We start from the raw sequence: 54017 nt of genomic DNA, 5'->3' as shown, positions 1-54017 counted from the left end.
GCGGCGGCGGGACGTAGTCGACCATCAGGCCGTACTGGCCTGCGAGGGAGCACACCCAGTCGGTTGCACTCTCCTGCGTGACCACGAACTGCTGCAGATAGTCGGTCAGGATCTCGGCCATCTCCATGGAGATAGACTCACCATCGATGCCTCGCAGCTTCTTGCGCAGCGTCTCGGCCGAGATCGACTTACGCCTGCGCTTGCTGATGTGCCCCGCCGCATCCTGCAGACCCCCCGGGGCGCGGGCCACTGCGTTATGCAGCGCATCCCGCCAGTACAGGTCAGACCGGCGGCAAGTCATGCTTCCCCCTGATTTCTAGCGCATTTCATCGTGGGAGACGGCACCCGGACTGAAGCAACATGATCCGCATGACGAAGACCGCTGAACCCCAACGGCACGTGCGCTTCATCGCAATGCGCCATTTCGATGTCAATCATGGAGTGACGGACATTGCCGCAATCTTCTTTGGATTCGACGCGGCCCCGTTGAGCCCCGCCCTGCGCATAGTCGAGTCGCTCAGCACCACGACTTCGGGCGCAGGTTGCCCCCGTCGCGGCCATCAGTTGGGCACTCCGGTTTGATCGGGCAAACCAAAAACGTCTGGGCGAAGCAGGTGCCTCGACACTCCAGTGACCCTCTCAATAGCCAGCGCATGCTTCGCCGGCACCGGCCGCGATGCCTTGACCCATTGATTCAGTTGCTGGGGCGATACGCCAAGGATTCGGGCCAGCGCCACTTGGCCCCCCTTTGTCTTCTCAACCGCGGTCAGAATTGCGCTCATGCCAGCAGTAAAGCACAGCTTTATCTTTTTTGTAAAGCCCCGGTTTATTGGAAAGTTGTCGGCATCAGCCGATCATCAAGCAATGCTTGACAATAACGAACTAGCCCGGCGCATTCGCTTCGCATTCGAACACTCCCCGCGCGGCACGAAAGCGCGGGTAGCCAAAGAGTGCGGGATCAATCCACAAGCCATTACAGGCTGGGAGCGGAAGGGCGCGATCGACAAAGCCTACATCCCTGCGCTCGCTCGCTATACCGGCCGCCGCGTGGAGTACTTCCTCGATGGTGGCGTGGACGACAAAGAGAGCCAGAGCGACGACGTGCGCGAAGCAATCTCACCGGGTGAGAGACATGCAGGTGAGCATGTGCGTGTCATGCAACTGGATGGGGAAGCCGACATGGGGGACGGACGGATCAATGATGACTACCCGGAGATCATCAAATCGATGGACTTCACACCTGCATACATTCGATCGGTTGTCGGCTTTGTGCCGGCGCCCGGACGACTCGTTCTGGTGACCGGTCGAGGCGACTCTATGATTCCGGTAGTTCAGCCTGGCGAGTCGTTGATTGTCGACACCGGGATCACGTCCTTCGATGGCGACGGCATCTACCTGATCAACACTGGTAACGGCCAACAAATCAAAGCACTGCAGGACCGCGGAGAAGCCGTCTATGTGGTGAGTGCAAACGCGGGCCTGTACCCGGCGTTTCCCCTACCGACAGGGGCACTTATCGGCGGGAAGGTGTACCTGCGAAACCGAATCGACCGGTTGAACTAGCCGGAGCGGCCAAGGCTCATGCGACGGAACTCTGCCCTCAAATTCAAAATTCTGGCACTGGCTGCTACTGCGTGCGCGCTCACTGCGTGCTCGCAGGTGCAGGAGTACCAGTTCAGGTCTGCTGCGCGAGCGTCGTTCGACGATGTTCTATCGGATGCAGAAAGCGCTCGTTTCCGCAAAGAACGGATCGTCTGGTCAAGCACTGAGAAGAATCAGCTCGCGCTCTGCGGTGAGGTGAACGCGAAGAACTTGCTCGGCGCCTATGTTGGCTGGAAGCGCTTCGTCGTAGTTGGACACGCCTCGCCTGCGTCCACACCTGGCCCTTTGATAGAGGACAGCAGCTACCTGCAGGGAAAGTTCAAGGAACAGGGGCGCCTGTACTGTGGATGGCGCTGAGCTAGGCACCAGTTCATAAATCTACGCTTTACATACGAAATAAAGCTGTGGTTTACTTCGCTCGTCAGCAGTGTTGCTGACGGGCGACCGGCGGGTCGTCACCCTGCCGCTCCCCCTCTCGCGGCAGCAGCCGCCCCAGGCAGATGACCCGCCGGCGCCCTCCCTTGACCAGGAGCGCGCCATGTCTCATCGCCACGCCGATCCGAGCCCAACCCTGCTGCCGCTGCTGGCCGTCAAGGCCATGCTGGCGCTGGCAGCCCGCGATCACAGCACCGCCCGGACCCTGTGGACCCGCAGCAAGGGCGAGCACAGCCGCAACCAGCTGCGCCGCTCGCGCCGCATGGGCGTAGCAAGCCTCCGTCTGGAAGCCTGTTCTCGGGATCTGTCGGCTGAGGTGCGGGCATGAACCGCCGCCTCCGCATCACTTGGCTGGCCGTTGTACTTCTGGCCGCCGTCGTCGTGCCGCTGCGCATCGCCGAGATCCACGGCGCCCATACCGAGCGAGCTGCCGCGAAGGCCCGCTGGGCAACCAGCAGTTCGGTGAGGGGCTGACCATGCGCCAGACCTCGCGCCCGCTGCCTGCATCGGTTCCCTCCTGTGGCCACGGCCACCACCCTCAGATCGTCACCACCAGCGGCGCACCGACCGGGCATCGCCTGGGAACGGCTTGCCCCGACCTGGTCCACATCGAGTGCCACCGCTGCGGCATCGCTACCCGGCCCGTGCCGTACAACCGTGCCGCGCTGGCCGAGCTGCGCTGGACCGACAGCACCTTGGCGCACTACCGCATTCCGATCTCCCACCTCGCCCGCCACCGCGGCGAAGTGCTGGCCGAACTCGCCTCAGCCGCCCCTTCCACCTCCATCGCAGCCTGACCAGGAGACACGCCATGGCCGCCGCACTCAAGCCGAAAGAACGCGCCGCGCTGCTGGCAGCGCATGCCGCATCCGACCACGCACTGCACCGCACCCGCGCGGGTTTTGCGCCCAACAACCGGCCGGAGAAGGTCTTCACCCGCCGCGTCATGAACTGGCTGGATGAGCGCGTCCTGGTGCGCTTCGACGACCCAGAGCTTCCGCGTACGGCGACCTTGACCGCCGCCGGCCTTGCCGCTGCCGAGGCAGAGATCGCCAAGGCCCGCGACCTGGCACTGTCCGCATGAGCACTGCAGCAACCCTCCCGGTCGAGCAGCAGTTCGCCACCGGCCACCAGGGCGAGTCGCTGGTGCTGATGGTGTGTCAGGGCTGGATCTGGGCCGGGCTGTACACCGCCGCGCCGCGCGAATCGCTCCTGCAGCTCGCCGCCAGCGCCAGCCGGAGCGTGGGGGTATCGCACAACTCGCTGCGCTTGGGCGGCACGACCTTCCCCCTCAACCGTCTGGCCGCTCAAGCCGCACACCGCTGGCTTGACCGGCAGGGCGTGCGCGTCCGGTCGATCTCCCCCAACCACCGCGCTACGCGCAGCACGAAAGGAATCCACGCATGAGCCGCTCTGTCGTGATCTATGGGCCGCAACGCTGCGGCAAAACCGCCAGCGCGCAGGAGCTGCGCGATCACTTCGGCATGAAGGACGTGCTGGACGACTGGGACGGCCACACGGCCTATCCGTTGGAAGACACGCTGGTGCTGACAAACAACGCTGATGCCGTGGCTCACCAGTCGTCTCGCGTGATGCACCTGGGCAGCGCCATGCGCCAGATGGTTGCAGGAGCGCGCGCATGAGTACTCGCCCCCAGCACACCGGCCGCGCCGACCTGGTACGCAAGGCCCTTGCGCAGTTCCCGCAGGGCGCAACCATCGAACAGCTCAGGACCATCGGTCGCATCAACGCGTCGACCCATGCGATCAGCCACACGCTGACCGGGCTGGCGCGCAGCGGCCACGCAACCTGCGCGCGCTCCGGGCGCACCGGCATCTGGCGCCTCGCAGGCCACGTACAGCACGCCATTGCCCCGCTGCGCGCGGCCGAGCCCCGTGAGCGCAGGACGTACCGCGCCCTGGTCACGGCGCTGCCCGAGAACGGCCGCACGAGTGATGCGTCGACCACCGTGCGGCACAAGGACTACGAGCGCGACCAGCTGGCCGAGGATCTCGCCGCGTTCCGCGCCAAGGGTGGGCGTATCGAGCAGCTGGGCACCACGCCGCTGCGCCCCACGCTGAGCCGGCATGCGGCGAACCACGGCGGCTACATGGATCGCCTGCCCGGCCAGAGCGCGGAGTGACCCAGCGTGAGCAACTCATCCATCACTCCTGAAGACACCGCCACGGCCCGGAAAATTCTCTATGCCACCGGCCCGGCGCACCAGGCGTTCGGCCAGTCGCGTGCGGCTTACTTCGTCATCCCGAGGCGGACGCTTCAGTCGATGCCGGCCGAATGGCAGGAACGTTTCGTGAGCCTGATCGCTGAGGCCAGGGCCTCTCTGCCAGCAGATGGCTTTCCGACGTACCAGGCCACCCGGCTCAACGACGGCCGGTATGCCAGTGACCCCCATCGCCGCTACCGCCACACCGGGCCTCTGCCCGCACTTCCGGCTAGCGCCACGCCCGTCGCGCCTAAAGACCCTTTGGCTGGCGCATTCGTCTATCCACCCACCGATTTTTAGCAGCGCCACAACCGCAACCACCACCCCGTCAATCAAGGAACGACCATTGAACGCCATCACCATCCGTACCAAGGGCGATGCTGAAATCCAGCTCTCCCTCCCTCCCACCTCCATCAACGGCTTCATCGAGCTTGCCGCCGAGCAGGTGGCCGCTCAGGGCGTGGTGGCCCTCGGCCACACGAAGCTGTTTGCCGATGGCACCAGTGCCGCCGGCAACGACCCGCGCACCGACCACGTCGCGGTGATCGACCACGTCACGGGCCTCATGTGGGCGGTCAAGTCCATCGGCGACAGCGACGGCGACCCGATGAGCCAGGCCGACTGCGACAAAGCCTGCAGCGAGCTGCGTCTGCTCGGCCACGACGACTGGCGCCTGCCCACCCGTGCCGAGCTGTCGGCCCTGGTCGATGAAACCCGGCACGAGCCGGCCATCGATACCGCTCTGTTCCCCGGCGTGCTGCCGCGCTGGCACTGGTCCAGCACGGCGGCCGCCTGGTCCTCGGCGTCCGCGTGGCTCGTCGGTTTCGACTCCGGCGACGTCGGCGACAGCCCCCGCCTCAACTTCGGGTTCGCGTTGGCCGTGCGTCGTGCCGGTCAGTAATTGGCCCTTTTGATCCTTTCCCTGGAGCAACCATGAACCCCATCACCCTCAAGAAGATCGGCGCCGACCGCAACCAACTGCCGGACGACTCCACCGACCACGTCGCCGTGTTCCTGCCGGACTACGGCCTGACCTTCACCGCCACCAGCATCGTGGACAGCGACGTTCCGCACGCCGACTGCGAGGCCGCCGCCAAGGCCCTGGACCTGCTCGGCCACACGGACTGGGATCTGCCGACCATCGAGGAGCTGCAGCTGCTGATCGACCGAAGCCGCTACTCGCCGGCCATCAACACGGAATTCTTCAAGGGCATCCAGAACGACTGGTACTGGTCGAAGACCCCGGCCGCCTGGTCCTCGGCGTCCGCGTGGGGCGTCGATTTCCACTACGGCGGCGTCGGCAGCTACCGCCGCAACAGCGGCGGGTTCGCGTTGGCCGTGCGTCGTGCCGGTCAGTGATTTGATTTTCTGCTGAGGCTTTCCCGATGACCTCCCGATTCCAGCCCCCACCCATCATCAAGGCCGCCGAACGCATGGCGGTCGAGATTGAGAACGCCGTTCGCCGGTTCGCCCGCTACCACCGCTACCAGATCGGTAGCGATCTGCGCGCGCGTGCCCAGCAGGTGTTCATCAACGCCAACAACGCCTGGCGTGAGCGCGCTGAGCAGGCGCGATGGGTGGCGGTGCTGGTACGGGATATCGATGCCCTCAAGCAGCTCCTGCAGATTGGCAAGGGGGTTGGCGCCTTCGCCAGCTTCCGCCAGTTCGAAATGCTTATCCGCCTGGCAGAACAGCTGGGCTCACAGGCTGGCGGCTGGCGCCGCCACCTGGCTAGCTCCTCCCATGTCCAGAATGCGCAAGCCGATGGCGCCGCGCAGCGTGGCAAGAAACTGAGTACCCGTACCGCCCTCGCGGGGGCGAACTCATGACGAAGCCGCGCTATCCGCATCCGGGCTGCGCGGCCTGGTCGCAAGTGTACGGGGAGGCGGCCGCCTGGTCCTCGGCGTCCGCGTGGAACGTCAATTTCAACAACGGCAACGTCAACAACAACCACCGCAACAACAACGGGTTCGCGTTGGCCGTGCGTCGTGCCGGTGAGTTTCAGGGAGAGGTAAGCCTGCAGGAGTTGTATCAGGCATGGCGGCGCGCCCGCCGCCAGAAGGTTCCGAGCTTCAACCAGCTGCGATTCGACCACCGCTGGGCAGACGGTCTGCTGCAGCTGCAGCGCGAGCTGCTGGCCGGCACCTGGGCACCACGCCCGTCGACGTGCTTTGTGGCCACGCGCCCCAAGGCGCGCGAGATCCACGCGCCGGACTTCGCCGACCGCGTGGTGCACCACTGGCTGGTGCCGCAGCTGGAGGCGATGTGGGAGCCGACGTTCATCCACGACAGCTACGCCAACCGCAAGGGCCGCGGCAGCCACGCGGCCGTGCGCCGGGCCCAGCAGTTCGTGCGCCAGGTGCAGAGCGGCCAGGGTGGCGGCTGGTATCTGCAGCTGGACGTGGCGAACTTCTTCAACAGCATCCACAGGCCAACCCTGTGGCGGATGCTGCGCACGAAGCTACAGCGCCAGGGCGCGCCGCAGGTGGTCCAGCAGGCCACGCACGCGCTGCTACGCCGCTCGCCGCTGCATGCCGGCGTCCAGTACCGGGCAACGGCCGCCGAGCAGGCCCAGGTGCCGCCCCACAAGCGACTGGCGAATGCACCGGCCGGCCGTGGCCTGCCCATCGGCAACCTGTCCAGCCAGTTCTTCGCCAATGTCTACCTGGACGCGCTGGACCAGTTCGCCAAGCACGTGCTCAAGGCCAAGCGCTACCTGCGCTATGTCGATGACTTCGTGCTGTTCCATCACGACCGCGAGCAGCTGGCGGCTTGGCGTGACCAGATCGAGGACTTCCTGCGGGATCGGCTCGGCCTGAGCCTGAAAGCCGAGCAGAAGCTCTGCCGCCTCACGGACGGCCTGGACTTCCTCGGTTACGTGATCTACCCGACCCATACCCTTGCGCGCCGCCGCGTGGTTGGGCACCTGCACACGGCGCTGGCCGAGTGGGAGGGGAAGCACGTCCAGGGCGACCAGCTGCGCGCCACTCCGCCGGACTTCCGTGACTTGGCCTGCCGCATCGCCAGCTTCGCCGGCCACCTCCAGCACGCCAGCAGCCACCGGCTCATGCGGCGCGTCCACAACAGATTCCCGTGGCTGCGATCAGCAGCCCAGCCCCGGAGGTTCAGCCACAAGGCCGAGCGCCGGATCCACTCCTTCCAATGGCACCAGCACAAGGAAACTGCATGAACAACAATATGGCAGAGCGCGCCAGCGAGCGCCTGGACGCACAGATCGCCGATGCCCTGTTCGGGCAGCCGGGCATGAGCAAGATGGACGTGGCCAACCGGTTGCGCGAGCTGCGTGGGGATGGCGCTCCGGTGCTGTCCGATACCGGAATTCCGACATCGCCCTCCACGGCCGGTCAGGGGGATGCCCTGGCCGAAGCCGCACGCCGCGTAGTCAGCGACATTGATAGCGACGACTACCACGGCGAGATTTCGGAAGCGACCTATGCGGCGCTGCAATCCGCCCTCGCCGCCCGCCAGCCGGTGGGGCAGGAGCCGGTGACGGTTGTTGTGCCGGGCGCGCCCGCCAGCTGCAAGAACTGCGGCGGCACCGATTTGGAGTGGTTCGCCCATGTGCGGAATCACAGCGACGTGCAGCATGGACGGCTGATCGCGCACGACATGTCGGCGGTGTTCGTGCTGGGCTGCAACGAGTGTTCCGAAACGCTCCTGGTGGTCAAGGCAGATGACATTGCCACGCTGTTGAACGCCGCCCCGCCCGCGCAGGCCGTAGCCCCCGAGGCCGCACTGCTCTCAGAAGAGCGCGCGCACGGCGAGACCATCGACCAGCGCGACCGCTACCACGAAGTGGCCGACGAGCTGGCCGCCCACATCGCAGCCATCACTGGCACGGATATTGGCGAGCACAGCAGCGCAAACTGCCCCTGGCAGAACGCTATCGAAGCCGCCGAGGGATACAAGCCCGCGCAGGCCGTGGACCTGGGGCAGTTCCGGGAGGCAGTGGAAGCCCAGCACGCTGCCCTTATGAGTTCGTGGTGTGGCGATCCTGAAACCAAGGCGGCAGCGGATGCGCAGCGTGACCGCCTGCTGGCCCTGATCGACAGCAAGGCGGTGGGCCAGCCGGAGGAAGCATCCCGCGTATCGGAACTGCATTCTGCTATCAAACATGTAACTGATGCTGCAAAGAAGCTGCAGCAAGTTGCAGCCGACGTGCAGTTGAGTCTTAAGGCGGTGGGCAATGGCTGACAACGAGACACGCGTCTATCGATTCAAGGACCGCAGCACCGGGAAGGAGGCCTCAGTGGCCGTGACCGTGAACTGGGATGAGCTTGCGATGGAGCTGGGATTCCGTGCGCTGCGAGCAAAGGGCGATAAAGCCGTATCGCTTAATGGTGCAGTGGAAGCAAAGGTGGCGCGCAATGGCTGACCATCCGAGCCTCAACGACCGCGCCGTGGCCGCTCTCGCCGCAGTGGCTGCCATGGACCACGACATAGGCACCGACGATCCCGAGCGCCACATCGTGTGGCAGCTGAAGAACCAGGCCTGTGGAGTACTTGCTGATGCGTTCGTGCGCGCACACAACCTTGCCTATCTGGCTGAAACAGTCCGGCGCGACATGAAGGCAGTGGTGGCCGATACCCGAAAAAAGGAAATCACCAATGGCTGACCCAAAGCTCACCTACGCCGTCGAGCAGCGCCTGCGCTTAATCGACTTCCTGTTGGCGCGATATGGCCACGTCAATCGCAGCGCCCTTATGGACTACTTCGGCATCAGCATGCCGCAGGCGTCTCTCGATCTGAGGCACTACCAGGAAATCGCTGGCAGCGAGCAGATGCGCTACGACGCCACGACCAAGGCTTACGTCTGCGATGCGGGGTTCAAACGATGCTGGCCCTGATCTGCCGCTGGCTTGGGCACGGCCGAGATTGGCCCGAGATGGAAGCGTGCGGCCGTTGCGGCGCGCATATGCCACTGGAAGACCGAGAGGACTCCGCCAATGGCTGACCACCTCGCAACCATGGCCGTGCGGTTCGCCATCGTGCTGGGCGTGTTCCTGTTCGGCATCACCGCACTGTGGCTGGGGTGGCAGGCTAGAAGGGCCGCAGCCTGGTGCTGGCGGAGGTGCGCTCATGGCTGAGGCACAGCGCGAGCTCGTGATGCACCGGGAGATCGGGATGGACCTCGCAGAGCGTATCGTCCTCGACCTGCTGAAAGGCGGCTGGTCGCGGCAGTCGCTACGGAAGCACGAGGCGGCCGGGCCGACCCCGTGCGGAACCGCCTTCTATCTGTTGCGGGATGGCGGAATTGCCCTCGCCTACTTCCCCATCACGGACTTTACTGACGTGAACGGGCGCGGCCTGTGCTTCTCGATCCGTGAGTTGTATCCGCCGGTCCACAAGTCTGCGCACGGCGATGTCGAGAGCCTGGTGCCTTTCGCGGTGGGTGACCAGGTTCTCTCGATGGACCGCCATCTGTGTGGTTCGTGGCACTACGAGGATGAAGTGCGGGCCAGCGGGTGGAACCTTTTGAGTCCCGTTTTCACGGTCGTCGCCGTGCGGCCACGTCCGGGACACCACACACAGTTCGGCGGCAGGGACTACTACCAGGTGAAGATTAAAGACCGCGTGGGCGGTGGCGGGGGCTTCCACGACCTTGTGCCCATCGCCGGCAGGCCGTGGCAGATGCGTGGCGAGGGAGAGTGCCTGATCCGCGTACTACCCACCGCCTTGACCGTCGCGGCCCCTCCTCGGGCGCTGCCGGCCCAGCTGGATCTGTTCGCATGAATCTTTCATCTTCCCTGGGAGCTGGTGCGGCGGCATTCTCCGCAGACGCCGCCATGCCGCCAGTGCTCAAGATCCGCAAGGTGAAGCACGATCTCGCAAGTTACGGCCACCTGCGCACGGTGCTGGAGTTCTCCAAATGGGCGCATGAGCAGTCACGCTTCCCGACCATCGACGCCGTATGCACCAGGTTCAACGTGCACCGATCAACCGCCTATCGGTGGACCAATGCCCTTGCGGCTGCCTATGGGATAGATCCACCTCCACGCTCAGGCCAGGGGGCTCGATGATCGGAGAAGTTCTCCAGTTTCAGGATCTACAGGAACTCTGCCGTCCTGGCGAACGACCGCGCCTGTCCACTGTGGAGGCGTGGGCTCGCAAAGAAGGGATTCGCTACAGGTACGACGGCAAGGGCGGCATCTGGACCACCGCTGCCGCGATGAATGCGGCACTCGGCCTGCTGCAGGCCTCCAACGACACTTATGGAAACGACGTCATCTGATGGCACCTCGACCGAGAAAGCACAATCCATCAATCCCGCCGCACATAGACCAGGCGAAGATCCCCAAGGGAATGTACTGGGATGCGACCGGCCGTGGGCGATGGTACGTGCTGGAGACGTCGACGGGCATCGACGGGCCTAGGAAAACACGCCGCACAGTCGCCGGCCCAGATGCGAAGCTGTCCGAGCTGCACAGCATCATGGAGACGGGCGAGAACACGGGGACCGTGGAATGGGTATGCGCTCAGTATCACGACAGCGCCAAGTTCAAGGGCCTGGCCGCAGGCACCCGTGACGACTATGAGTCGGCGCGGAACGTGCTGATCAACTATCCCACCAACCTTGGCGTGCCGTTCGGCAAGCTCCAGGTGGCAAAGCTGCGCAACCACAACTTCCAGCGCTTGGTCGACAAGATCGAATCGGCAGGAACGCCCACCAAGGCGAACAAAGTCCTGCGCTATTCGCGCCTAGTGTTCCGCTGGGCGCTCAATCGTGGAATCGTTGACCACAATCCCGCACAGGGGCTTGAACAGGCGAAGGAGCGCAAGCGCCAGCGTCTTCCTGCCGATGCAGCCTATGCGAAGTTGCTGGCATTCGCACATGAGCGCTCCATGCGAACGGCGAGGACCGAGGGTTCGGTGCCGGCCTATCTGTGGATGATCATGGAGCTGGGCTACCTATGCAGACTGCGAGGCATTGAGACGCTCACGCTGACCGAGGCGCAAGGCACGACCGAGGGGTTGCACACGAATCGCCGGAAGCGCAGCCGTGACAACGTGGTGGAGTGGACCCCGCGGCTGCGGAGCGCATGGGATGCTGCGATCGCGCGCCGTGAAGCCATCATCGAGCGCCACAGGTTGCCAGTGCAACTACGGACCGATCAGCGCCACCTGTTCCTTGCAGAGCACGGCGAGCCCCTCCAAAAGACCAGCTTGGATAGCGCCTGGCAGCGCTTCATCCAGCTCGCAATCAGCTCTGGGGTCATCGTGGTAGAGGAACGCTTCAGCCTGCACGACCTCAAGCGGAAAGGCGGCACGGATACTGCCGGCAACCGCGCAGAGAGACAGGATGCCCTGGGCGTCACTGACGCGATGATGAAGGTCTACGACAAGAGCGTGCCGAAAGTGAAGCCGGCTGGTACTGAGTAGCTTTTGCGAGGATCTTCGCCCAGGAAAGAACGGATACGCGGCACATATAATCCCCCCATCGACAGAAAGGAAGGAGCTGAGCTGATGTTCGCGCAGATAAGGGATCAGGAAGACCCGAGCCCCAACGAATTGGAAGCCCTCAGGGCCTGTACGGAGGAAGCGAAGCAGCTGGTTGAAATTACCTGGAGGCTGCTCACCAAGCTCAACTACCAACAAACTATTCGCAGTTATACCTCGCTACCACTTTTACTATGCGCATTGGACCGCGCTTGGGCGTTCTACGAACTGGCTGCGAGTCCGAGAGGTTATCAAGGAGCTGCCACACTCTTTCGCCCTATGGTTGAGACTTTCCTGAGGGGCGCATTCCTCGCAGGCCCAGCGCAGGACGATGAAGTCCTGTACTTCCGTAAGAATGACGAGCTGAAGAAGCGCTTCCCGGTTCGACCAACCCCTGATAACCGGAAAAAGCAGCTCGGCGCAAAGGAGCTAGTGGAAATTGTTGCGGATTCGTTCGGCGCGGAACTCGGCGAACGATTGCGACTAGCCGTGCAGAGCGATTGGGACGATTGGCATGGAATTGTCCACGGCGGACGGCTTGTTGTTGCCATGTACCGCGGCGGCCCAGATGAGAACGGCCAAGTTGGTGCTGCGCCCATGCAGCAACGCCCCCCAGTTGCCGGGCTCATCAACTTCATAGGGCACGTTGCTTGCTTTGTCTGTCTCATCCCCCTAGCTGCAGGCCAGGTTGCCGACCACGTCGCCGACGAGGAAACTCTCGGCCTTGTCGCGGCAGGACGCGTCGCCAACGATGCTTTCTTCGCTAAATGGGGGCGCACTGAGTAGCAAGGGCGCGACACCATTTCCCGTGCATAGGGCAAGGGGCAAGCACTTCGTTTGCGGAGTTTTACGGAGGGAATTACGGAGGCGATGAAAAAAGCGCCACTCGGGCGCTTTAAGTCATTGATTGCATTGGTGGGCCGTGATGGATTCGAACCATCGACCAAAAGATTAAAAGTCTTCTGCTCTACCGACTGAGCTAACGGCCCATTGCACTGCCCCAGCCTTTCGGCGGGGTGGGCATTCTACCCTACTTTGCCGGGCCGGGTGAAACCCTGGTGCGTCGAGGTTGCCGGCCAGCGGCCGGCACTACCCCGATCTGGGCCGCCGGCTTAAACCTTCCGGGCCTCCGTCGCATCCCATCTGTGATCCTTCCCCGGAGCCACGGATGCGCCTGCCCTTCTGCCTCATTGCCGCCCTGCTTGTGCCCTGCGCAGCACTGGCCGCCCCGCCCCAGGTCGTCACTGATGATATCGGCCGCTTCTGGGCTACCTATGACGCCGTGCGCACCGAGCCCGACGTTGAACGCCAGGTCGCACTGGTGCAGGAGCGCTACATCGATCCAGGCAGCCCCGGCCTGCATGCGCTGATGCAGGTCCGCAACTACACCGCCCGCGAATACGCCACGGCCATGCGTACGTGGCCGCGCTTCTGGACGTCGGTACGGCCATTGACCGCCAACGCGCAGCAGGCCAGCGCCACACTGGAACGGGACCTGACTGCCTTCCGTACGCTCTACCCCGCCCTGCGCCCTGCCACCATCACCTATGCGGTCGGTGTTCTGCGTACCGGCGGCACGACGCTGGGTGACAAGGTGCTGATCGGAGCGGAGATGGCGCTGGGCGATGAGCGCGTGGACGTGAGCGAGCTGCCGGAGCCGATGCGCAGCCGCCTGCGGATCTTCTACGACAGCCGTCCGGGGGCGAACAACGCGCAGAACAACCTGCACGAGTACGTGCATACGCAGCAGCGCGAGACCACCGGCAGCCTGGCCCAGTACGCGGTGCGCGAGGGTGTGGCCGAGTATGTGGCGGAGCGACTGAGTGGGCGCCGGCCGGCATTATCCTTCTACGACTACGGCGCAACACACGAAGCGGAAATCCGCACACGCTTCATTGCTGAGATGAACGGGGAAAATCTCGACAACTGGCTCTACAACAGCGCCCGCAATCCGTTCGGGGTGAGTGATGTGGGGTACTACGCCGGGTATCGCATCGCGCAGGGGTACATGCGGCAGCAGGCCGATGAGAAGGCGGGCATCGCGCGGATGATCGAGCTGGACTATGCCGATCCGAAGGCGGTGCGGGCGTTTATTGAAGCATCTGGGTGGTTGCGGCAGCGGTAGCGCCGGGCCATGCCCTGCGGACAGTGCCAACCAAGGTTGGCACCCACGGGAATGCCGGCCAGCGGCCGGCACTACCAGATTCCAGACCCCGGCGGCGCCGGGCCATGCCCGGCACCCGTATTTCAGGCGTACAGCGTCGGGTCGGCTACGCCGGCCTCGGTGAAGCCCTGCGCGCGCAGGCGGCAGGCATCGCAGTGGCCGCAGGCGGCGCCGTTGGCGTCGGCGTTGTAGCAGGACACGGTCAGGCCGAAGTCCACGCCCAGGCGCACGCCTTCGCTGACGATCTGGCCCTTGCTGAGGAACTGCAGCGGTGCGTGCACCTTGATGCCCGCGCCTTCCACGCCCGACTTGGTGGCCAGGTTGGCCAGCGCCTGGAACGCGGCCACGAACTCGGGACGGCAGTCCGGGTAGCCGGAGTAGTCCACGGCGTTGACGCCGCAGAAGATGTCGTTGGCACCGAGCACTTCGGCCCAGCCCAACGCCAGCGACAGCATGATGGTGTTGCGCGCCGGCACGTAGGTGACCGGAATGCCGGCACCGCCGGCCTCGGGCACGTCGATGTCGTCGGTCAACGCCGAGCCGCCGATGCTGCGCAGGTCCACGTCCACGGTCTTGTGCGCGATAACGCCCTGGGCCTTGGCCACGCGGGCGGCGGCATCCAGTTCGGAAGTATGGCGCTGGCCGTAGCGCACGCTCAGGGCATGCACGGCGAAGCCCTGTTCCTGGGCCATGGCGATGACGGCGGCTGAATCCATGCCGCCGGAGAGAAGCACGACTGCCTTCTTCATGGGTAAAACATCCGGTTGGGAGGGGAAAGCCAGCACGCTGTCCCGCGCCGGAGCTACATCAGGGAACGCTGCCTGGGCTCATCGGCCCGGCTCGTCGTTCCACAGGATTTTATGCAACTGCATCTGGAAGCGCACCGGCAGCCGGTCCTCGACGATCCAGTCGGCCAGCTGGCGCGCGGTGATCTCACCCTTGCTCGGCGAGAAGAACACGGTGCAACGCTTCACCAGATCGTGCTCGGCCAACAGGGACTTGGCCCAGTCGTAATCCTCGCGACTGCAGATGACGAACTTGATCTGGTCGCGGGCGGTCAGCAACGGCAGGTTGTCCCAGCGGTTGCGCGCCACTTCGGCCGAACCCGGGGTCTTGATGTCGACCACACGCGATACCCGGGAGTCCACGGCGCTGACGTCCAGCGCACCGGAGGTTTCCAGCGAGACATCCATGCCGGCGTCGCACAGCTTCTGCAGCAGTACCAGGCAGCGCTTCTGTGCCAGCGGCTCGCCACCGGTCACGCAGACGTGGCGCACACCCTGGGCCAGCACCTCGGCCACGATGTCGTCGATGTCCCACCAGGTGCCGCCATGGAAGGCATAGGCGGTGTCGCAGTACTGGCAACGCAGCGGGCAGCCGGTCAGGCGCACGAACACGGTCGGCCAGCCGGCGGTATCGGCTTCGCCCTGCAGCGAGGTGAAGATCTCGGTGATCTTCAGGCGTGGCAGCGGCGACTGCACGATCTCGCTGGGCGTGGCGGCGGCGCTGGACGGGGTAACGGCGGTCATGGCGGGGACTTCTTGGTGGGACACGTGGCGGGTGGGCTACCGTGGCCGGTAACGAAAGCAGCCGAGCATGGCTCGGCTCTACAACTGCAGCCGGTCGGGTGTGGCCCAGCCGGTAATGCAAGCCGCCGGGCATGGCCCGGCTCTACCGGATCCGGGCGGGTTTGCCGGTCCGGAAACGAAAGCAGCCGAGCGTGGGCTCGGCTCTACAGGACACGTATTGTACGCCCGGTCAGCGGATCAGCGAATCTGCTTGCCGAGGCGGATCGACTGCAGGCGGTCCTGCGCGGTGCGCGCGGCGTCCGAGCCAGGGTACTGCGCCACGACGGTCTCCAGCGTCTGCTGGGCCTGGTCGACCTTGCCCTCGCCATACTGCGAGAGGCCGACCTTGAGCAGGCCGCCAGCGGCCTTGTCGTGGGTCGGATAGCGCGAGAGCAGTTCACGGAACTGGGTCTCCGCCATCGGGAAATTGCGGGTGGCGTAGTAGCTCTCGCCCAGCCAGTACAGCGCGTTCGGCGCGTAGACGCCGTTCGGGTACAGCTGCAGGAAGCTCAGAAATAGCTGCGCCGAATCATCGTACTTGCCGGCCTTCAGCGAATCGAAGGCGACGTTGTAGGAGGTGCGCTCGTCGCCGGTGGCGGCAAGGCTGCCGGCATCACCATGGACGGAAGGCGGCCGCTCGGAAGTGGCCGCCGCTGCGGGTTTTGCCGGGGCCGGGGCGGCCTTCGGCGCGCTCGCCGGAACGGGCGGCAGGGCCGGGGCGGCATTGCCCCCTTCCAACCGGTTCAGGCGGCTGTCCAGATCCAGGTACTGGTCCTGGGCGGACTGCTTGAGCTGGGCGTTGTCGTGCTGCAACTGCTCGATCGAGGCCTGCAGGCTGGTGACCTGCTGCCGCAGCTGATTGATCTGGTTCAACAGGTCCTGGTTGGCACTGTTGTTGTACATCTGCTGCTCGATCGCGCCAACGCGGTCGGCCAGGCTCTGTCGCTGTGCATGCGCCGGTGCGGCAGCCACGAGGGCTGCCGCAACGACCAGCATCAGTTTGATGCCAATACGCATGGATTACTGCGCGGTGTAGACGATTTCGACGCGACGGTTCTGCGACCAGCAGGACTCGTTCGACTCGGTGCAGACCGGACGCTCTTCACCGTAGGACACGACGGTCAGCTGCGAAGCCGAGCCACCGTTGGCCTGCAGGGCCGAGTTGACGCCGTTGCCACGACGCTCGCCCAGGGCCTGGTTGTACGCGCGCGAACCGCGCTCGTCGGTGTGGCCCTGCAGGGTGATGCGCGAGGACGGACGGTCACGCAGGTACTTGGCGTGGCACGCCATGATGGCCTGGAACTCCGGCTTTACGTCTTCCTTGTCCAGGTCGAAGTAGACAACGCGCTGGCGCAGGCAAGCGTCGGTGTCCAGGTCGCCCGGGCCGTACAGGCCGGAGGTCGACGGAGCGGTCGGGGTGGTGGTCGAGGTGCCGGTGTCAACCGGGGCTGCCGGCTCTTCCTTCACCTTCTTCGAGCAACCGGCCAGGACGGCCACAGACAGCAGGGAAACAAGCAGAACGCGGGTGGACTTGTTCATGGCGATACCTTTGTGGCTCCTAGGCCGATGAGGGGTTCAAGACAGCGAAAATATTAACACTCTTTTAGCGCTGGGTACGGTATGGGGACCATGCCGGTTCGCGCACATCTCCGTCAGCCAGAACCAACCGCTGGCGCACGCGCGCATCGGCAGAAACGGCGTACAGCACACCACGGCCACCCTCGCGGGCGGCGTACAACACCATGCTTGCGTTGGGCGCAAAGCTCGGAGATTCATCCAGCGAACCCGGGGACAGCGTGCTCCAGCGGGGCGAACCCAGCGAGCTGTCCATCATCGCGATCTTGTAGCTGTTGCCCGAGCCCTGGGCGACGGCGATCTTCTTGCCATCGTAGGACACCGAGGGCTTGGCATTGTAGTTGCCCTGGAAGGTCACGCGCTCGGCGCTGCCGCCGCCCGCACCGACCTTGTACACCTGCGGACGGCCGCCGCGGTCGGAGGTGAAGTACACCGCGCTGCCGTCCGGTGCCCAGGTCGGCTCGGTATCGATGGCGAAGTGGTTGGTCAGCTGGGTCAGCTGCTTGCTGCCCAGGTCCATCACGTAGATTTCCGGGTTACCCGAACGCGACAGGGTCAGGGCCAGCTTGCGGCCGTCCGGCGAGAACGCCGGGGCGCTGTTGATGCCGCGGAAGCTGGTGACCAGCTCACGCGCACCGGTGCCGATGTTCTGGATGTAGATGGCCGAATTGCCACGCTCGAAGCTGACGTAGGCCAGCTTGCTGCCATCCGGGCTCCACGACGGCGACAGCAGCGGCTCGGCCGAACGCACGATGGTCTGCGGGTTGTAGCCATCGGAGTCGGCCACCATCAGCGCGTAGCGCATGGCGTCGCCCTTGCCGCTGGCGGTCACGTAGGCGATGCGGGTCCAGAAGGCGCCACGGACACCGGTGATCTTCTCGTAGATGGCATCGGCCATCTGGTGGGCGACGTCACGCATGGCGTTGCCACGGGCGGTCATCGCCAGGCCCAGCAGGCGCTCGCCCTTCGGTACGTCGAACAGTTCGTACTCGACACGGTAGGCGCCGGCACCGGCGTCGAGCACGCGGCCGACCACGATGTAGTTCTGCTTCAGCGCGCGCCAGGTGGCGAACTGGATGTCGCCGCCCCGCACGGGCTTTTCGACGATCTGTGCTTCCGGCAGCGTGCGGAACTGGCCCGAACGCTCGAGGTCGGCGCGGACCACCCCGGCGACGTCGGTCTGCGGTGCAGCCGCCGAACCCTGGTAGGGCATCGGCACGATGGTGATCGGCAGCGCGGAGGCATTGCCGCCGATGATGTCGATATCCAGCCCCTTCTGCTGCGCGACGGCAGCAAAGGGCAGCAACAGGGCCGCAAACACGGCAAGCCAGCGAGGCATCTTTTTCATGGAGCGCTCAATAGGGGGAAACCGGAACGAGGGATAACAAAGCGGGAGTGAACCGCTTCGCAATCATGAACCAAGGGTACGTGAATTCCGGGTCAGTTCCAGCCCGTCCTCTCACGCACCGTTAACGTCGTGGCTAACATCGCACCGCCTGCCCCGGCCACACCGCCCCGCAGGGTGGTATTCCACAGCAGCCCCCAGCTTGCCCGGCTGAAACCGGGCCCGCCAGAGGCAGGCGCGACATCCGTGGGCGCAGGTGGCCCGATGGCCACCCAGCCCTGCCCGCCTCAGCGATCCTGGGCGGTAAAGGTGAAGTTGAGCGTGCGTGCGAACACAGACTCGAAGCCGCGGTACGGCAGCGGCTGCGCGTTGAGCACGGCGGCCTCGATCGAACGCTTGCCGGCCTCGTCGTACGGGCAGTTCGGGCTGACCTTGGCCTGCATCACCGTGCCCCCCGGAATCTGGGTGATGGTGATCTGGCAACGCTGGCCGAGCGGCACCGTATCCGGGCGCACCCACTGCGACAGCACCTTGGCCTGGATCGCGGCCGCGTACTTGGCCGAAAGATCATCGCTGTTGCCACCGCCACCGGCGGCCGGCTGGGAGGCACCGCTGGAACCGGCAGCGGCACTGCCGGCAGCATTACGCGCGGCTGCCACCTGGCGCAGCTTCTGCTCGGCCAGCTTGGCTTCCTTCTCGGCCTGCTCGCGGCGGGCGCGGATCTCGGCGATCTTCTTCTGCTTCTCGGCCTCGGCCTTGTCAGCCGCCACGCGCTCCTGCTCGGCCTGCTTCTTCTTTTCGTCCGCTTCCTGCTGCTTGGCCAGGCGCAGCTTCTGCTCCGCTTCTTCCTGGCGCTTGCGTTCGGTCAGGTCGATCTGCTCCTGCCGACGCTTGGCCTCCTGTTCCTGCTTGGCCTTCTCCTGCGAGATGGCCAGCGCGCTCACCGCTTCCTGGTCCTTGGTGTCCGGCTGCGCGACACGCTCCTGCGCCTGTTGCTGCTGCGGCGTGGGGGCGTCCTGCGGGCGCGGCTCGGGAATCGGCTGCGGCGGCGGGATGGTGTCTTCCGGCACCGGGATCGGCTCGGCCACCGGCGGCGGCAGGTCCTCCAGCTTCTCCGACTGGCGCAGGGCCTGGCGCGCGGCGGAGGCCTCGGACGCGGACAGCGCCAGGCTGGCCTCGACCGAGGGGTCGCCGGCGGCGGCATCGGTGTTGCGCTCGGGCGACCAGAACCAGGCCACGATGAACACCAGCGCGACCAGCAGGTGCACCAGCAACGCCAGCGCCAGGGGCAGGCCCCAGCCGGGTTCGCGCTGATGCGGGGGTGGCAGGGCGTCAGCGTGCATCGGTGGCCAGGCCTACCTTGTCTACCTTGGCGCGCTTGATCACATCCATTGCAGCAATGACCTTTTCATAGGCCACGGCGCGGTCGGCGGCGACGATCACGCGCACGCCCTTGTCCTGGGCGGCGATGCCGGCCAGACGGCCTTCCAGTTCCTCGGCCGACACGGCGGTCGGGTCCTTGGCGTCGGGCAGCTTCAGGCTGAGCTGGCCGTCCTGGCGCACCGAGACGATCACCGGATCCTGCTTGCTCTCCAGCGCCTTGGCGTTGGACTGCGGCAGGTCGACGTCGAAGCTCAGGGTGAGCAGCGGTGCGGTGACCATGAAGATGATCAGCAGCACCAGCATGACGTCGATATAAGGAACGACGTTGATTTCCGATTTCAGCTTGCGGCGCTTGCGGCGACCGATGGCAGCGGACATGGCTTGGACTCCCGGGTCAGGCGCTTACTCGTCGCCAGCGCTCTGGCGCTGCAGGATGGAGCTGAACTCTTCGGCGAAGGTCTCGAACCGCACCGACATGCGCTCCACGCGCGTGGTGAAGCGGTTGTAGGCCCACACCGCCGGGATCGCCACGAACAGGCCGATGGCGGTGGCGAACAGTGCCTCGGAGATGCCCGGCGCGACGGCGGCGATGCCGGCCTGCGCACCGCTGCTGATCATGTCGTGCATGGTCACCATGATGCCGAACACGGTACCGACCAGGCCCACGTAAGGCGCGGTCGAGCCGATGTTGGCCAGCAGTTCCAGGTTGCGCTCAAGCTGGTCCACTTCGCGGGTGTAGGTGGTGCGCATGGCACGCTGTGCGCCTTCCAGCTGGGCGCGACCGTCCAGGCGGCGCTTGTCGCGCAGGCGGGTGTACTCGCGGAAGCCGGCTTCGAAGATGGCTTCCAGGCCGCCGACATTGCGGCTGCGGTCGGTGGCCGAGCTGTACAGCTTGCCCAGGTCCGCACCGGACCAGAAGCGGTTCTCGAACTCGTCGGCTTCGCGGGTGGCCTGCTTGAACACGCGGGCCTTGCGGAAAATGATCACCCAGCTGACGAACGAGCCGACCAGCAGCAGCAGCACGATGATCTTCACCGGCAGGCTGGCCTTGGCCATCAGTTCGAGGTAGTTGATGCCGCCGCCAGTGGTGGCCTGGGCAAGGGTCTGTGTCGCGGCATTGCTGACGTCGGCCGGCAGTGCCTCGGTGACCGTGGCCTGCAGGGCCAGGAGCGTTGCGATCATCCGTTGTTCCTCAGTGTTCGGATTCGGGGTGGAGGTGGGGTTGCAGCACGGCAAGGACGGCCTCGTCCATGCCACGCGGGCGGAAACTGGCCGCTTCCAGTGCGGCGATGCGGACCTGCGCCGACAGCAGCAGCTCGCCGTCGCGCAGGATCTGCTGGTCGAAGACCATGCTGGCCTTCTTCAGCTGGACCAGGCGGGCACTCACCTGCAGGGTGTCATCCAGCCGTGCCGGCTTGATGAAATCCATCTGCATCGAGCGCACCGCGAAGACCATCCCGTGCTCGGCGCGCATGCGCTCCTGGCCGTAGCCCAGCGCACGCATCCATTCGGTCCGGGCCCGTTCCATGAAGGCCACGTAGCGGGCGTGGTAGACCACGCCACCTGCGTCGGTATCTTCCCAGTAAATGCGTGTCGGCCAACTGAATCGGGGCTCAACCGACATCGGGAACCTCCGCGAACAGGTCCTGCGGCGGGTTCTTCGGCTTCAGGCCCATGTGCCGGTAGGCCTTGTGGGTGGCCATGCGGCCACGCGCGGTGCGCACCAGGAAGCCCTGCTGGATCAGGTACGGCTCGACCACGTCTTCCAGCGTGCCGCGCTCTTCAGACAGCGCCGCCGCCAGCGATTCGATGCCGACCGGACCGCCGTCGAAGTAGTCGACCATGGTCTTGAGCAGGCGCCGGTCAAGCTCGTCGAAGCCCTCCGGGTCGACCTTCAGCATCTTCATCGCGGCCTGGGCCACGGCCTCGTCGATGTGGCCGCCGGCCTTCACCTGCGCATAGTCGCGCACGCGGCGCAGCAGGCGGTTGGCGATACGCGGGGTGCCACGCGCGCGGCGCGCGATCTCCCCTGCCCCATCGGCCGTGCAGTCGATGGCCAGGATGGCTGCCGAGCGGCGCACGATCCGGGTCAGCTCCTCGACGCTGTAGAACTCCAGGCGCTGGACGATGCCGAAGCGGTCGCGCAACGGCGCGGTCAGAAGGCCAGCACGGGTGGTGGCACCGATCAGGGTGAACGGCGGCAGGTCGATCTTGATCGAGCGGGCGGCGGGGCCCTCGCCGATCATGATGTCGATCTGGAAATCTTCCATCGCCGGGTACAGCACTTCCTCCACCACCGGCGACAGGCGATGGATCTCGTCGATGAACAGCACATCGTGCGGCTGCAGGTTGGTCAGCAGCGCGGCGAGGTCGCCGGCCTTCTCGATCACCGGGCCGGAGGTGACCCGCAGGGCCACGCCCAGTTCGTTGGCGATGACATGGCTGAGGGTGGTCTTGCCCAGGCCGGGCGGCCCGAAGATCAGCACATGGTCGAGCGCGTCGCCGCGCCCCTTGGCCGCCTGGATGTAGATCTCCATCTGCTCGCGCACCGGCACCTGGCCGAGGTAGTCGGCAAGGCGCTTGGGGCGGATGCTGGCGTCGGCGGCGTCATCCTCGCGGGTGGCGCCGGCGCCGATGATGCGGTCGTCGGTCATGTGCTGATTATGCGGCAAAGGCGCGGGTTTCGGCCGGGCTGCGCCCGGCACCCGCAGAAGCAACTGCAACGGCCGGAGCAACAGCCAAAGCTGAGTTCCTGGGGAATGGCGGGGTGGGTCCGCTTGCGGGGGACGCTGCAAGTACGTCCATGTAAGCTCGGTCGCCGCATCCATGCGGCTCACGCCCCCGCAACCGGACCCACCCCGCCTTCGACAGTTTCCTGCGAGCTGTTGGGACCTGCTGTTGAGGGTGGGTGCCGACCGTTGGTCGGCACGGGGTCGGATCCGTTTTCCAACGGAAAACGGCTCTGACCCCACTCCCGGACGCGCGAAACATGGGGTCAGAGCCTTTTTCCTGCGGAAAAAGGATCCGACCCCGCGCGGTCAGATCTCCACCTGCGCGCCCAGTTCCACCAATCTGTTGCCCGGGATCCGGAAGAAGCCCGTCGCCGGCGCGGCGTTTCGATGCATCAGGGCGAACAGCTTGTCGCGCCAGATCGGCATGCCGCGGTTGGCGGTGGCGACGATGGTTTCGCGGCTGGCGAAGAAGGTGGTGTCCATCGGGTCGAAGTAGATGCCGCCGTGGTCGCACGAGCGCATCAGCGCCAGCGGCACGTCCGGGGTCTCCATGAAACCGAAGCGCACGTAGACGCGGTAGAACTCGTCGCCCACCGATTCGATCTTCAGCCGCTGCCCTTCCATCGCATAGGGAATGGGCAGGGTTTCCACGTGCAGGAACACGTTGCGCTCGTGCAGCACCTTGTTGTGCTTGAGGTTGTGCATCAGCGCGTGCGGGGCCACGGTCGGGTCGGCGGTAAGGAACACCGCGGTGCCCGGCACGCGTACCGGCGGCGCCAGCATCAGGCCCGGCAGGAAGGTATCCAGGCGGATGCCGTCCTTGCGGATCTCATCGCGCAGCAGCTCGCGGCCACGGCGCCAGGTGCGCATCATGGTGAACAGGAAGATGCCCAGCACCACCGGGAACCAGGCGCCCTGCAGCAGCTTGGCGCCGTTGGCGATGACGAAGCCGAGGTCGATGACGAAGAACACCACACACAGCGGCAGGATCCACTTGCGCGCCTTCGGCCACAGCGAGCGCGCCACCAGGGCCAGCAGCAGGGTGTCGATCAGCATGGTGGCCGACACCGAGATGCCGTAGGCCACGGCCAGGTTGGACGAGCTGCGGAAGGCCAGCACCAGGCCGATCACCATCACCGCGATACCCCAGTTGATTCCCGGGATGTAGATCTGGCCGATGGTGTCGTGCGAGGTGTGCTTGATGCGCATGCGCGGGATGTAGCCCAGCTGCATGGCCTGGCGCGAGACCGAGAACGCGCCGGTGATGACCGACTGCGAGGCAATCACCGCGGCCATGGTGGCCAGGATGATCATCGGATACAGCGCCCACGACGGCACCGCTTCGAAGAACGGATTTTTCACCGCCTCGGGGTGGTTGAGCACCAGCGCACCCTGCCCCAGGTAGTTCAGCACCAGGCACGGCAGCACGAAGAAGTACCAGGCGTGGCGGATCGGCTTGGCACCGAAGTGGCCCATGTCGGCGTACAGCGCCTCACCGCCGGTCACTGCCAGCACCACCGCGCCGAGAATGAAGATGCTGTGCCAGCCATGCTCCATGAAGAAGCGGATTGCCCACCACGGGTTGAACGCCTTCAGCACTTCCGGTGCATCGACGATGTTGTAGATGCCGATCGCCGCCAGCGAAATGAACCAGATCGAGGTGATCGGCCCGAACAGCTTGCCGATCTTCGCGGTGCCGAAGCGCTGTACCGCGAACACCGCCAGCAGTACCACCACGGTGATCGGAACGATGAAGGCGTGCAGTCCTGGCGCGGCAACTTCCAGGCCTTCCACCGCACCCAGCACCGATATCGCTGGGGTGATCACGCCATCGCCGAAGAACAGCGAGGCACCGAAGATGCCGAGGATGCCGACCACATAGGCCGAGCGCGACCCATTGCGCAGCGTGCGCTGGGTCAGCGCCATCAGCGCCATGATGCCGCCCTCGCCGTCGTTGTCGGCGCGCATGATGATGGTCACGTACTTCAGCGTGACCACGATGTTCAGCGCCCAGAACGCCAGCGACAGCACGCCCAGCACGGTGTCGTGGTCACTGTTGAGCCCGTAGTGCGGCGAGAACGCCTCCTTCAGGGTGTACAGCGGGCTGGTACCGATATCGCCGAAGACCACGCCGATCGCACCGATGATCAGCGCCAGGCCTCCGGCTGGAGGGGCGTGACCATGACCGCCTGGGGCGGCCGCGTGCGGGGTTTGACTGCTGGACATGGGACTCCTGGCGAAGCTCAGGCGGTAGGTTGGGGGAAAGGGACGCGGCTCAGCGCAGCGCCGACTGCAGCGCCTTGCGGATCACGGTGGCCACTTCGTCACCTTCGTTGAAGGCATCGCGGGCCATGCGCGCCGCTTCGGCCGGCTTGTAGCCCAGCTGCTGCAGGGCCACGGTGGCATCGGACAGCGGATCGGCCGGGGCCGGGCCGCTGCCGGTGGGCAGCGCGCCGCCGGCACCGAACTGCGCCGCGCGGTCACGCAGCTCCAGCACCATGCGCTCGGCGGTCTTCTTGCCGATGCCCGGAATGCGGGTCAGCGCGGTGATGTCACCGGCCTGGACCATGCGCGCGAATTCCTCGACGGTGACGCCGGACAGCACGGCCAGCGCGATCTTCGCGCCGATGCCACTGACCTTCTGCACGTCGCGGAACAGGCGCCGCTCACCTTCGCGCAGGAAGCCGTACAGCGAGACGCTGTCTTCCTTCTGCGAGTAATGGGTGTACAGGGTGACCTCGCGGCCGAGCTCGGGCAGGTCGTAGAAGGTGCTCATCGGCGCCTCCAGCTCGTAGCCCACTCCGTTCACGTCCACCACCAGCCACGGCGGCGCCTTGTAGGCGACGATGCCGCGCAGTCGACCGATCATTGCGTGCAGCTCCTCATTTGCGGCCCCACGCCTGGCGGGCACTGAGCCCCAGGCGGTTGGCCGTTGCCCTTACGTGGGCATGGGTGATCGCCACTGCCAACGCGTCGGCCGCGTCGGCCTGCAGCTTGGTTTTCAGGTTGAGCATGAGCCCGACCATGTGTTGAACCTGTTGCTTTTCGGCGCCACCGCGCCCGACCACCGCCAACTTGATCTCGCTGGCGGCGTATTCGTGCACCGGCAGGTCACGCAGCACCACGGCGGAAATCGCCGCGCCACGGGCCTGGCCCAGCTTCAGCGCCGAATCGGGGTTGCGGGCCATGAACACGCGTTCGATGGCCACTTCCTGCGGCTGGTACTCGCGGCACAGGTCAGCCAGGCCCAGCACCAGCAGCTTCATGCGCTGCGGGAAATCGTCGGCGCCGAGCAGCACCAGCGGCTGGTGGTGCACGTGGCTGACACGGCCGGTGGCGTCGACATCGATGATGCCGACCCCGGTCCGCTGCGAACCGGGGTCGATGCCGAGGATGCGGGTCATGCTGCACTCCTGGCGGGGCGGAACGGGAGGCGCTGGCAGGCGTATGGGCTCATGACTGTCCGCGGTGACCGTTCAACGGCCCGCGCCCAGGCCGTCAAGGACGGCTCAGGCGTAGGCGTCGGCGCCGAGTTCGGCGTTGGAGTACACGTCCTGCACGTCGTCCAGGTCTTCAAGCATGTCCAGCAGCTTCTTGACCTGCAGGGCAACCTCGCCCTCGACCTTGATGTCGTTGTCCGCGCGGAAGGTGATTTCGGCGTGGTCGGCGACATGGCCAGCGGCGGCCATCGCATCCTTGACCGCGTTGAACGCGTCAGGGCTGGTGACCACGTCGATCGAGCCGTCGTCCGGGTAGACCACGATGTCATCGGCGCCGGCCTCGATGGCCGCTTCGGTGATGGCTTCCTCGTCAGCACCCGGGGCGAAGCTGAGCACGCCCAGGCGCTTGAACATGAAGGCGACCGAGCCTTCGGTGCCCATGTTGCCGCCGCACTTGCTGAACGCATGGCGGACATCGGCCACCGTGCGCACGCGGTTGTCGGTCAGGCAGTCGACGATCACGGCCACGCCACCCGGGGCGTAGCCCTCGTAGCGGATTTCCTCGTAATCGACGCCTTCCAGTTCACCGGTAGCCTTCTTGATGGCGCGCTCGATCACGTCCTTGGACATGTTCACGGCCAGGCCCTTGTCCACGGCCACGCGCAGGCGCGGATTGTTGTTGGGGTCGCCTCCACCGCCGCGCGCGGCAACGCCGATCTCGCGGATGATCTTGGTGAAAATCTTGCCGCGCTTCGCGTCGGACGCGTTCTTGCGGGCTTCGATGGAGGGGCCTCTACCCATGGGTGCTACCGTCTGGCTGCTTCAGGATCAAGGCGCGGATTCTACCTGATCGGGGGCGGCAACCGTGTCTAGGGCGGAGGGATGCCGCCAGGTCATGCCCGGCGGAGAGCGTGCGAACCAACGGTTCGCACCCACCGAGGCAGGCCGGTCGCACCTACTCAATCATGCAGCGGCGGCGTCGCGGCTGTGATCGAACTGGCCGTGGCGCAGGAAATGCGCGGTCTGCCGCGCGGCATCGGGCGATACCACCAGGCCACTGTGGCTGGTACGCACCACGCAATGGTCGGCCAGGCCCGGCAGGCGTGTCTCGGCCAGGGCCACGGTACCGTCGGAGGCATCGTCGATGGCGCCCAGCAGGCTGCCCAGCCCGTGCGGCACCGAACCGGCGATCAGGCCAACCTCGGCCCTGCCCTGCCAGTCCGGCAGGCCATCGAGCAGCAGATCGCTGCTGCGCCCCAACGCCAGGCCCCAGCCGTGCTCGGACAGCGAACGCGCAGTGCCACTGCCGCGCAGCGGCGAGCCCAGACAGACCACGCGCTGCACCGGCAGCTGCGGATTGCGGCGCAGCGCTTCCAGCGCCAGCAAGCCTCCCAGGCTGTGGCCAACCAGCGACAACGGCCCGGCATCGGCCAGCCGCTCCAGCAGCTGCGGCACCGCCACGTCGGGGCCACCGAAGACCGAGGAGTAACCGAATGCGTGCACCTGGAAACCGCGCGCGCGCAGGCGCCAGGCCAGCGGCCCGACCCAGGCACGGGCATTCCAGATGCCATGCAGCAGCAATACGGGGGGAGTCATGCAAACAGCCTGGCGGTCAGCGGGGCAGGAACGTACGGTGATTGAACACGCGCGCGCAGCAAGCGGCGGTGAACGTCAGGCTGCGCGCGGTGCGCGGCGCAGGATGAATTCAAGATCGTGGGTGTCGCCGACCGGGAACAGGTACTCGCCCGCCTTCTCGAATCCATAGCGGGCGTAGAAGCGCTGTGCGCCGAAGTTCTCCGACCACACGCCCAGCCACAGCGTGCGCGGGCCTTCGTGTTCCAGCCAGGCCAGCGCGGTTTCCAGCAGGCGGCTGCCCCAGCCGCAGCTCTGCTGCGTCTTGATCAGGTACAGGCGCTTGAGTTCGCCGTCACCGGGCTTCACGTCCGGGTGCGGCAGGCCACAGGGGCCGGCGGCGGCATGGCCGACCGCCTCCCCGTCCAGCTCCAGCAGCCACACCGCGTAATCGGGGTGGGCCAGGATCACGCGCTGGCGCTCGACCGTGTAGGCCTCCTCGAGGAAGGCCTGCAGGTCCTGCGGCGGATACAGATGGCCGAAGGTTTCGGTGAACGTGCGGGCAGCCAGCGCCGACAGGGTCGGCGCGTCGTCCACGGTGGCGCGGCGGATCGAATACATGCAGGAAGTTGACGTCAGGGCGAAGCGCGGGTCAAGCCTTTTCAGGCGATTCCGATTCCGCTTCTTCTTCCTCGTCCTCTTCCTCGTATTCCTCTTCGTCCTCGTCCTCTTCTTCGCCTTCCTCGTCCTCGTCGTACTCTTCCTCTTCGTCGTCCTCGTAATCCTCGACGCCGAAGTCTTCACCGTCCCAACGGCCCTCGCCGTCGGCGACGAAGGTCAGGGCCATCGCCGCCGGGTTGGTTCCGACGCGAACCAGCCAACCACCGAACACGCGCGCACGCTCGGTGACCAGGGTGGCCTCGGAGCCTTCATTGCCCAGCTTTTCCCACTCCAGCGAAAACGCAAACTCGGTCATTGCCTGGATCTCCTGATCAGTTGGTCTTGGGGCGAACCTGGATGTGCACTTCGGCCAGCTGCGCGTCGACGATCGGCGACGGCGCGTCGGTCATCAGATCCTGTGCACCGGTGGTCTTCGGGAACGGGATGACGTCGCGGATCGACTCGGTGCCGGCCATCAGCGCGGCGATGCGGTCGATGCCGAAGGCGATGCCACCGTGCGGCGGCGCGCCGTAGTTCAGCGCGTCGAGCAGGAAGCCGAACTTGGCGCGGGCTTCCTCGGCGCCGATGCCGAGCAGTTCGAACACCGCGCTCTGCATGTCCGGACGATGGATACGGATCGAACCGCCGCCGATTTCATTGCCATTGAGCACCATGTCGTAGCCGCGCGAAACGGCGGTACGGGCATTGGCGCGCAGGTCGGCGATGTCGTCCACGGCCGGTGCGGTGAAGGGGTGATGCAGGGCGACGTAGCGCTGTTCTTCCTCGTCCCACTCGAACATCGGGAAGTCGGTGACCCACAGCGGTGCCCAGCCGTCGGCGACCAGGCCGAAGTCCTTGCCGGCCTTCAGGCGCAGCGCGCCCATGAAGTCGGAGACCTTGTTGTAGCCACCGGCGCCGAAGAACACGATGTCGCCGTTACCGGCGCCGACGTGGGCGACCAGCGCAGCGAAGGATTCCTCGCTGAAGAACTTCTGGATCGGCGAGCTGACTTCGCCGTTGTCGGCGATCTTGATGTAGGCCAGGCCCTTGGCGCCGTACTTGGCGGCATGCGCGGCGTATTCGTCGATCTGCTTGCGGCTGAGCGCTGCACCGCCCGGGATGCGCAGCGCGGCGACGCGGCCTTCGGCGTCATTGGCCGGGCCGGTGAACACGGCGAACTCGCTGTCCTTGACCAGCTCGGCCACGTCGACCAGCTCCAGCGCGATGCGCAGGTCCGGCTTGTCCGAGCCGTAGCGACGCATTGCCTCGGCCCAGGTCATGCGCGGGAAGCTGGCATCCAGCTGGACGTCGACCACTTCCTTGAAGATGGCGCGGATCATGTCCTCGACGAAATCCTGCACGTCGCGCTCGCGGACGAAGGCGAATTCCATGTCCAGCTGGGTGAATTCCAGCTGGCGGTCGGCACGCAGGGCCTCGTCGCGGAAGCAGCGCGCGATCTGGTAGTAGCGGTCGAAGCCGGCCACCATCAGGATCTGCTTGAACAGCTGCGGGCTCTGCGGCAGGGCGTAGAACTCGCCCGGGTGCATGCGCGCCGGCACCAGGAAGTCGCGCGCGCCTTCCGGGGTGGCCTTGGTCAGGATCGGGGTCTCGATGTCCTGGAAGCCCTTTTCGTCCAGATGGCGGCGCAGGGCCTGCACCAGCTTGATGCGGGTGCGCTGCATGCGCTGCATTTCCGGGCGGCGCAGGTCCAGGTAGCGGTACTTCAGGCGGGTTTCCTCGCCCGGATTCTCGTGGGCGTGGAACGGCAGCGGCGCGGCCTTGTTCAGCACGGTGATGGCGGTGGCGATCACTTCAACCTTGCCGGTGCGCATCTTGTCGTTCACCGCGTGGCGGGCACGCACGACGCCTTCCACCTGCAGCACGTCCTCGTAGCCCAGCGACGCGGCCACGGCGAACACGTCGGCGTTGTCGACTTCCACGGTCACCTGCACGATGCCTTCATGATCTCGAAGATCGATGAAGCAGACGCCGCCCTGGTTACGGGCCACGTCGGTCCAGCCGGCGAGGGTGACAGTCTGGCCAATCAGGGTCTCATCGACCAGGCCGCAGAAGTGGGTACGCATGGGGGGAAGCTCCGCTGGAGAACGCCGGCACCGGATGGGGGCCGGAAAGCCTCGTATTCTGCGGCCGAGGCCCCGGCCGGGGCAAATCCGGCCAGTCACACCGGCTTGATCGCCCCCCTCCCTATAGTCGGGCACCTGCCACCGTATGGGATGCCGCCATGAAACCGCTGTCCCTGGCCAGCCTGGCCGTAACCCTCAGCCTGGGTGCCGCGGGCACCCTTGCCCTGCCCGCCCCTTCCGCGCATGCGCAGAGCGGCGTGGTCCGCTGCGAAAGCCAGAACAACCGCGAACGGGTCTGCAACACCGGCTGGCGCAATGCGCAGCTGGTGCGTCAGCTGTCCGGCTCGGACTGCGATGAAGGACGCACCTGGGGCAGCCGTAACGGCAGCATCTGGGTCACCAGTGGTTGCCGCGCCGAATTCGTCGAGGCCCGCGGTGGCTGGGGCGGCGGCAATGGCGGTGGCTGGGGCGGCAACAACGGCCGGCCTGGCGAGACCATCCGCTGCGAGAGCCAGAACAACCGTGAGCGCAGCTGCCCGGTCGGCTGGCGCAATGCCCGCCTGGTCCGCCAGCTGTCCGGCAGCCCCTGCAACGAAGGGCGTACCTGGGGCGTGCGCAACGGCGCGGTCTGGGTCAGTGGCGGCTGCCGTGCCGAATTCGCCGAAGCCCGCGGCTGGGGCGGCGGTGGCTGGGGGGGCGGCAACAGCAATTACTCAGTTACCTGCAGCAGCAACAACAACCGCTCGCAGACCTGCGACTGGGATGAGCGTCAGGGCCGCCCGGTGCTGCAGCAGCAGCTGTCCGGCAGTGCCTGCCAGGAAGGACGCAGCTGGGGCTACTCACGTGGCCAGGTGTGGGTGAGCAACGGCTGCCGCGCGCGTTTCGGTACGCGGTAAGTACACGGCCGGATCCCTGGCCGACGGCCAGGGCTCTGACCCCGGTCCGGTATCCCGCATCCACGCATGGCGTGGATCTACTGAGGGCCTTTCTGGGGTCGAGGCCCTCCGCAGGAGGGATCCGACCCTGGGATCACGGGGCGGACGCTTTATCGTCGCCCCACGGTGCAGGCGGCAGGGCAACCGGCTTGCTCAGGTCGAACTGCACGCGGAAGCGGCGGCCCTCCGGGCGGGTCAGCTCGTAGACGAAGGTCTGGTCGGGATCAATCTCCATCGCCCAGGTGTTGTGCGTGGAGGCCAGCATGTCGGCGCGGCGGAACATCGCCACCGAATCGGCGTCGGCGGGGAACTGCTGGCGCTCGGCGGTGCCCGGCGGCGTGCTGTCGCCACCGTAGAGGGTGATCGCGTCGGGGCTGCCGTCTTCGTGGCGATGGTCGTGCTTCAGGCGCAGGCCGGTTTCCGTACGGGTCAGCACCCAGGTCCGCGAGTGGTCATCGCCGACATGGAACGGGATGCGCAGCTCGTGCGCCGGATCGGCACAGCCGCGCACATGCATGACCAGGCGCTGCCCGGCGAACGGATCCTTGCCGGTCGGTGCCGGCGTGTCCTCCACTACCTTGCCGGCGTAAGCCTGGCCGCAATGCGCGGCGATGGCGGCCATGAAGGCATCGGCCGGTGCGGTCGCCAGATCATGGGCGACCGTATCGGAGCGCTGCGAACACGCAGCAAGGCTGAGCAGGAGGGCGGAAGCGGTGACAACGGCAGGCAGTTTCATGCCCCAACCCTAACGGCCATGGCCGAAGTGCGCAAACCGCACGCGCAGCATCTGCTCAGCGATCGACTGCAGATGCCGCTGGCAGCGTTTCGGTGGCCGCCACCGGCGCGGCTTCGCCTTCACCCGCAGGTTCCTGTTCAACCGGATCGACATCGAACGGCGTGCGGAACACCAGCGACGGCAGCAGCGTGGTCAGCGCCGCATACAGCAGCAGCGCTCCGAACAGCACCGCCGGAATCTGGAAACGCTCGCGCATGATCGCGGCCAGCACCAGGGTGAAGATCAGCGTCGGCGCCAGCGCCAGCGAGACCCTCAGGCTGCTGCGGAAGCTCTCGCCGAACATCACCCGGCGCTGCAGCCAGACCACGCCGATGCGCAGCGGCAGCACCACCAGGGTGATCACGATGCCCAGCCCCAGCGCCTCGAAACTGAGTGCTTCGCTGGGCACCTTGGTGCCGGCGTTGAAGAAGTAGAACGGCACGAAGAACGAGGCGAACAGGCGCAGCGCATGCAGGTTCTCGTGCGAGGCCAGCAGCGGCATGCGCTGGTGCAGCAGGCGCGCGACCAGGCCGGCGATGAAGGCACCGACCAGGTAATACACACCCAGCAGATAGGTGATGTACGCCGCGACCATGCCGACCATCACCAGCAGCGAGAACTCCGAACCCGGCGCGTGCGGCGCCACCCAGCGGCCCAGCGCGATGAACAGCAGCGGCAGGCCGACCATCATCGCCAGCAGCGCCAGGCTGGACAGCGCCATGTGCCCCGGATCGCCCGCCTGCAGCACGATGAACAACGCCGCCAGCGCCAGCAGTTCACCGGCAATGGCCTTGCTGGTCACCCAGAATCGCTCGTCCTCGCTCAGGCCAAGCCGCGACAGCGAATCCATGATGAAACCGGTGGAGGGAGTCAGCAGCGCCAGCGCCAGCAGGCCCGCGGCCTGCCACGGCAGCCCCGCGTAGCGCCAGGCCAGCCAGCCCACACCGAACAGCGTGCCGGTACGGATCACCAGATGCGCCAGCAGCGGCCACATGCCACGGCGCAGCGCCTGCAGATCCACTTCCAGGCCGGCGAACAGGAACAGCGAGGAAATGCCCAGTGTGGCCAACAGACCGATCACTGCGTCGTGCGCCTGGTCGCCCAGCCAGAGCATGCCGATGATGCCGAACAGCAGGCAGGTCAGCGGCGCAGGCAGGCTGAAACGCTGCAGCGCGCGCGGGATCACCAGCAGCGCAAAGATCAGCAGCAGGTAGATCAGTTCATGGCTCATGGGGGACTTCCGTGTGATTCGAACGCGCGCAGGATGCGCGCGCCGAACCGATCCGGCAAGCCACTTCTGAATGACCCCGGTTACCTCAACCGATCAGCCGATCGGCGATGCGGCCTACCTGCGCCAGCACCGTGGCACGCTGTTCGTTGCTGATCGCACCCGCCTGCAGGTAGGCGGTCAGCACCCAGGGCGTGCCGCCGGCCAGCGGCCACAACACGGCGATATCGTTGCGCGCGTCCTCGCCGTTGCTGCCGGTCTTGTCACCGACGCGCCGGCGCTTGCCCAGGCCCGCGCGCAGGCAGGCGTCGCCGGTTTCGTTGTCGATCAGCCAATCGGCCAGCTGCTGCCGCGACGCCGGCTGCAGCACCTCGCCCAGCACCACGCGCTGCAGGGTCGCAGCCATCGCCGCCGGCGTGGTGGTGTCGCGCGGATCGCCCTTGGCAAAGCTGTTCAGCTCCGGCTCCAGGCGATCACTGCGGCTCACCGCATCACCGCTCGCGCGCAGGAACGCAGTCACCGCGGGCGGGCCACCGACCACGCCGAACAGCAGGTTGGCTGCAGTGTTGTCGCTGGTGATGATCGTGGCACGGCACAGATCGCGCACGGTCATGTCCTTGCCGGCGTGGCGGCGGGTGACCGGCGCGTGCGAGAGCAGATCGGCATCGCGCACCGGTACGCGCGTGTCCAGCAACGCGGGCCTGCGCTCGGCCTGGCTGAGCACGGTGGCGGCCAGCACGCTCTTGAACGTGCTGCACATCGGGAAACGCTCGTCCTGGCGATGACCGATGCGGCGGCCGCTGGCGGTATCAAGCAGGGTCACGCCGAGGCGGCCGGCACAGGCCTTTTCCAGTGCGGCGAAGTCGGTGGCGGCGGTGAGGGCGGCATCGGTCGGTGCACTGGCGGCGGTCTTGCCCGCCGCACGGGCCAGCAACGGCAGGGCAAGCGAGGAAGCAACGGCAGCACCACTGAACTGCAGGAATCGGCGACGGGCGAGCATGCGGGGTTCTCCTGGGGACCGCCCGATTATTGAAGCCTCGCACGCAGGCGACCAGCGCGAAAAATCAGCGGAAGGCATTAGCTGAATTAATGCCTGTCGCAATCAACCCTTTAATTCTTCTGAACTGGCTACTGGGAAGGTAGGATCAGCCATCACATTGACTCACGACTACTCTGATGCTGCACCCTACCCTGCCGCTGAACGCCCTGCGTGCCTTCGAGGCGGCCGCACGCCACCAGAACTTCACCCGTGCCGCGCTGGAGCTGTGCGTCAGCCAGGCCGCGCTGAGCCACCAGATCCGCGGGCTGGAGGACCGGCTCGGCATCCGTCTGTTCCATCGCCTGCCGCGCGGCGTGGCGCTCACCGAGGAGGGCGCGGCGCTGTATCCAGTGCTCAACGAATCGTTCGAGCGCATCTCGGCCAGCATCGCGCGCTACACCGGTGGCCCGGCCCGTGAAGTACTGACGCTGGGCGTGGTCGGCACCTTCGCCACCGGTTGGCTGCTGCCACGGCTGGCTGCGTTCGAGGCCGCGCACCCGGACATCGAGCTGCGACTGCAGACCCACAACAATCGCATTGATCTGGCCGGCGAGGGCCTGGACCTGGCGATCCGCTTCGGTGATGGCGACTGGCAGGGCCAGGCCTGCACAGCGATCCTCGACGCGCCGTTCGCACCGCTGTGCGCACCAGCATTGGCGCGGCGGCTCAAACAGCCACGCGACCTGGGCACCCTGCCCCTGCTGCGCTCCTACCGCAGCGACGAATGGCCGCGCTGGCTGCAGGCGGCAGGAGTGAGTGGCGTGGAAGCCCGCGGGCCGGTGTTTGATTCGTCGTTGACGGTGGCGATGGCCGCGGTGGGTGGTGCCGGCGTGGCGCTGCTGCCGCTGCGCATGTTCGAGCAGGAACTGGCCGAGGGTCGCCTGCTGCAGCCATTCAGCACCACGCTGGAGCTGGGGCGCTACTGGCTCACGCGACTGCGCTCGCGTGCCGAGCGTGAGCCGGCGAAGCGGTTCCGCGAATGGCTGCAGGCGCAGGGATGAAAAAGGGGACGGAGGGGATTAAGTCGTTTGTGCCACAAACGACTTAATCCCCTCCGTCCCCTTTTTTGCGTGATCAGGACTCCAGCAGTTCCATCCACGCGGCTTCGGCTTTTTCCAGCTGGGCGGCAGCGGTTTCGCGGTCACGGCCGATCACCGCCATGCGGGTGGCGTCGGCGTAGTTGGCCGGATCGGCCAGCTGGCGGTCCAGCTCGGCCACTGCGCCTTCCAGCTCGGCCACCTTGGCCTCGGCGGCAGCCAGCTTGTGCGGGTTCACCGGCTTCTTCTGCACCACCTGAGCCACCGGCGCGGTCTTGACCACCACCGGCTCTTCCACCTGTTCCATGCGCGCCTTGGTGCCCTGCGCCTGCGGACGGGTGCGCAGCCAGGCCGCGTAGGCGTCGAGGTCGCCGTCGAACGGCTCGACCACGCCATCGGCCACGCGCCAGTAGGTATCGCAGACCAGGCCGATCAGATGGCGGTCATGCGAGACCATCACGATCGCGCCTTCGAAGGTGGCCAGTGCCTCAGCCAGCGCTTCGCGCATTTCCAGGTCAAGGTGGTTGGTCGGTTCGTCCAGCAGCAGCACATTCGGCTGCTGCCAGGCGATCAGCGCCAGCGCCAGGCGCGCGCGCTCGCCACCGGAGAAACCATCGACCGGCTCGAATGCACGGTCGCCCGGGAAGTTCCACTTGCCGAGGAAATCGCGGAACGACTGGTTCGGTGCGTCCGGCGCGATCTCGCGGAAATGCTCCATCGGCGACTGGCCTTCGTGCAGCGACTCCACCGTGTGCTGGGCGAAGTAGCCGATCTTCAGGTCCGGGTGCGCCATGCGTTCGCCGACGATCGGCGCCAGCTCGCCTACCAGGGTCTTCACCAGGGTGGTCTTACCGGCACCGTTGGGGCCGAGCAGGCCGATGCGCTGGCCCGCTTCCAGGCCGAAGCCGACGTTGTGCAGGATCACCGCGTCCTTGCCATAGCCAGCCTCGACGTGGTTCAGGCGGATCAGCGAGAACGGCAGCTTGGCCGGCGGCGCGAACTCGATGCGGAACTCGCGCTCGGCACGCACCGCTTCGGTGCCGGCCAGCTTGGCCAGGCGCTTCATGCGGCTCTGCGCCTGCGCGGCCTTGCTGGCCTGCGCCTTGAAGCGGTCGATGAAGCTCTGCAGGTGGGCACGCTCGGCCTGTTCCTTCTCGTGCGCGATCTGCTGCTGGCGCAGCTGTTCGGCGCGCTGGCGCTCGAAGTCGGTGTAGCCGCCCGGATAGAGCTTGGCGCCGCCACCGTGCAGGTGCAGGGTGTGGGTGGCCACGTTGTCGAGGAACTCGCGGTCATGCGAGATCAGCAGCAGGGTGCCGGGATACTTCAGCAGCCACTGCTCCAGCCAGTACACCGCGTCCAGATCCAGGTGGTTGGTCGGTTCGTCGAGCAGCAGCAGGTCGCTGGGCATCATCAGCGCGCGGGCCAGGTTCAGGCGCACGCGCCAGCCGCCGGAGAACGAGGACACCGCGCGGTGGTGGGTCTCGGCCGGGAAACCGAGGCCGTGCAGCAGCTTGCCGGCGCGCGCTTCGGCGTCGTAGGCATTGAGCTCGGCCATCTTCGTATGCGCTTCGGCCACCGCTTCCCAGTCTTCGCGGGCGGTCGCGTCGGCCTCGGCGGCCAGCACCGCGGCCACCTCGATGTCACCGCCGAGCACGAAGCTCAGCGCCGGGTCGGGCAGCGACGGGGTTTCCTGGGCAACGCTGGCGATGCGCACCTTGCCGGGCAGATCGACATCGCCCTTGTCCGCCTCCAGCTCGCCCTTCACCGCCGCGAACAGGCTGGACTTGCCAGCACCGTTGCGGCCGACCACACCCACCCGGTAACCGGCATGCAGGGTCAGGTCGACATTGGACAACAGCAGCCGCTCGCCGCGGCGCAAGGCGAAATTACGAAGCGAAATCATGGGGGAAGGCGTCCATATAACCGAATGGAATGTGCTGGTGAGCACTGTTCCTGCGACGCAATTCTAGCGTTAACGAATACTTGACGCGCCCCGGGATGCGCGGCGGCCGGCGTTCCTCTCTCCCACGTCCTCGCCACGCGCCTCCCGGGCCCCCTCCCCGCAAGTGCCGATCCGGGCTAAATGGTTGCTGCTGCAACGTTTTTCCCGATGACCGGCATTTGACAGCCACTGAATATCCCGTTAATTCCTGCTTTGCGCACCGCAACAACCGCCGTCCGCCTCACCCCCGTGATGTCGATTCCGGTGCCGCCCCCGCCAACCGGAGCTCCGTCCCGATGACCCGCAAGACCAGCCTGATCGCCGCCGCCGTCGCTGTCGCACTCGGTGGCTCTCCGTTCGTTGCCGCTGCCCAGCAGGCCGGCACCGCCGCCAACACCCTGGACACGGTGATCGTCACCGGCACCCGCGTGGCCGACCGCACGGTGGCCGAATCGCAGTCGCCGATCGACATCATCACCCCCGAAGCCCTGCAGTCCACCGGCACCAGCGAGCTGGCCACCGCGCTGTCGCGCGCCCTGCCCTCGCTGAACTTCCCGCGCCCTGCCCTGACCGATGGCACCAGCGGCGTGCGCCCGGCGCAGCTGCGCGGCCTGTCACCGGACCAGGTGCTGGTGCTGGTCGACGGCAAGCGCCGCCACACCTCGGCGATGATCAACGTCAACGGCAGCATCGGCCGTGGTTCGTCGGCAGTGGACATCAATGCGATCCCGATCGCCGCCATCGAACGCGTGGAAGTGCTGCGCGACGGTGCGTCGGCGCAGTACGGCTCGGACGCCATCGCCGGCGTCATCAACATCGTGCTCAAGGGCAGCGGCAGTGGCGGCAGCCTGGCGGTGGACTACGGCCAGTACTCGGCCGGTGACGGCAACAAGTACCAGCTCTCCGGCGATACCGGCGTCGAGTTCGGCAACGGCCGTGGCCGCGTGCACGTGGCCGGCCAGATCAGCCAGCAGGACGAAAGCAACCGCGCCGGCCCGTACCGCGGCACCACCCCGAACACCGGCAACTTCCCGAGCATCGGCCAGAAGACCTTCATCGTCGGCGACCCGCGCGTGGATGCGACTGCGGCTTCGGTCAACGCCAGTTTCGATTTCAGCGACCGCGTGACCGGCTACGCCAGCGCGCTGCTCAGCAACCGCGACATCACCTCGTTCGCGTTCTACCGCTCGCGCAACCACAGTGGGCAGAGCGCGCTGCTGGCGCAGACCTACCCGGACGGCTTCGTGCCGGAGATCAACCAGTACTCCAAGGACCGCTCGCTGGTGGCCGGGGTCAAGGGCAACACCGACAACGGCTGGACCTGGGACCTGAGCCTGAACCACGGCGAGAACACCCTCGACTTCCACACCCGCAACAGCATCAACTACAGCCTCGGCGCAACCAGCCCGCGCTCGTTCTACGACGGCACGCTGAAGTACCAGCAGGACATCTTCAACGCCGACCTGACCAAGTCGCTGGACTGGGGCCTGGCCTACCCGGTCACGCTGTCCTTCGGCGGTGAGTACCGCAAGGAAAAGTGGGACCAGAAGCCGGGCGAGCTGAACTCGTACACCGGCAGTGGCGCGCAGGGCTTCGGTGGCTTCACCCCGACCAATGAAGTGCATGCCGACCGCCACAACTACGCGGTCTATGCCGGCCTGGAAGCGGACCTGACCGAGAAGTTCTCGGCCGGCATCACCGGCCGCTACGAGGATTACTCGGACTTCGGCGACCGCTTCTCCGGCAAGCTGTCGGCGCGCTACGCGTTCACCGACAAGGTTGCGCTGCGGGCCACCGCGTCCAGCGGCTTCCGTGCACCGTCGCTGGCGCAGCAGGGCTACCAGGCGGTCACCAGCCAGTTCCTCAACGGCGTGTTCGTCGAGCGCGGTACCTTCCCCACCACCAGCCCGGCTGCGCAGGCGCTGGGCGCCTCGCCGCTGAAGGCCGAGACCTCCACCTCCTACAGCCTGGGCCTGGTGCTGCAGCCGGTCGACCGCCTGTACATCACCGTCGACGCCTACCAGATCGACATCGATGACCGCATCGCATTGTCGTCCAGCATCACCACCAACACCGCCACCAGCGCGCTGCTGGGCACGCTGGGCCTGCCGCAGGTGACCGCGTTCTCGTACTTCACCAACGGCCTGGATACGCGCACCCGCGGTGTCGATTTCGTGTCCAGCTACACGGTGCCCTTCAGCGCCAGCAGCCTGGAACTGACCGCCGCGTACAGCTACAACGACACCGAAGTGCGCCGCGTCGGCGGCACCCCGGCGGTGTTCGGCACGCTGGGCCTGACCCAGTCGCTGATCGGCCGCGATGAGATCGGCCGCATCGAGGACAGCTATCCGCGCGACAAGGCGATCCTGAGCGGCACCTGGCGTTCGGACCACTGGGAACTGGGTCTGGCCGCGACCCGCTACGGCAAATTCACCGTGCGCAACTCGGCCACCGCACTGCGCGACCAGACCTATGGCGACGCCTGGGTGGTGGATGCCTCGGCCAGCTACAAGCCGAGCAGCAACTGGACCCTGACCGTGGGCGCCGACAACCTGCTGGACAAGTACCCGGACCGCACCGAAGACCTGCAGAACTCCACCTTCGGCATGCTGCCGTACAGCAACTACTCGCCGTTCGGCTTCAACGGCGCGTACGTGTACGGCCGGGTCAAGTACACCTGGTAAGCGGTAGTGCCGGCCGCTGGCCGGCAACTCCCCGGTGGGGTCAGATCCCTTTTCCTGCGGGAGAGGGATCTGACCCCATTCGCATTTAAGGTTTGCCGTATCTGGCGTCATCGGTGAAAATCGGGATACCCCCGTTTTTCTGCGAGTGCCGATGCACCATGACACCGACCTGATCAACATCGTTGCCGTTGGCCTCGGGCTCGCCTTCATCTTCGGCGCGCTGGCCAACAAGCTCCGCTTGTCTCCCTTGGTCGGTTACCTGGTTGCTGGCATCTGCGTAGGCCCGTTCACCCCCGGCTTCGTCGCCGACCAGGCGCTGGCCAACCAGCTGGCCGAGCTGGGCGTGATGCTGCTGATGTTCGGCGTCGGCCTGCACTTCTCGCTGAAGGACCTGATGGCGGTCAAGGCCATCGCCATCCCCGGTGCCATCGGCCAGATCGCGGTCGCTACCCTGCTCGGCTGGGGCGTGGCCTCGCTGATGGGCTGGCCAGCCCTGCATGGCGTCATCTTCGGTTTCTCGCTGGCCACCGCCAGTACCGTGGTACTGCTGCGGGCGATGGAGGAGCGCCGCCTGCTGGAGACCATGCGCGGCAAGATCGCGGTCGGCTGGCTGATCGTGGAAGACCTGGCCTGTGTGCTGGCGCTGGTGATGATGCCGGTGATGGCCGGTGTGTTCGGCCCCGATGCGGCCAAGGAATCGCACTCGCTGGGCAGCGTGCTGGCCGACATCGGCTGGACCTTCGTGCAGCTGGGCCTGTTCGTGGCGGTGATGCTGGTGGTCGGGCGCCGGGTCATCCCGTGGATCCTCGAGCGTATCGCCGGCACCGGTTCGCGCGAACTGTTCACCCTGTCGGTGCTGGCGATCGCGCTGGGCGTGGCGTTCGGCTCGGCCATGTTGTTCGGCGTCTCGTTCGCACTGGGCGCGTTCTTCGCCGGCATGCTGCTCAACGAATCGGAACTGAGCCACAAGGCCGCGCATGATTCGCTGCCGCTGCGCGATGCGTTCGCAGTGCTGTTCTTCGTCTCGGTCGGCATGCTGTTCGACCCCAACATCCTCGTCCAGCACCCGTGGCAGGTGCTGGCCACGGTGCTGATCATCATGTTCGGCAAGTCGGCCGCCGCGTTCTTCATCGTGCGTGCGTTCGGCCACCCGACCAGTACCGCGCTGACCATCTCGGCCAGCCTGGCGCAGATCGGCGAATTCGCCTTCATCATCGCCGGCCTCGGCGTCGCCCTGCAGATCCTGCCGAAGGAGGGCCAGTCGCTGGTGCTGGCCGGTGCGCTGGTGTCGATCATGCTCAACCCGCTGGTGTTCGGGCTGCTTGACCGTTGGCAGGCCAAGCAGGAGCAGTCGCCCCAGGCCGCCGAGCCGGAAGAGGCCACCGGTCCCTCGCGTGACCTGCATGACCATGCCATCGTCATTGGTTACGGCCGGGTCGGCAGCGAGCTGGCGCAGGTGCTGCGCGATCGTGGCGTGCCGGTGCTGGTGATCGATGACAACAAGGAGCACGTCGAACAGGCGCACGCCAAGGGCCTGGCGGCGATCCGTGGTAGTGCTGCTGCCGACCGCGTGCTGGCCGAAGCGCATCCGGAACGCGCGAAGATTGCGGTGCTGGCGATTCCTCAGCCGCTGGAAGCCGGTGAGGCGCTGGCCAAGCTGCGTGCGATCAATCCGGATCTGACCCTGCTGGCGCGTGCGCACAGCGATGCGGAGGTGAAGCACCTGCTGGAGCATGGTGCCGATGGCACGGTGATGGCCGAGCGCGAGCTGGCCTATTCGCTGGCCGAGATGGTGATGGCCACGCCGCCCTACCGGAATATCGGGCAGCACAGCATTCCGGTGGTGTGAGGAGTGTGGGTGCGGCAGGGCTTGCAGCCCTGCACCTGCTGAATCAACTTCAACTGCAACGGCAAAAGCAAAAGCTGACTCTCCGTGGAATGGCGGGGTGGGTCCGGTTGCAGGGGACGCCGTGAATCCGTCCATGGAGGCTCGGTCGCGCCATCCATGGCGCTCACGCCCCTGCAACCGGGCCCACCCTGCCTTCGACAATTTCCTGCGGCTGTTGGTAGGTGTCGACCTTGGTCGACACGGCGGTGCATCTGACCCCGGAAACAAAAAAATCCCCGGTCGACCCGCATCGACCGGGGATCTGGATCGCCACGTTGCCATGCCTTGGAGAGGCAGTTCCACCGTAGCGCATCGCGGTGCCGGTGGTGATCGCCTGTGGCGATGACGACCAAGCGTGCGGCTATCAGGCGCCAGCCAGGGCCTGCTCCAGGTCGGCACGCAGGTCGCCGATATGCTCGATGCCGATCGACAGCCGCACGGTGTCTTCGCTGACACCGGCCTTGGCCAGTTCGGCGGCGTCCAGCTGGCGATGGGTAGTCGAGGCGGGATGGGTGGCCAGTGACTTCGCGTCGCCCAGGTTGACCAGGCGGGTGAACAGCTTCAGCGCATCGAGGAAACGTGCGCCGGCTTCACGGCCGCCCGGCAGGCCGAAGGTCAGTACGCCCGAGCCGTGCCCGCCCAGGTAGCGCTGCGCGGCGGCGTGCTCGGGGTCGTCGGCCAACCCGGCGTAGCGCACCCAGGCCACCTTTGCGTGTGACTTCAGAAACTGCGCGACAGCCAGCGCGTTGGCGTTGATGCGCTCCATGCGCAGCGCCAGGGTTTCAATGCCCTGCAGGATCAGGAACGCATTGAACGGCGACAGCGCCGCGCCGGTATTGCGCAGCGGCACCACCCGCGCGCGGCCGATGTAGGCCGCCGGCCCCAGCGCTTCGGTATAGACCACGCCGTGATAGCTGGGGTCGGGCTGGTTGAGCCGTGCGAAGCGCTGGGGTTGTGCAGCCCAGTCGAAGCGGCCGGAATCGACGATCGCGCCGCCGAGGCTGTTGCCGTGGCCGCCGAGGTACTTGGTCAGCGAATGCACCACGATGTCGGCGCCGTGCTCGAACGGGCGCAGCAGGAACGGCGTGGCCACGGTGTTGTCGACAATCAGCGGCACGCCGGCGGCATGCGCGACCTCGGCAATCGCCGCGATGTCGGTGACGTTGCCACGCGGGTTGCCGATCGATTCGACGAACACCGCCTTGGTGCGTTCGTCGATCAGCGCGGCGAAGGCGGACGGATCGGCCGGGTCGGCGAAGCGCGCCTGGATGCCGTACTGCGGCAGCGTGTGCGCCAGCAGGTTGAGGCTGCCGCCATACAGCGCACTGGAGGCAACGATGTTGTCACCGGCCTCGGCAATGGTCTGGATGGCATAGGTGATCGCCGCCTGCCCCGAGGCCAGTGCCAGCGCGCCGATGCCACCCTCCAGTGCGGCCAGGCGCTGTTCCAGCACGTCGGTGGTGGGGTTCATGATGCGGGTGTAGATGTTGCCGGGCACCTTCAGGTCGAACAGATCGGCGCCGTGCTGGGTGTCATCGAAGGCATACGCCACCGTCTGGTAGATCGGCACCGCCACCGCGCGGGTGGTCGGGTCGGGACGGTAGCCGCCATGCACGGCCAGGGTTTCCAGTTGCCACTGCGGGTCGCTCATTGCGCCAGGCTCCATCCGGGGAAACCGCCACCATAGGCCAGCCAGAACCACGCGCTGAAAGCTGCTGGCGATGACGCCAGTACCACCGGTTATCAGGTTGGCCGCGATTCAGGCAGCCGTCATGGGCCGTTGCTAGGCTTCGCCGCCGGGCGCTCCTGCCCGGGCACGGAGGCCCAACGCGCATGCAGCCATCCCCCTGGACACCCACCGCCAGCGGCACGCCGACCCCGGTGCTGCTGGTGGAGGACGACCGCCGCCTGGCCGAGCTGGTCAGTGACTACCTTCACGAACACGGCTTCGCCGTGCAGCATGTGGCCCGTGGCGACCTCGCCGGTGCAGCCTGCCGCCAGCACGCGCCGGAACTGGTGGTGCTGGACCTGATGCTGCCCGGCCTTGGCGGCATCGACGTGTGCCGGCAGATCCGCAGCTTCTCCGATGTGCCGATCCTGATGCTGACGGCCTGCGAGGACGACATCGAACAGGTGCTCGGCCTGGAATCAGGCGCCGACGACTATGTGCACAAGCCGATCGAGCCGCGCCTGCTGCTCGCCCGCCTGCGCGCCCTGCTGCGCCGCCGCCATGGCAGCAGCAACACCGGCAGCCCCTGCCGCCTGATGCACGGCGAGCTGCTGATCGACCGCATGCAGCGCGAGGTGCATCTGCACGGCCAGCCGGTGGACATGGGCACCACCGAATTCGAGATCCTGTGGCTGCTGGCCAGCCAGCCGGGGCAGATTCTCTCGCGTGACCAGATCCTGCAGGCGGTGCGCGGCATCGGCTTCGACGGGCTGGACCGCAGTGTCGATGTCAGCATCGGCAAGCTTCGCCGCAAGCTGGGCGATGACGCGCGCGAACCGCGGCGGATCAAGACGGTGTGGGGCCGCGGCTACCAGTTCAATCCCTCGTCCTGGTCGGCATGAAGCGGCTGTTTCTGCGCCTGTGGCTGGTGGTCGGCGCGAGCTTCCTGATCACCCTGCTGCTGATCAACGTGATCTTCGATCGCATCTACCTGCCGTTCCAGCAGCGTGTGTTCGCAGAGCAGGTGCGCGGCCAGTTGTATGCATTGCGGCAGGGGTTGGACGGAAAGGACTCCGCCGCCCAGCAGGATCAGCTGGCGCAATGGCAACCCCACTATGGCATCGCATTGGCTCTGCTGCCGTCAGCACCGGCCCTCGCGGCCGGCGAACAGGAACAGCTGCAGCGCAACGGGCTCATTTCCCGGCAGAAGTTCGAGATCGTACTGGCGCCGCTTGATCCACTGCATCCCGATGGCCCCTGGCTGCGCCTGCATCTGCCAGGCGAGCCGTCGATGACCCTCTATCTCACCCTGATCGCCTATTCGGTGATGCTGGCCCTGTTCGGGCTGTGCCTGTACGCCTGGGTGCGCCTGCTCTGGCGCGATCTGGACGCGCTGCGCGTGCACGCCGATCGCATCGGTGCCGGCGATCTGCAGGCGCGCGCGCAGGTTTCGCCACGCTCGCAGATCCGGGTCATCGTCGACCATTCCAACCGCATGGCTGCGCGCGTGGCTGAGCTTGTGCAGCGCCAGCGTGACCTCACGCATGCCATCTCGCATGAACTGCGCACGCCGATCGCACGCGTAGCCTTCGGCCTGGACCTGATGCGGGACAGCGACGATCCGGCACGACGCGCCCGCTTGGCGCAGGGGCTTCACGGTGACCTGGCCGAGCTCAACGGACTGGTCAGCGAACTGCTGGCCTACGAGCGCCTGGAACATCCCAACGAAGCCGAGCCCCTGCAGCGCATCGAAGCCAACGACTGGCTGCAGGCCTGCCTGGCCGATGCACGCCGTGATGCCGAACGAGCCGGCGTGGTCCTGCGCGTGCAGCCCAGTGCGTTGCCGCGGGTGGATGCCGAACCGCGGCTGCTGCAGCTGGCGCTGAGCAATCTGGTAGGCAATGCGCTGCGCCACGCGCGTTCGCAGGTGGAAGTGTCGCTGGTCGGTGTCGGCGGCCGCGCGTGCCTGCGCGTGGATGACGACGGCCCGGGCATCGCCGAGGCCGACCACGAAAAAGTGATGCGCCCGTTCACCCGCCTGGATGACAGCCGCAGCCGCGATACCGGCGGCTTCGGGCTGGGCCTGGCCATCGTCAACCGCATTGCAGCCCGCCACGGTGGCGAGCTGCGCATCAGCCGCGCCACGCTGGGTGGCGCGCGTCTGGAAATGCACTGGCCGCTGGCTGCCAGCTGAACGCCCACGGGCGCCATTACAGTTGATTACAACTCCCGCACAACTGCGGAGGGATCGGTCGCCGGCATATCGCCACGCTGGCGACCCTGCAGCACTCGCCGGATGCGCGCGCTGCTTTCCTCCCATTGTCGAGAGATTCCATGTCCCAGCTTCGCCGTTCCCCCACCCTGCTCTGCCTGGCCCTGCTGCCGCTGTTCGCCGCGCCGATCGCCCACGCCAAGGATGACCACTGGACCTTCGAGCTCGCCGCTGGTGGTGGCGTGACGCCGCGCTACAGCGGCAGCGAGGAATACCGCGCGACGCCGTCGCTGTCGTTCGATGTCACCTCGCCGGGGGGCTGGTTTCTGGGCACCAGTGGCATCGGTTGGGGCACGTCCATTGGCGAGCACACCCGTGTGCGTGCCTACGTCGGCGCCAGCGGCATCCGCCGCGACAAGGACTCCCTGCTCGGCGGTTCGGACTTCCTGCGCGGCATGGGTGATATCGATACCCGTCCCCTGGTCGGTGTCTCGGCTGGTTATACGCTGGGCGAAGCCGTGCTGAGCGGCGCCTGGCAGTTCACCCGCAAGGACGAGGACAAGGCCGACAACGGCCTGGCTACCCAGCAGATCCATCTGAATCTGAGCATGCCGCTGTTCGACCTGGCCGGTGGCGTAGTCAGCGGCAGTGTTTCCACCGACTACGGCAATCGTGGCTACATGCAGACCTGGTACGGCGTCAGCCCGGACCAGGCGGCGCGCACCGGCTTTGCCCAGCACACGCCGAAGGCTGGGCTGGTCAGCGCCGGTCTTGGCCTGAAATGGAGCCACCGCGTGGGCCGCAATGGCAACTGGTACATCTCGGCCGAAGGCACGCGCCTGCTCGGCGATGCGGCCGACAGCCCGATCGTGCAGAAGGCGAACCAGTTCGGCTTGATGAGCGGCTATACGCACCGCTTCTGAGTGAGCGCCGGGCATGGCCCGGCGTACTTCGCAGGAAACGGGGCGCCGCGATCAGGCAGCGCCCCGTGTGAATCACGCCTTTGCGAATACCAGATGTCCGCCGTCGTTGCCGACTTCGATGATGTCGCCGTTGACGAAGGCGCCGGACAGGATCTTCTGCGCCAGCGGGTTCTCCAGCTGCGCCTGGATCGCGCGCTTCAACGGACGTGCGCCATACACCGGATCGAAACCAACGTTGCCGAGCAGGTCGAACGCTGCATCGGACACCAGCAGCTTCAAACCACGTTCGGCCAGGCGCTTTTCCAGCCCACGCATCTGGATGCGCGCGATCTGCTTGATCTGCTGCTTGTCCAGCGGGTGGAACACCACGATGTCGTCCAGGCGGTTGATGAACTCCGGGCGGAAGTGCGCCTGCACCACGCCCATTACCGCCGCCTTCATCTGCGTGTAGGCCTCCGGGCTGTCATCAGCGCTCATGTCCTGGATCTGGTGCGAGCCCAGGTTCGAGGTCATCACGATGACGGTGTTGCGGAAGTCCACGGTGCGGCCCTGGCCATCGGTCAGGCGGCCATCGTCCAGCACCTGCAGCAGGATGTTGAACACATCCGGATGCGCCTTCTCCACTTCGTCCAGCAGGATCAACGAATACGGGCGGCGACGCACGGCCTCGGTCAGGTAGCCACCCTCCTCGTAACCAACGTAGCCCGGGGGCGCACCGATCAGGCGGGCGACGCTGTGCTTCTCCATGAACTCGCTCATGTCGATGCGGATCATCGCGTCGGCACTGTCGAACAGGAACTCGGCCAGCGACTTGCACAGCTCGGTCTTGCCGACGCCGGTCGGGCCGAGGAACAGGAACGAACCGGCCGGGCGATTCGGATCGGACAGGCCCGCACGCGAACGGCGCACGGCATCGGAGACGACCCTGATCGCTTCCTCCTGGCCGACCACGCGGTTGTGCAGCACCTCTTCCATCCGCAGCAGCTTGTCGCGCTCACCCTCGAGCATCTTGTTGACCGGGATGCCGGTCCAGCGCGACACGACCTCGGCGATCTCCTCGTCGGTGACCCGGTCCTGCACCAGCTTGAAGTCCTTGTGCTCGGCCTCCTGGGCGGCGGCCAGCTGCTTTTCCAGCTGCGGCAGCAGGCCGTACTGGATCTCGCTCATCTTGGCGAAATCCTGGCGGCGCTGCGCGGCTTCCAGCTCCAGCTTGGCCTGCTCGACCTGCTCCTTGATCTTGGTCGCACCCTGCAGCGCGGCCTTCTCCGACTTCCAGATTTCATTGAGGTCGGAGAACTCGCGCTCCAGCGCCTCGATGTCGTTCTCCAGATCGGCCAGGCGCTGCCGCGAGGCCTCGTCCTTTTCCTTCTTCAGCATCTCGCGCTGGATCTTCAGCTGGATCACCCGGCGTTCCAGGCGGTCCAGCTCCTCCGGCTTGGAGTCGATTTCCATGCGCAGGCGCGAGGCCGCCTCGTCCATCAGATCGATGGCCTTGTCCGGCAGCTGGCGGTCGGTGATGTAGCGGTTGGACAGCGTCGCAGCGGCGACGATGGCCGGGTCGGTGATCTCCACGCCGTGGTGCACCGCGTACTTTTCCTTCAGCCCGCGCAGGATGGCAATGGTGTCTTCCACCGACGGCTCACCCACGAAGACCTTCTGGAAGCGGCGCTCCAGCGCGGCATCCTTTTCGATGTACTTGCGGTACTCATCCAGCGTGGTGGCACCGACGCAGTGCAGCTCGCCGCGTGCCAGCGCCGGCTTGAGCATGTTGCCGGCATCCATCGCGCCGTCGGCCTTACCCGCACCGACCATGGTGTGCAGCTCATCGATGAACAGGATGATCTGCCCTTCGCTCTTGGCCAGGTCGTTGAGCACGCCCTTCAACCGCTCTTCGAACTCACCGCGGAACTTGGCACCGGCAATCAGCGCGCCCATGTCCAGCGACAGCACACGCTTGCCGCGCAGGCCCTCGGGCACTTCGTCGTTGATGATGCGCTGGGCCAGGCCTTCCACGATGGCAGTCTTGCCCACGCCGGGTTCGCCGATCAGCACCGGGTTGTTCTTGGTCCGGCGCTGCAGCACCTGGATCGTGCGGCGGATTTCCTCGTCACGGCCGATCACCGGATCGAGCTTGCCGCTCTCGGCGCGCGCGGTCAGGTCGATGGTGTACTTCTCCAGCGCCTGCCGCTGTTCCTCGGCATTCTCCGACTGCACGTTCTCGCCGCCACGCAGCTTGTCGATGGCGGCCTGCAGGCGGGTCTTGTCGGCGCCGGCGGCGCGCAGCGCCATGCCCAGCGTGCCACTGTCTTCCAGCGCCGCCAGCACGAACCACTCGCTGGCGATGAAGGCATCGCCGTTCTGCTGGGCCAGCTTGTCGGTCTGGTTGAGCAGACGCCCCAGGTCATTGCCCATCGAAACGTTGCCGGCCTGGCCGGACACCTTGGGCAGCGCATCCAGCGCCTCGGTCAGGCGCTCGCGCAACACCGGCACGTTCACCCCGGCCTGGGCCAGCAGCGGGCGCGTGCTGCCGCCCTGCTGGTCCAGCAACGCGCTGAACAGGTGAACCGGTTCGATGATGCTGTTGTCGCGGCCTACGGCCAGCGACTGTGCGTCTGCCAGCGCCTGCTGGAAACGCGAGGTGAGCTTGTCCATCCGCATTGCGAAACCTCATCGGTCATCAGGGCCGGCCCGCGCCGGCGATGCTGGAAAGATGCGGTTGCCCCACCCCGTTTCAAGGGTGACTGCGACTGCACCCCGAGGCCAGTCAGCCTGCGGCCAGCATGCCGGAACGGGTGTGGTCGGCGCGTTGATCCCGATCAGTTCCGCGCGGTGGAAGGGTTCAACGGGTGATCGCGCTGCGGATCGCCCGCAGCTGCTGCTTGACCGCCCGCGCCTGCGCCGGATCTATACGCAGCAGGGCCTTCTGCCCGATCGAGCGTGACTGCAGGGTGGGATCGACGAAGCGATAGCGGCCCCGTTCGTCGCGCTGCACCAGCGGCGGCTGGGCCAGTTCCGGGGTGTCCAGCAGGTGGTCGATCACCGTGACCAGACGGTCGTTGAAATAGCCCTCGGGCCGGCCAAGGTCCACGTAAGCCTGCTGGATCAGCGGATAGAAGCGCTTGTAGGACGTGGCCGTTGCCGCCGGGTCCAGCGCGGTGAAGGCCTGTACGTAGGGCGCATAGCGCGCCGCGTTGCTGGCGGCGATGCGTTCACCGCCTTCGCCCGGCTCGACCTGCAGGTTGCCCGGCAGCTGGCGCGCGGCCAGCACGGTCGGCGGCACGCTGGGCTTGTCCAGGTTGTCGACCTGGGTGACCAGGCGCTGGATCAGATGATCGCGCAGCAGCAGGGTCAGCGGACCCTCGCCCTGGAACAGCTGGCTCAGCGCGCCCCAGGCAGCGGCATCGCTGTCAGCCAGCTTCGGCAGTGCCGGGTCGGCGGCGGCCTCGGTATCCAACGGATGCTTGATCGGGGGTGGTGTTGGGGCGGGTTCTGCGGCCGCCTTCGGTTGTGGTGGTGCGCCGGTACTGGCCGGGGTTGATTGCACCGGCACCGAAACTCCGTCCGCCAGGCTCTTCAGCTGGTCGCGGAACAGCCAACCGCCCGCGCCACCGATCACCACCACGCCCAACACCCAGGGCCAAACTGCTTTTCCACTCTGCATGATGCAGCACCTCGTTTTCACACGCATGGAGAAGGTGTGACCCGGCTGATTTCCGTGGGTTCCCCACCCGTTCCGGTAAGGTTCGGGAAACGCGTTGACAGCGCAGTGCGACGGGCGGCCCAATGAGCAGTCCAGCCCCTTCGACGAACGACCCATGGAGCTTCGCCCGGAACCGGTGCCTTTCCGCATCAGCACGCTCGACCTGACACTGGTGTATCGAGAGCAGAACGCGAGCGCACAGGTGAACGTGGAGGCACAGACGCTGGAGGACTATGCAGCGCAGCCGGGCATGCGTTACCGCTCACTGCAGGTGGATTTCGAACTTGTCCATGAAGCGCGTTGCCGGGGCGGAAATTTTCACGAGATGCGCCACGGCGAGATCTTCGAGGAAACCGGACCAGCCGATGAAACCGCGCACTGGCGGCAAACCGGTCTCTGCCCTTTCCCCGGCTTCTACCGGGTCATCCACGATCCTGGCCTGGCGGCACTGCTCGCGCACTACGATCCCCGCAATGTCCACGACCTGCAGCTTTTCATCCTTGCCGCACATGACAGCTACGTTGAGGTCCTGGCCAAGGGATATCGCTACACGCTGGCTGGCAGCGTCAATGAGCACGACATCATCACCGTCGCGCCATCGGCCTGAACACTCCGACATCCAACGCCAGGTAGGCATTGCACTCACGCCCGCTTTGCGCGAGCAGCGCGACGCTATGCATCCTGTCCCGTGGAGACACAGCCATGCAGTACGCGCTGTATTACTGGACCGGCATCCAGGGCCGTGGCGAGTTCGTGCGGCTGGCGCTGGAAGATGCCGGTGCCGACTACATCGACATGGCGCGGGTGCACGGCGATGCAGTGATGCAGCCGTTTCTCGATGGCAGCAGTGAAGGTGCGCAGCCCTTCGCGCCGCCGTTCCTGAAGGCGGGCCGCCAGGTCATCGCGCAAGTCGCGGCAATCCTGGATTTCCTGGGCCCGACGCTGGACCTGGTGCCACAGGCAGCCTCGCGGCGGATGCAGGCGCTGCAGTTGCAGCTGACCATCGCCGACCTGGTGGCCGAGGTGCATGACACCCACCATCCGATCGCTGCATCGAAGTACTACGAAGAGCAGAAGACCGAGGCCAAGGCACGTGCCGCGTCGCTGCGCAGCGAACGGCTACCGAAGTTCCTCAGCTACTTCGAGCAGGTGCTGGCGGCCAATGGTGGCCGCCATGCACTGCGCGAGCACTCGTATGTGGATCTGTCGCTGTTCCAGCTGCTGAGCGGGCTGAACTACATGTTCCCACGCCGCATGCAGGCACTGGAACCGACCCTGCCCCTGCTGCGCGCGCTGCAGGAGCGGGTGGCGAAACGACCCAACATTGCCTCCTATCTGGACTCGGAACGGCGATTGCCGTTCAACACCAACGGCATCTTCCGCCACTACCCGGAACTGGATGGAGAGCGGTAGTACCGGCCGCTGGCCGGCAGCTGCACGCTACGTCCGAGGTCCATGAGGATGCCGGCCGGCGGCCGGCACTACTCTGGGGTCAGCTGTTTTCACCCAGCGGCTTCACCGCCTGCTTCTGCAGTGACAGCAGGCCCAGCAGCAGCGCCAATGCCACATAGGCGCCGGCGAACTGCCAGCTGATGATGCGCGCCAGGCCGTCCAGATCCCACGGCAGGTAGATGCCACCGCGCGGGTCCACCGAGTGGATCAGGCCGAACAGGGTCAGCACCGCCGCCACCAGCAGGAAGCCGCAGGCGCGGCGCAGGCGGCCATCAACCATGGCCGCCACCGCAGAGATCCACAGCATCGAGGTGATGATGAAGCCATTGCCGAGGGTGAAGATCACCGCCAGCTCAGGCAATCCGTGGCCATCGAGCTTGGTCAGCAGCTGCGGCAGCTGGTCCGGTGCGATCCAGCCTGGCGCCTTGATCGCCAGCAGGTACGCTACCGACGGCAGGAAACCAAACACCATCGCGCCGGTATGGTGGCGCGGCGTGGCCTGGAAAGCCTGGGTGGTGATGTCGATAGCCACGTACACGATGATCGGTGCCAGCACCGCCAGCGGTAGCCACTGCACCAGCCCCGAGATGATGCCGAGCATGCCGCCGATGCCGACGAACAGGCCGGTCAGCAGCGTGTAGCCGCTGCGCGCGCCCATGTGCTTGTAGGCCGGCTGGCCGATGTACGGCGTGGTCTGCGCCACGCCACCGCAGACACCGGCGACCAGCGTGGCCACCGCTTCCACCAGCAGGATGTCACGGGTGCGGTAGTCGTCACCGGCCGCGCGTGCGCTTTCGGAAACGTTGATGCCACCGACCACCATCAGCAGGCCGAACGGCAGCAGCAGCGGCAGGTAGGTCATCGCCGTGGGCAGGCCATCGAGGAAGCCCAACGTCGGCAGCGGCAGCACCACCTGCGGCGGCACCCACTCCGGCACATGGAAGCCCGGCGCGCCCAGCCCGGCCAGGCCCAGCCCGTAATACAGCACGGTGCCGAACACGAAGGCCAGCAGCACGCCCGGGCCACGCACCGGCAGCTTGCCTTTGGCGATCAGCACATACAGCAGCAAGCCCAGCGTGGTGAAGCCAACCAGCGGCGAGCGCAGCGTTTCCAGCAGCGGCAGCAGGCCCATCAGCACCAGCGCGATGCCGGCGATGGAGCCCAGCAGCGCCGCACGCGGCAGCGCGCGCGTGACCGCCTCGCCAAAGAACGACAGCACGAACTTGAGCACGCCCATGATGACCAGCGCGGCCATGCCCAGCTGCCAGGTGGCGATGCCCGCCTCGTGCGGATCCATGCCCTGCTGCTTGAAGGCGATGAAGGCCGGGCCGAGCACCAGCAACGCCATGCCGATGCTGGTCGGTGCATCCAGGCCGAGCGGCATGGCGGTGACATCGTCGCGGCCGGTACGCGCGGCCAGCCGGCGGGCCATCAGGGTGTACAGCAGGTTGCCGACCAGCACGCCGAAGGCGGTGCCGGGGAACATGCGGCCGAACACCACGTCGGCGGGGAACTGGAAGATCCCGACCAGGGCCATGGCGATGAAGCCGAGGATGGAGAGGTTGTCGACGACCAGGCCGAAAAAGCCGTTGAAGTCGCCGGCGACGAACCAGCGACGCGGTGCGGCGGAAGCGGGAGCGGACATGGAAGGGGCGGTGGGGGTGGGGACCGCCGATGGTAGGCCCAGCGGGGCCCGGGCGCCAATTCCGTCGTGGAATGATGGGTTCCAGCCAACGGCGGGGCCCCTCGTGGCTGGGGGTTGGTCGCGGGCAGCGGGTTTATCGGAGTGGGCCGGGCGGGATGGGCTGCGCAGGACACGCCGTAAACCCGTCCATGGGGGCTCGATGGCGCCATCCATGGCGCCAACGGTCCTGCGCAGCCCATCCCGCCCGGCCCCTGACAATTTCCTGCGCGTGCCAGCCACGGAAGAGAATCAAAAGATCAAAAGCAAAGGCAGGCTCTCGTTGTTGCGCCGAGCCCATGCTCGGCTGCTGTACGCGAAGCCTCTCAGCCGAGCATGGCTCGGCTCTACAAGAACAATTCGATCATTTCCACGCTATCCACGCATGGCGTGGATCTACTGTGTCGACCAAGGTCGACACCTACCAACAGCAGCGATGATCTGTCGAAGGCGGGGTGGGGGGGGGGGGCGGGGGGGGGGGGGGCGGCGGGGGGGGGGGGGCGGCCCCCCCCCCCCCGCCCCCCCGGCCCCGCCCCCCCCCCCCCCCCCCCCCCCCCGCCATCCCTCAGAAACCTGCTCCTGCTGTTGGTGTTGCCGGCCAGCGGCCGG

61 protein-coding genes and 1 tRNA gene (1 of these 62 running past the window's edge) are annotated in these 54017 nt (G+C 66.3%); 34 read left to right on the top strand and 28 right to left on the bottom strand.

The genetic code is table 11. From position 1 onward, the window contains the following. Positions 1–250, bottom strand: the 5' portion of a protein-coding gene (locus tag V3B64_RS16865; protein ID WP_329914541.1) for a hypothetical protein. Its footprint begins 230 nt before the window's first position; the window shows 250 of its 480 coding nt (coding positions 1–250); it begins with the start codon at positions 248–250; the stop codon falls past the left edge of the window. A gap of 530 nt (positions 251–780) precedes the next feature. On the opposite strand from V3B64_RS16865, the gene V3B64_RS16860 reads away from it, so the two are divergent. The 24 genes from V3B64_RS16860 (at position 781) to V3B64_RS16745 (ending at position 12506) form a co-directional block, all read left to right on the top strand. After that, entirely contained in the window at positions 781–1563 is a 783-nt protein-coding gene (locus tag V3B64_RS16860) for a S24 family peptidase (RefSeq protein WP_329914540.1), read from the top strand. Between the two features lie 18 nt (positions 1564–1581). Beyond that, positions 1582–1959: a hypothetical protein gene (locus V3B64_RS16855; protein ID WP_329914539.1), complete on the top strand. Its 378-nt coding sequence runs from the start codon at positions 1582–1584 to the stop codon at positions 1957–1959. A 181-nt stretch (positions 1960–2140) separates the two neighbouring features. Next, positions 2141–2365: a hypothetical protein gene (locus V3B64_RS16850; protein WP_329914538.1), complete on the top strand. Its 225-nt coding sequence runs from the start codon at positions 2141–2143 to the stop codon at positions 2363–2365. Then, complete coding sequence (locus V3B64_RS16845; RefSeq protein WP_329914537.1) at positions 2362–2511, top strand: hypothetical protein; 150 nt, start codon at positions 2362–2364, stop codon at positions 2509–2511. The genes V3B64_RS16850 and V3B64_RS16845 overlap by 4 nt, the downstream gene beginning before the upstream one ends. A 2-nt stretch (positions 2512–2513) precedes the next feature. After that, positions 2514–2834, top strand: a complete 321-nt coding sequence (locus V3B64_RS16840; RefSeq protein WP_329914536.1) for a hypothetical protein — start codon at positions 2514–2516, stop codon at positions 2832–2834. 14 nt (positions 2835–2848) lie between these two features. Then, entirely contained in the window at positions 2849–3121 is a 273-nt protein-coding gene (locus V3B64_RS16835; protein WP_329914535.1) for a hypothetical protein, read from the top strand. Continuing rightward, the gene (locus V3B64_RS16830; protein WP_197585596.1) at positions 3118–3444 is read left to right on the top strand and encodes a hypothetical protein; all 327 of its coding nucleotides are present in this window, start codon (positions 3118–3120) and stop codon (positions 3442–3444) included. Before V3B64_RS16835 ends, V3B64_RS16830 begins: the two co-directional genes overlap by 4 nt. Continuing rightward, positions 3441–3680 (top strand): hypothetical protein, encoded by a 240-nt coding sequence (locus V3B64_RS16825; protein WP_329914534.1) that lies wholly within the window; start codon positions 3441–3443, stop codon positions 3678–3680. Before V3B64_RS16830 ends, V3B64_RS16825 begins: the two co-directional genes overlap by 4 nt. Beyond that, a complete protein-coding gene (locus V3B64_RS16820; protein WP_329914533.1) occupies positions 3677–4180 on the top strand; it encodes a hypothetical protein in 504 nt (167 codons plus the stop codon). The genes V3B64_RS16825 and V3B64_RS16820 overlap by 4 nt, the downstream gene beginning before the upstream one ends. 6 nt (positions 4181–4186) lie before the next feature. Continuing rightward, the gene (locus V3B64_RS16815) at positions 4187–4561 is read left to right on the top strand and encodes a hypothetical protein (RefSeq protein ID WP_329914532.1); all 375 of its coding nucleotides are present in this window, start codon (positions 4187–4189) and stop codon (positions 4559–4561) included. Positions 4562–4607: 46 nt separating this feature from the next. Next, entirely contained in the window at positions 4608–5162 is a 555-nt protein-coding gene (locus V3B64_RS16810; RefSeq protein WP_329914531.1) for a DUF1566 domain-containing protein, read from the top strand. A gap of 32 nt (positions 5163–5194) precedes the next feature. Beyond that, entirely contained in the window at positions 5195–5620 is a 426-nt protein-coding gene (locus V3B64_RS16805; protein WP_329914530.1) for a DUF1566 domain-containing protein, read from the top strand. 26 nt (positions 5621–5646) lie between these two features. Further along, a complete protein-coding gene (locus tag V3B64_RS16800) occupies positions 5647–6090 on the top strand; it encodes a four helix bundle protein (RefSeq protein WP_329914529.1) in 444 nt (147 codons plus the stop codon). Beyond that, positions 6087–7451, top strand: a complete 1365-nt coding sequence (locus V3B64_RS16795) for an RNA-directed DNA polymerase (protein ID WP_329914528.1) — start codon at positions 6087–6089, stop codon at positions 7449–7451. Before V3B64_RS16800 ends, V3B64_RS16795 begins: the two co-directional genes overlap by 4 nt. Then, entirely contained in the window at positions 7448–8476 is a 1029-nt protein-coding gene (locus V3B64_RS16790; protein WP_329914527.1) for a hypothetical protein, read from the top strand. The genes V3B64_RS16795 and V3B64_RS16790 overlap by 4 nt, the downstream gene beginning before the upstream one ends. Next, positions 8469–8657: a hypothetical protein gene (locus V3B64_RS16785; protein WP_329914526.1), complete on the top strand. Its 189-nt coding sequence runs from the start codon at positions 8469–8471 to the stop codon at positions 8655–8657. The genes V3B64_RS16790 and V3B64_RS16785 overlap by 8 nt, the downstream gene beginning before the upstream one ends. Then, positions 8650–8898 (top strand): hypothetical protein, encoded by a 249-nt coding sequence (locus V3B64_RS16780; protein ID WP_329914525.1) that lies wholly within the window; start codon positions 8650–8652, stop codon positions 8896–8898. The genes V3B64_RS16785 and V3B64_RS16780 overlap by 8 nt, the downstream gene beginning before the upstream one ends. Then, positions 8891–9130 carry a hypothetical protein gene (locus tag V3B64_RS16775; RefSeq protein WP_329914524.1) on the top strand — a complete coding sequence of 80 codons (240 nt, stop codon included), beginning with the start codon at positions 8891–8893 and terminating at the stop codon, positions 9128–9130. Before V3B64_RS16780 ends, V3B64_RS16775 begins: the two co-directional genes overlap by 8 nt. A 99-nt stretch (positions 9131–9229) precedes the next feature. Then, complete coding sequence (locus V3B64_RS16770; RefSeq protein WP_329914523.1) at positions 9230–9370, top strand: hypothetical protein; 141 nt, start codon at positions 9230–9232, stop codon at positions 9368–9370. Next, positions 9363–10016 carry a hypothetical protein gene (locus V3B64_RS16765; RefSeq protein WP_329914522.1) on the top strand — a complete coding sequence of 218 codons (654 nt, stop codon included), beginning with the start codon at positions 9363–9365 and terminating at the stop codon, positions 10014–10016. Before V3B64_RS16770 ends, V3B64_RS16765 begins: the two co-directional genes overlap by 8 nt. Next, positions 10013–10303, top strand: coding sequence for a hypothetical protein (locus tag V3B64_RS16760; protein ID WP_329914521.1), 291 nt, complete (start codon positions 10013–10015; stop codon positions 10301–10303). Before V3B64_RS16765 ends, V3B64_RS16760 begins: the two co-directional genes overlap by 4 nt. Then, positions 10300–10515 (top strand): hypothetical protein, encoded by a 216-nt coding sequence (locus V3B64_RS16755; RefSeq protein ID WP_329914520.1) that lies wholly within the window; start codon positions 10300–10302, stop codon positions 10513–10515. The genes V3B64_RS16760 and V3B64_RS16755 overlap by 4 nt, the downstream gene beginning before the upstream one ends. Beyond that, positions 10515–11663 carry an integrase gene (locus V3B64_RS16750; RefSeq protein WP_329914519.1) on the top strand — a complete coding sequence of 383 codons (1149 nt, stop codon included), beginning with the start codon at positions 10515–10517 and terminating at the stop codon, positions 11661–11663. Before V3B64_RS16755 ends, V3B64_RS16750 begins: the two co-directional genes overlap by 1 nt. An 84-nt stretch (positions 11664–11747) precedes the next feature. Beyond that, the gene (locus V3B64_RS16745; protein WP_329914518.1) at positions 11748–12506 is read left to right on the top strand and encodes a hypothetical protein; all 759 of its coding nucleotides are present in this window, start codon (positions 11748–11750) and stop codon (positions 12504–12506) included. Positions 12507–12633: 127 nt separating this feature from the next. On the opposite strand, the gene V3B64_RS16740 is transcribed toward V3B64_RS16745, so the two are convergent. Further along, positions 12634–12709 (bottom strand) — tRNA-Lys (locus V3B64_RS16740). Positions 12710–12888: 179 nt separating this feature from the next. On the opposite strand from V3B64_RS16740, the gene V3B64_RS16735 reads away from it, so the two are divergent. After that, a complete protein-coding gene (locus V3B64_RS16735) occupies positions 12889–13845 on the top strand; it encodes a DUF2268 domain-containing putative Zn-dependent protease (protein ID WP_121504680.1) in 957 nt (318 codons plus the stop codon). Positions 13846–13967: 122 nt separating this feature from the next. Here V3B64_RS16735 and queC read toward each other — a convergent pair whose 3' ends face one another. The 18 genes from queC to aspS form a co-directional block, all read right to left on the bottom strand. After that, positions 13968–14633: a 7-cyano-7-deazaguanine synthase QueC gene (queC, locus tag V3B64_RS16730; RefSeq protein ID WP_049422913.1), complete on the bottom strand. Its 666-nt coding sequence runs from the start codon at positions 14631–14633 to the stop codon at positions 13968–13970. Between the two features lie 78 nt (positions 14634–14711). Beyond that, positions 14712–15413 carry a 7-carboxy-7-deazaguanine synthase QueE gene (queE, locus tag V3B64_RS16725; protein ID WP_049422912.1) on the bottom strand — a complete coding sequence of 234 codons (702 nt, stop codon included), beginning with the start codon at positions 15411–15413 and terminating at the stop codon, positions 14712–14714. A gap of 237 nt (positions 15414–15650) precedes the next feature. After that, the gene (gene ybgF, locus V3B64_RS16720) at positions 15651–16469 is read right to left on the bottom strand and encodes a tol-pal system protein YbgF (protein ID WP_010481611.1); all 819 of its coding nucleotides are present in this window, start codon (positions 16467–16469) and stop codon (positions 15651–15653) included. A 3-nt stretch (positions 16470–16472) separates the two neighbouring features. Further along, the gene (pal, locus tag V3B64_RS16715; protein ID WP_032128527.1) at positions 16473–16991 is read right to left on the bottom strand and encodes a peptidoglycan-associated lipoprotein Pal; all 519 of its coding nucleotides are present in this window, start codon (positions 16989–16991) and stop codon (positions 16473–16475) included. A gap of 64 nt (positions 16992–17055) precedes the next feature. Further along, complete coding sequence (gene tolB / locus V3B64_RS16710) at positions 17056–18375, bottom strand: Tol-Pal system beta propeller repeat protein TolB (protein ID WP_032128528.1); 1320 nt, start codon at positions 18373–18375, stop codon at positions 17056–17058. Between the two features lie 284 nt (positions 18376–18659). Continuing rightward, the gene (tolA, locus tag V3B64_RS16705) at positions 18660–19715 is read right to left on the bottom strand and encodes a cell envelope integrity protein TolA (protein ID WP_005410750.1); all 1056 of its coding nucleotides are present in this window, start codon (positions 19713–19715) and stop codon (positions 18660–18662) included. Then, entirely contained in the window at positions 19705–20133 is a 429-nt protein-coding gene (gene tolR, locus V3B64_RS16700; RefSeq protein ID WP_049400778.1) for a protein TolR, read from the bottom strand. The genes tolA and tolR overlap by 11 nt, the downstream gene beginning before the upstream one ends. Before the next feature lie 24 nt (positions 20134–20157). After that, the gene (tolQ, locus tag V3B64_RS16695) at positions 20158–20937 is read right to left on the bottom strand and encodes a protein TolQ (RefSeq protein ID WP_006438802.1); all 780 of its coding nucleotides are present in this window, start codon (positions 20935–20937) and stop codon (positions 20158–20160) included. A gap of 10 nt (positions 20938–20947) precedes the next feature. Beyond that, the gene (gene ybgC / locus V3B64_RS16690) at positions 20948–21379 is read right to left on the bottom strand and encodes a tol-pal system-associated acyl-CoA thioesterase (RefSeq protein WP_071229045.1); all 432 of its coding nucleotides are present in this window, start codon (positions 21377–21379) and stop codon (positions 20948–20950) included. Continuing rightward, positions 21369–22409: a Holliday junction branch migration DNA helicase RuvB gene (ruvB, locus tag V3B64_RS16685; RefSeq protein ID WP_010481595.1), complete on the bottom strand. Its 1041-nt coding sequence runs from the start codon at positions 22407–22409 to the stop codon at positions 21369–21371. Before ruvB ends, ybgC begins: the two co-directional genes overlap by 11 nt. Before the next feature lie 384 nt (positions 22410–22793). Further along, complete coding sequence (locus V3B64_RS16680; RefSeq protein ID WP_032128529.1) at positions 22794–24713, bottom strand: potassium transporter Kup; 1920 nt, start codon at positions 24711–24713, stop codon at positions 22794–22796. Between the two features lie 49 nt (positions 24714–24762). Beyond that, on the bottom strand, positions 24763–25356 hold the full coding sequence (gene ruvA, locus V3B64_RS16675; protein WP_005410756.1) for a Holliday junction branch migration protein RuvA: 594 nt from the start codon (positions 25354–25356) through the stop codon (positions 24763–24765). Between the two features lie 13 nt (positions 25357–25369). Further along, entirely contained in the window at positions 25370–25891 is a 522-nt protein-coding gene (gene ruvC / locus V3B64_RS16670; protein WP_032128530.1) for a crossover junction endodeoxyribonuclease RuvC, read from the bottom strand. Between the two features lie 105 nt (positions 25892–25996). Beyond that, a complete protein-coding gene (locus V3B64_RS16665; RefSeq protein ID WP_032128531.1) occupies positions 25997–26728 on the bottom strand; it encodes a YebC/PmpR family DNA-binding transcriptional regulator in 732 nt (243 codons plus the stop codon). A 162-nt stretch (positions 26729–26890) separates the two neighbouring features. Continuing rightward, entirely contained in the window at positions 26891–27523 is a 633-nt protein-coding gene (locus tag V3B64_RS16660; RefSeq protein ID WP_049422908.1) for an alpha/beta fold hydrolase, read from the bottom strand. A gap of 75 nt (positions 27524–27598) precedes the next feature. Then, complete coding sequence (locus V3B64_RS16655) at positions 27599–28120, bottom strand: GNAT family N-acetyltransferase (RefSeq protein WP_180852430.1); 522 nt, start codon at positions 28118–28120, stop codon at positions 27599–27601. Positions 28121–28151: 31 nt separating this feature from the next. Then, positions 28152–28475 carry a DNA primase gene (locus V3B64_RS16650; RefSeq protein ID WP_071229670.1) on the bottom strand — a complete coding sequence of 108 codons (324 nt, stop codon included), beginning with the start codon at positions 28473–28475 and terminating at the stop codon, positions 28152–28154. Between the two features lie 16 nt (positions 28476–28491). Continuing rightward, positions 28492–30243, bottom strand: a complete 1752-nt coding sequence (gene aspS / locus V3B64_RS16645; protein WP_010481582.1) for an aspartate--tRNA ligase — start codon at positions 30241–30243, stop codon at positions 28492–28494. A 158-nt stretch (positions 30244–30401) separates the two neighbouring features. Here aspS and V3B64_RS16640 point away from each other — a divergent pair, with 158 nt between their 5' ends. Then, on the top strand, positions 30402–31139 hold the full coding sequence (locus tag V3B64_RS16640) for a DUF3011 domain-containing protein (protein WP_329914517.1): 738 nt from the start codon (positions 30402–30404) through the stop codon (positions 31137–31139). A 133-nt stretch (positions 31140–31272) separates the two neighbouring features. Here the strand turns inward: V3B64_RS16640 and V3B64_RS16635 are convergent, their stop codons facing one another. From V3B64_RS16635 to blaL2, 3 genes are all read right to left on the bottom strand, one after another. Beyond that, positions 31273–31914 (bottom strand): hypothetical protein, encoded by a 642-nt coding sequence (locus tag V3B64_RS16635; protein WP_049422905.1) that lies wholly within the window; start codon positions 31912–31914, stop codon positions 31273–31275. A gap of 55 nt (positions 31915–31969) precedes the next feature. Beyond that, a complete protein-coding gene (locus V3B64_RS16630; protein ID WP_032128538.1) occupies positions 31970–33184 on the bottom strand; it encodes a cation:proton antiporter in 1215 nt (404 codons plus the stop codon). 85 nt (positions 33185–33269) lie between these two features. Further along, complete coding sequence (blaL2, locus tag V3B64_RS16625; protein ID WP_329914516.1) at positions 33270–34181, bottom strand: L2 family extended-spectrum class A beta-lactamase; 912 nt, start codon at positions 34179–34181, stop codon at positions 33270–33272. Positions 34182–34357: 176 nt separating this feature from the next. On the opposite strand from blaL2, the gene ampR reads away from it, so the two are divergent. Next, positions 34358–35221, top strand: a complete 864-nt coding sequence (gene ampR / locus V3B64_RS16620; protein ID WP_012511908.1) for a LysR family transcriptional regulator AmpR — start codon at positions 34358–34360, stop codon at positions 35219–35221. Positions 35222–35294: 73 nt separating this feature from the next. Here the strand turns inward: ampR and V3B64_RS16615 are convergent, their stop codons facing one another. After that, on the bottom strand, positions 35295–37160 hold the full coding sequence (locus tag V3B64_RS16615) for an ABC-F family ATP-binding cassette domain-containing protein (protein ID WP_075676456.1): 1866 nt from the start codon (positions 37158–37160) through the stop codon (positions 35295–35297). 335 nt (positions 37161–37495) lie between these two features. On the opposite strand from V3B64_RS16615, the gene V3B64_RS16610 reads away from it, so the two are divergent. Further along, positions 37496–39883, top strand: coding sequence for a TonB-dependent receptor (locus V3B64_RS16610; RefSeq protein ID WP_032128541.1), 2388 nt, complete (start codon positions 37496–37498; stop codon positions 39881–39883). 151 nt (positions 39884–40034) lie between these two features. Further along, positions 40035–41732, top strand: a complete 1698-nt coding sequence (gene ybaL, locus V3B64_RS16605; protein WP_049400787.1) for a YbaL family putative K(+) efflux transporter — start codon at positions 40035–40037, stop codon at positions 41730–41732. Between the two features lie 403 nt (positions 41733–42135). On the opposite strand, the gene V3B64_RS16600 is transcribed toward ybaL, so the two are convergent. Continuing rightward, the gene (locus V3B64_RS16600) at positions 42136–43422 is read right to left on the bottom strand and encodes an aminotransferase class V-fold PLP-dependent enzyme (protein WP_032128543.1); all 1287 of its coding nucleotides are present in this window, start codon (positions 43420–43422) and stop codon (positions 42136–42138) included. Positions 43423–43604: 182 nt separating this feature from the next. Here V3B64_RS16600 and V3B64_RS16595 point away from each other — a divergent pair, with 182 nt between their 5' ends. From V3B64_RS16595 to V3B64_RS16585, 3 genes are all read left to right on the top strand, one after another. After that, positions 43605–44342: a response regulator transcription factor gene (locus V3B64_RS16595; protein ID WP_134951174.1), complete on the top strand. Its 738-nt coding sequence runs from the start codon at positions 43605–43607 to the stop codon at positions 44340–44342. After that, positions 44339–45634, top strand: a complete 1296-nt coding sequence (locus tag V3B64_RS16590) for an ATP-binding protein (RefSeq protein WP_329914515.1) — start codon at positions 44339–44341, stop codon at positions 45632–45634. Before V3B64_RS16595 ends, V3B64_RS16590 begins: the two co-directional genes overlap by 4 nt. A gap of 140 nt (positions 45635–45774) precedes the next feature. Beyond that, a complete protein-coding gene (locus V3B64_RS16585; protein ID WP_329914514.1) occupies positions 45775–46575 on the top strand; it encodes a MipA/OmpV family protein in 801 nt (266 codons plus the stop codon). 72 nt (positions 46576–46647) lie between these two features. On the opposite strand, the gene clpB is transcribed toward V3B64_RS16585, so the two are convergent. Both clpB and V3B64_RS16575 read right to left on the bottom strand, forming a co-directional pair. Continuing rightward, positions 46648–49233: an ATP-dependent chaperone ClpB gene (clpB, locus tag V3B64_RS16580; protein WP_329914513.1), complete on the bottom strand. Its 2586-nt coding sequence runs from the start codon at positions 49231–49233 to the stop codon at positions 46648–46650. 181 nt (positions 49234–49414) lie between these two features. Then, a complete protein-coding gene (locus tag V3B64_RS16575; RefSeq protein ID WP_329914512.1) occupies positions 49415–50236 on the bottom strand; it encodes a DUF3014 domain-containing protein in 822 nt (273 codons plus the stop codon). Positions 50237–50390: 154 nt separating this feature from the next. On the opposite strand from V3B64_RS16575, the gene V3B64_RS16570 reads away from it, so the two are divergent. Together V3B64_RS16570 and V3B64_RS16565 are read left to right on the top strand one after the other, a co-directional pair. Next, on the top strand, positions 50391–50882 hold the full coding sequence (locus tag V3B64_RS16570; RefSeq protein WP_049422957.1) for a hypothetical protein: 492 nt from the start codon (positions 50391–50393) through the stop codon (positions 50880–50882). 95 nt (positions 50883–50977) lie between these two features. Beyond that, the gene (locus V3B64_RS16565; protein WP_032128550.1) at positions 50978–51688 is read left to right on the top strand and encodes a glutathione S-transferase; all 711 of its coding nucleotides are present in this window, start codon (positions 50978–50980) and stop codon (positions 51686–51688) included. Between the two features lie 79 nt (positions 51689–51767). Here V3B64_RS16565 and V3B64_RS16560 read toward each other — a convergent pair whose 3' ends face one another. Further along, entirely contained in the window at positions 51768–53372 is a 1605-nt protein-coding gene (locus tag V3B64_RS16560) for a hypothetical protein (RefSeq protein ID WP_329914511.1), read from the bottom strand. Positions 53373–54017 lie beyond the last annotated feature (645 nt).

It is taken from the genome of Stenotrophomonas sp. SMYL86 (genome assembly GCF_036320025.1).
In the GTDB taxonomy this organism is placed as follows: Bacteria; Pseudomonadota; Gammaproteobacteria; order Xanthomonadales; family Xanthomonadaceae; genus Stenotrophomonas; species Stenotrophomonas maltophilia_A.
Note: the sequence above shows the minus strand (reverse complement) of the source record. Positions and strands in the feature narration are given on the sequence as shown.

What these genes read in the sequence shown, in the direction of transcription:
- V3B64_RS16860 (WP_329914540.1), top strand. Translation starts at nt 781, where the DNA reads ATGCCAGCAGTAAAGCACAGCTTTATCTTTTTTGTAAAGCCCCGGTTT.
- V3B64_RS16855 (WP_329914539.1), top strand. Translation starts at nt 1,582, where the DNA reads ATGCGACGGAACTCTGCCCTCAAATTCAAAATTCTGGCACTGGCTGCT.
- V3B64_RS16850 (WP_329914538.1), top strand. Translation starts at nt 2,141, where the DNA reads ATGTCTCATCGCCACGCCGATCCGAGCCCAACCCTGCTGCCGCTGCTG.
- V3B64_RS16845 (WP_329914537.1), top strand. Translation starts at nt 2,362, where the DNA reads ATGAACCGCCGCCTCCGCATCACTTGGCTGGCCGTTGTACTTCTGGCC.
- V3B64_RS16840 (WP_329914536.1), top strand. Translation starts at nt 2,514, where the DNA reads ATGCGCCAGACCTCGCGCCCGCTGCCTGCATCGGTTCCCTCCTGTGGC.
- V3B64_RS16835 (WP_329914535.1), top strand. Translation starts at nt 2,849, where the DNA reads ATGGCCGCCGCACTCAAGCCGAAAGAACGCGCCGCGCTGCTGGCAGCG.
- V3B64_RS16830 (WP_197585596.1), top strand. Translation starts at nt 3,118, where the DNA reads ATGAGCACTGCAGCAACCCTCCCGGTCGAGCAGCAGTTCGCCACCGGC.
- V3B64_RS16825 (WP_329914534.1), top strand. Translation starts at nt 3,441, where the DNA reads ATGAGCCGCTCTGTCGTGATCTATGGGCCGCAACGCTGCGGCAAAACC.
- V3B64_RS16820 (WP_329914533.1), top strand. Translation starts at nt 3,677, where the DNA reads ATGAGTACTCGCCCCCAGCACACCGGCCGCGCCGACCTGGTACGCAAG.
- V3B64_RS16805 (WP_329914530.1), top strand. Translation starts at nt 5,195, where the DNA reads ATGAACCCCATCACCCTCAAGAAGATCGGCGCCGACCGCAACCAACTG.
- V3B64_RS16800 (WP_329914529.1), top strand. Translation starts at nt 5,647, where the DNA reads ATGACCTCCCGATTCCAGCCCCCACCCATCATCAAGGCCGCCGAACGC.
- V3B64_RS16795 (WP_329914528.1), top strand. Translation starts at nt 6,087, where the DNA reads ATGACGAAGCCGCGCTATCCGCATCCGGGCTGCGCGGCCTGGTCGCAA.
- V3B64_RS16790 (WP_329914527.1), top strand. Translation starts at nt 7,448, where the DNA reads ATGAACAACAATATGGCAGAGCGCGCCAGCGAGCGCCTGGACGCACAG.
- V3B64_RS16785 (WP_329914526.1), top strand. Translation starts at nt 8,469, where the DNA reads ATGGCTGACAACGAGACACGCGTCTATCGATTCAAGGACCGCAGCACC.
- V3B64_RS16780 (WP_329914525.1), top strand. Translation starts at nt 8,650, where the DNA reads ATGGCTGACCATCCGAGCCTCAACGACCGCGCCGTGGCCGCTCTCGCC.
- V3B64_RS16775 (WP_329914524.1), top strand. Translation starts at nt 8,891, where the DNA reads ATGGCTGACCCAAAGCTCACCTACGCCGTCGAGCAGCGCCTGCGCTTA.
- V3B64_RS16770 (WP_329914523.1), top strand. Translation starts at nt 9,230, where the DNA reads ATGGCTGACCACCTCGCAACCATGGCCGTGCGGTTCGCCATCGTGCTG.
- V3B64_RS16765 (WP_329914522.1), top strand. Translation starts at nt 9,363, where the DNA reads ATGGCTGAGGCACAGCGCGAGCTCGTGATGCACCGGGAGATCGGGATG.
- V3B64_RS16760 (WP_329914521.1), top strand. Translation starts at nt 10,013, where the DNA reads ATGAATCTTTCATCTTCCCTGGGAGCTGGTGCGGCGGCATTCTCCGCA.
- V3B64_RS16755 (WP_329914520.1), top strand. Translation starts at nt 10,300, where the DNA reads ATGATCGGAGAAGTTCTCCAGTTTCAGGATCTACAGGAACTCTGCCGT.
- V3B64_RS16750 (WP_329914519.1), top strand. Translation starts at nt 10,515, where the DNA reads ATGGCACCTCGACCGAGAAAGCACAATCCATCAATCCCGCCGCACATA.
- V3B64_RS16745 (WP_329914518.1), top strand. Translation starts at nt 11,748, where the DNA reads ATGTTCGCGCAGATAAGGGATCAGGAAGACCCGAGCCCCAACGAATTG.
- V3B64_RS16735 (WP_121504680.1), top strand. Translation starts at nt 12,889, where the DNA reads ATGCGCCTGCCCTTCTGCCTCATTGCCGCCCTGCTTGTGCCCTGCGCA.
- queC (WP_049422913.1), bottom strand. Translation starts at nt 14,633, where the DNA reads ATGAAGAAGGCAGTCGTGCTTCTCTCCGGCGGCATGGATTCAGCCGCC.
- queE (WP_049422912.1), bottom strand. Translation starts at nt 15,413, where the DNA reads ATGACCGCCGTTACCCCGTCCAGCGCCGCCGCCACGCCCAGCGAGATC.
- ybgF (WP_010481611.1), bottom strand. Translation starts at nt 16,469, where the DNA reads ATGCGTATTGGCATCAAACTGATGCTGGTCGTTGCGGCAGCCCTCGTG.
- pal (WP_032128527.1), bottom strand. Translation starts at nt 16,991, where the DNA reads ATGAACAAGTCCACCCGCGTTCTGCTTGTTTCCCTGCTGTCTGTGGCC.
- tolB (WP_032128528.1), bottom strand. Translation starts at nt 18,375, where the DNA reads ATGAAAAAGATGCCTCGCTGGCTTGCCGTGTTTGCGGCCCTGTTGCTG.
- tolA (WP_005410750.1), bottom strand. Translation starts at nt 19,715, where the DNA reads ATGCACGCTGACGCCCTGCCACCCCCGCATCAGCGCGAACCCGGCTGG.
- tolR (WP_049400778.1), bottom strand. Translation starts at nt 20,133, where the DNA reads ATGTCCGCTGCCATCGGTCGCCGCAAGCGCCGCAAGCTGAAATCGGAA.
- tolQ (WP_006438802.1), bottom strand. Translation starts at nt 20,937, where the DNA reads ATGATCGCAACGCTCCTGGCCCTGCAGGCCACGGTCACCGAGGCACTG.
- ybgC (WP_071229045.1), bottom strand. Translation starts at nt 21,379, where the DNA reads ATGTCGGTTGAGCCCCGATTCAGTTGGCCGACACGCATTTACTGGGAA.
- ruvB (WP_010481595.1), bottom strand. Translation starts at nt 22,409, where the DNA reads ATGACCGACGACCGCATCATCGGCGCCGGCGCCACCCGCGAGGATGAC.
- V3B64_RS16680 (WP_032128529.1), bottom strand. Translation starts at nt 24,713, where the DNA reads ATGTCCAGCAGTCAAACCCCGCACGCGGCCGCCCCAGGCGGTCATGGT.
- ruvA (WP_005410756.1), bottom strand. Translation starts at nt 25,356, where the DNA reads ATGATCGGTCGACTGCGCGGCATCGTCGCCTACAAGGCGCCGCCGTGG.
- ruvC (WP_032128530.1), bottom strand. Translation starts at nt 25,891, where the DNA reads ATGACCCGCATCCTCGGCATCGACCCCGGTTCGCAGCGGACCGGGGTC.
- V3B64_RS16665 (WP_032128531.1), bottom strand. Translation starts at nt 26,728, where the DNA reads ATGGGTAGAGGCCCCTCCATCGAAGCCCGCAAGAACGCGTCCGACGCG.
- V3B64_RS16660 (WP_049422908.1), bottom strand. Translation starts at nt 27,523, where the DNA reads ATGACTCCCCCCGTATTGCTGCTGCATGGCATCTGGAATGCCCGTGCC.
- V3B64_RS16655 (WP_180852430.1), bottom strand. Translation starts at nt 28,120, where the DNA reads ATGTATTCGATCCGCCGCGCCACCGTGGACGACGCGCCGACCCTGTCG.
- V3B64_RS16650 (WP_071229670.1), bottom strand. Translation starts at nt 28,475, where the DNA reads ATGACCGAGTTTGCGTTTTCGCTGGAGTGGGAAAAGCTGGGCAATGAA.
- aspS (WP_010481582.1), bottom strand. Translation starts at nt 30,243, where the DNA reads ATGCGTACCCACTTCTGCGGCCTGGTCGATGAGACCCTGATTGGCCAG.
- V3B64_RS16640 (WP_329914517.1), top strand. Translation starts at nt 30,402, where the DNA reads ATGAAACCGCTGTCCCTGGCCAGCCTGGCCGTAACCCTCAGCCTGGGT.
- V3B64_RS16635 (WP_049422905.1), bottom strand. Translation starts at nt 31,914, where the DNA reads ATGAAACTGCCTGCCGTTGTCACCGCTTCCGCCCTCCTGCTCAGCCTT.
- V3B64_RS16630 (WP_032128538.1), bottom strand. Translation starts at nt 33,184, where the DNA reads ATGAGCCATGAACTGATCTACCTGCTGCTGATCTTTGCGCTGCTGGTG.
- blaL2 (WP_329914516.1), bottom strand. Translation starts at nt 34,181, where the DNA reads ATGCTCGCCCGTCGCCGATTCCTGCAGTTCAGTGGTGCTGCCGTTGCT.
- ampR (WP_012511908.1), top strand. Translation starts at nt 34,358, where the DNA reads ATGCTGCACCCTACCCTGCCGCTGAACGCCCTGCGTGCCTTCGAGGCG.
- V3B64_RS16615 (WP_075676456.1), bottom strand. Translation starts at nt 37,160, where the DNA reads ATGATTTCGCTTCGTAATTTCGCCTTGCGCCGCGGCGAGCGGCTGCTG.
- V3B64_RS16610 (WP_032128541.1), top strand. Translation starts at nt 37,496, where the DNA reads ATGACCCGCAAGACCAGCCTGATCGCCGCCGCCGTCGCTGTCGCACTC.
- ybaL (WP_049400787.1), top strand. Translation starts at nt 40,035, where the DNA reads ATGCACCATGACACCGACCTGATCAACATCGTTGCCGTTGGCCTCGGG.
- V3B64_RS16600 (WP_032128543.1), bottom strand. Translation starts at nt 43,422, where the DNA reads ATGAGCGACCCGCAGTGGCAACTGGAAACCCTGGCCGTGCATGGCGGC.
- V3B64_RS16595 (WP_134951174.1), top strand. Translation starts at nt 43,605, where the DNA reads ATGCAGCCATCCCCCTGGACACCCACCGCCAGCGGCACGCCGACCCCG.
- V3B64_RS16590 (WP_329914515.1), top strand. Translation starts at nt 44,339, where the DNA reads ATGAAGCGGCTGTTTCTGCGCCTGTGGCTGGTGGTCGGCGCGAGCTTC.
- V3B64_RS16585 (WP_329914514.1), top strand. Translation starts at nt 45,775, where the DNA reads ATGTCCCAGCTTCGCCGTTCCCCCACCCTGCTCTGCCTGGCCCTGCTG.
- clpB (WP_329914513.1), bottom strand. Translation starts at nt 49,233, where the DNA reads ATGCGGATGGACAAGCTCACCTCGCGTTTCCAGCAGGCGCTGGCAGAC.
- V3B64_RS16575 (WP_329914512.1), bottom strand. Translation starts at nt 50,236, where the DNA reads ATGCAGAGTGGAAAAGCAGTTTGGCCCTGGGTGTTGGGCGTGGTGGTG.
- V3B64_RS16570 (WP_049422957.1), top strand. Translation starts at nt 50,391, where the DNA reads ATGGAGCTTCGCCCGGAACCGGTGCCTTTCCGCATCAGCACGCTCGAC.
- V3B64_RS16565 (WP_032128550.1), top strand. Translation starts at nt 50,978, where the DNA reads ATGCAGTACGCGCTGTATTACTGGACCGGCATCCAGGGCCGTGGCGAG.
- V3B64_RS16560 (WP_329914511.1), bottom strand. Translation starts at nt 53,372, where the DNA reads ATGTCCGCTCCCGCTTCCGCCGCACCGCGTCGCTGGTTCGTCGCCGGC.